Below are 57671 nucleotides of genomic sequence, written 5' to 3'. Positions count from 1 at the left end.
AATAGTTTTTGTATCGAATATGGATATTGTATCACTTAAAAATACAAAGCTTGGACTTAGGGTAATGCAGTCTCTTGGATATGATAAAAACAAGGTAAAGCTTGTTATAAATAGATATAAAACAGATTACGGAATAAGCAGGAAGGATGTAGAAGAGGTATTTAAAGATGGAATTTTTGCAGTAATTCCAGAAGAGGAAAAAACTGTGCTTGTTTCAATAAATAAAGGAGAACCCTTTTGTTCAGGTACTAAGTATAATAAGTTAAAGATAGGTAAAGCTATTGAAAAACTATGTAAGGATTTAGTTGATTAGGAAAAGGAGAGATAACATGTCTCTAATAAAAAGATTAGAAGAGATAAATGTTGATAAAAAAGCTCATAAGTTTAATGAAAAAGAAAAAGATCCTTATTTTGAATTAAAAATGAAAATTCAAAACAGAGTAATTGAAGAGCTGGATATAGATTTTAATGATATTTCAGAGCATAATGAAGATTTAAAGCAAAAGATTAACTTTATTATTGCTAAAAACATAGAACTAGAGTCTTTAAATATAACAAATAATCAAAAAAACAAAATTAAAGAAGAACTTTTAGACGAGATAATTGGTTTTGGACCAATAACAGGACTTTTAGCTGACAGCAAGGTTACTGAAATAATGGTTAATGGACCTGCTCACGTATATATTGAAAGAGATGGAAAACTTGTACTTACAGATGCTAAGTTTAAAAATGATAATCATGTGCTTCATGTAATTAAAAAGATAGTAGCACCTATCGGAAGAAGAATAGATGAAAGCTCACCAATGGTAGATGCCAGACTTCCTAATGGCTCCAGAGTTAATGCTATAATTCCTCCTTTAGCTATAGACGGGCCTTCAATAACCATAAGAAAGTTTGCTGAAGATCCTTTTAAAGTTGAGGATTTAGTAAGGTTTGGTACAATGAATTCAAAAATGGCAGAGCTTTTAAAGTATTGTGTTGAGGGAAGGCTGAACATAGTAGTTTCTGGCGGAACAGGAAGTGGAAAGACTACAACTTTAAATGTTCTTTCGTCATTTATACCTAATGATGAACGTATAGTAACTATAGAAGATGCAGCCGAGCTTCAGCTTTCACAAGAGCATGTGGTTAGGCTTGAAACAAGGCCTGCAAATATAGAAGGCAAAGGAGAAATAACTATAAGAGACTTGGTTAAAAACAGCTTAAGAATGCGTCCTGATAGAATAATAGTTGGAGAGGTTCGTTCTGGGGAAGCTTTGGACATGCTTCAGGCAATGAACACAGGACATGACGGTTCCTTAACTACGGGACACGCTAACTCTCCAAGAGATATGCTTTCAAGAATAGAAACCATGGTTTTAATGTCAGGAATGAATTTGCCTGTTAAGGCAATAAGAGATCAGGTGGCATCAGCTATAGATTTAATAGTTCAGCAGTCAAGACTTATGGACGGCAGCAGAAAGATAACTCATATAACAGAAGTTCAAGGTATGGAGGGTGATGTTATAATACTCCAGGACATATTCAGGTTTGAACAAAGAGGGCTAGATAATAAAGGGAAAGTAAGAGGAGAATTTGTTTCTACAGGAATTATGCCTAAGTTTGTGCAAAAGCTTAGAGAAAAGGGTATTAATATTTCACCAGATTTACTTAGTAATTAAGAAATAGTGAGGTGATGAGGATGATATATGCAGCAGTAGGTTTAATCTTTTTATTTATTTGGACATTTATAACTGCATTAGCTTTCAAGCTTTTTAATAAGGATAATCCGATAGATAAGCTGAAGTACTTTGAGGAAGATTATGCCTTAAGAGAAAAATATGAAAACAATAAGAAAAACAAGGTTAGCCCCCTAAAGCTTCTAGCTAATATAATTCCTCAAGCTAAGCTAAATAAAAGTCAAGCTAAAAAGCTTGAAGCAGATCTTATAAAAGCTGATATGCCGATTACTGTAGAAGAACTATTAGTTTTAAAAATATTATTTTCTTCTGCTTTTGCTTTTTTAATATTTGCAGTTTTTAAAGATTACATTGTTCCTCCAATAGTTTTTATTTTAATTTGGAATGTGCCTAAGCTTATAATAGCTAATAAAAAAAAGGAAAGAATAAAGCTTTTTGACAGTCAGCTAAATGAAGGTATAACTATAATCTCTAACTCCCTTAAGGCAGGCTATTCCTTTCTTCAGGCAGTAGCTGTAGTAACAGAAGAGACAAAAGCTCCATTTTCAAAGGAATTTAAAAAGCTTCTTAAGGAAATGAGTCTAGGTATATCAGAAGAAGATGCGTTGAAAAATTTGCTTGGAAGAATGGAATCGGAAGATTTAAGGCTTGTTATGAATGCCATATTGATACAGAAAGATATAGGGGGTAACTTATCTGAAATACTTGATAATATTTCAGAAACTATTAGAGAAAGACAAAAGATTAAAAATGAGCTAAAAACCTTAACTGCTCAGGGAAGGCTCTCAGGAGTTATTGTAGGGCTTATTCCAATTGTGCTAGGAGTAGCTATATATCTTTTTAATAAAGAATATATGATTCTTTTGTTTACTACTCCACTTGGAATAGGTATGGTTATAGCGGCTTTTATTAGCGAAATAGCAGGTTTTTTTATGATAAGAAAAATTGTCAACATTGATATGTAGGAGAGGCTGATATGATTTATATTGCTGTATTTATCTTTTTTATATTTATATTTATGTTAACTTACGGTGTTTTAACCTATTTAACTGGTAATAAAATAGCTGTAGAAAAGAGAATTAAGCAGCTTAAAGATATTCATACAGTAAATGAAGAAAATACTGAGAACAAAAGCTTTTCTGAAAGAATGCTTAGACCTTTTTATAATTCTTTTAGTCAATTTCTATTGAAAGCTACCCCAAGCAGTAAGCTGGAGGTATTTAGCAAAAGGCTGGACAGAGCAGGGTTATTAAAAAACAGAACTACAGAAAAGTGGCTCTATATAAAAAGTATGACAGTATTATGTGCCGGAGTTACAATGGGACTGCTGTCTTTTACAATAGACACTAATATTTTAAAAGCTTTTACACTTGCAATTCTTATGATACTATGCGTAAATGTGTTTTTTAATTTCTATATATCAAGAAGAATAGAAACAAGAAAGTACAAAATATTAAAGGATCTTCCTTATTCTCTTGATTTAATTACTGTAAGTGTTGAAGCGGGATTGTCCTTTGATGGAGCTATGGCCAGGGTGGTAGCAAATATTAGCGGTGAACTTTGTGATGAATTTGCAAAAGCTCTTAAAGAAATTAGAATGGGAATAGAACGTAAAACTGCTTTAAGAAATATGAGCGAGCGCTGTGATGTAAGAGAACTTTCTATGCTTGTTACATCATTAATTCAAGCAGATGAGCTAGGAGTAAGTTTAGGTAGAGTGCTTAGGATAGAGTCAGCAAATTTAAGAGAGCACAGAAAGCAGGCAGCAAGGGAAAAAGCTATGAAAGCTCCTGTTAAAATTCTGTTTCCTCTTATATTTTTTATCTTTCCGGCTATATTTGTAATTATATTAGGACCAGCTGTAATAAGAATGATTGAAGTATTCAGCAAGAGGTGAAGCAATGGTTAGGAGCTTAGTATATAATGGAGAAATTCTGGCAGAAGTATATATAGCAGATACTTTTTTAAAAAGATTTTCAGGATATATGTTTAGAAAAAAGCCTCATTATGAGGCTATATTATTTAATCCTTGCAATAGTATTCATACTTTTTTTATGAAATTTTCTATTGATGTATTATTTCTTGATGAACAGATGAGAGTTATTAAGAAGCTTGAAAGTTTACAAGCTGGAAAAATAATAATGCCTATAGAAAAGGCTCAAATGGTTATTGAAGGGAAATCAGGTTTGTTTAAAAAGGTTGAATTAGGTAATAAACTTTTAGTTAAAAATAATTTACAAGAAGAGTAAAAAAGGAAGAGAATTAATATTCTCAATTTTTACTTATTTTTTCTAAAAAGTAGATTATTTAAAATATATATGGTAAAATTCTATAGGATAAGAATACTGGAGGGAACTCAAATGGACAAAGTCTTTAATGGGATAGTAATTTTTGGGGAAATGGGTGCTGGAAAGGATACTCTTGCAGAGCAGTTTTGTGCTTTGAGAGAAAATGCAAAGATTTATAAAATGAGCGTATTATGCAGAGAAATGATGAAGGTATCTAAAGTAAATCCAATGTGGAGAGGCCGTGAAAGATATATAGGTCAAACAGTTGCAGATAAGCTTAGAGAGTTAGATGATAATATTATGTGCGACTACATACTTGCGCTTATATATGAAAGATGGCAGGATAAGTATGGTTGGGATAATAGCACGGTAGAAGAATATGATTATAAGATGACACTTCTTAAGCAGCTAGAAATAATAAGAAACGAAGAGCTTTCTATTATTGTAGGCGGGCGTACTTTAACAGACTTGCACTATTTTAAAACTAAAGGGTATTTAGTTGTAGGAATTAAGGTAAGCGAAGAGGTAAGAAGGGAAAGGCTTATTGCAAGAGATGGGGAAGTTACAGTTAAAAACAGCAGCTTTGAACATAATACAGAATCGGAAGTTCCGTATATAATTAATAATTTATGCGATGAACTTATTGTAAACAATGGTACTATAAATGATTTAAAAAGAATTTCAGAGGAAATTTTAACAAAGTATAATTTTTAAAAAAGAGGCTTCCATATTAATGGAGTCTCTTTTTTGCACTAAATGAGTAGTAATTAAATATTGTGTGTCAAATTTTATCATGTTGACAAGAATTTTATAAAACAATTACAATATAATTATGAATTTTTTTTACAATCTTTAGCTAAAGAGAGGTTTGAAGATGGGATTTTTTCAATCTATAATAGAAAAGGACATAACTAAAAGAATATTAGTTCTTCTTTCGTTAGTTATAATTTTTATATTCATGAAAGGCATGATAAATTTATTCCTTTTAACATTTTTATTTACCTATCTTATTTATAGTATGCAAAATCTGGTTATGAGAAAGCTAGGTAAAATTATTCCTTTGAATTATGTAATAGTAACGGTTGTTTTTTATCTGGTTTTTGCTACATTAATAACTTTTTTCATATATAAATATATACCTGTTGTAATTAATCAAATAATTAACATAATTGGTGAAATTTCTGATTTTGATTATATGTCTAATATACATATACAAAAATATTTAGTTCCAGTGTTTGAACAGATAGATGTTAAAGGTTATACAAAAGGTGGAGTAACCTTTTTGCTTCAGCTTGCAGCAAATATTGGAAAATGGAGTATAAATGTATTTATAGCACTTATGCTTAGTATGTTCTTTATGCTTGAAAAGCATAAAGTTGTAGAATTTATGCATAGATTTAAAGAAAGCAGAATAAGCGGCTTTTATAAGTATTTGCATTATTTTGGTGTGAATTTTTTAAATTCCTTTGGAAAAGTAATTCAAGCCCAAATACTTATTGCTTTAACTAATTCCGTTCTTTCTGTCATAGGCCTTGGAATTTTAGGGTTCAAACAGCTTTTAGGGCTTGGAGTTATGATATTTTTCTTCAGTTTAGTACCTGTAGCAGGTACTATTGCATCACTTGTGCCTCTTTCAATTATTGCTTTTAATCAGGGTGGAATAATGAAAATAGTTTATGTTTTTATTATGATAGCTGCTTTGCATGCTTTAGAAAGCTATGTGCTTAATCCTAAGTTCATGGCGTCAAAAACTGAGCTTCCTGTGTTTATTATATTTATTGTATTAATAGTTTCTGAGCATTTTATGAAGGTGTGGGGGCTATTGCTTGGGATACCAATGTTTATGTTTTTTTTAGATTTACTAAATGTTAAACAAAAAGAATAATTTATAATAAAAGCAGCAAGACATAATATACTTATATTATTATGTCTTGCTGCTTTTTAAAAAATGATTATTTTAAAGGGAGGTTAAATAAATGTTTTTAAAAGTTGAAAATTTAAAGAAAAGCTATAAAACGGGCGAAGTAACAACAACAGTTTTAAAGGGCGTAGGAATGGAACTTAATAAAGGGGAAATAGGAGTTATACTTGGTCCATCTGGCTCTGGCAAATCTACTCTTCTTAATATTATAGGAGGAGTTGACAGAAGCGATTCAGGTGATGTTTTTGTAGATAATATTGAAGTTACTAAATTAAATGATAACAAGCTTACAGATTACAGAAGAGAAAAAATAGGTTTTATATTTCAGTTTTATAATTTAATACCTAATCTTACTGTTGGAGAAAATATAGAGGTAGTTTCAAACATAAGTGACTCACCGTTAGATACTGAGGAAGTTCTAAAAGCTGTAGGAATGCTTGACAAAAAGCATAGATTTCCCAGGGAACTAAGCGGTGGAGAGCAGCAAAGGGTTTCTATTGCAAGAGCTATTGTTAAAAATCCAAAGCTTTTATTATGTGATGAACCAACAGGTGCGCTTGATTTTGCAGCCTCTAGAGAAATACTGAAGCTTCTTGAAAAAATTAACAAGGAATATGGTACAACTATACTTATGATAACACATAATAATGCAATCAGTGCAATGGCAAACAGAGTTTATAAGGTTAGAAGCGGTGAGATTGTAGAGTGCATAGTCAATAATATAATTATGCCTGCAGAAAGGATTGAATGGTAATGATTATAAATAAGAAAATTAAAAGAACTATGCTTGAGAATAAGTCTCAGTATATTGGTTCCTTAGTGCTTATTATTTTAAGCTGCTTTGTTTTTACTTTGTTTAACCTGCTTTCTATTAATATTACAAAAATCTGCTTATCTTTTCAGAATGATTATAAACAAGAAGACGCAAGTTTTATGATTAATCAAAAGTTAAATAATATTGAAGCTTTAGAAGAGAAATTTAATGCAAGCATTGAAGAAACAAAGTTTATTGATTACTATATATCAAAGGATAAGACACTTAGAATATTTAGTGAAAATACAAAAGTAAATATACCGGCTATAATTGAAGGTAAAACTTTAAAGGGCGGCGATATTCTTATTGATCCTTCCTTTGCAAAGGCTAATAAATTAAAGCTTGGAGATAATATAAAAATATATGATTGTAATTTTACTATATCAGGCTTTGCTTCTATGCCAAACTATATATATCCATTAAAAGCAGTATCAGATATAATGAACGATTCTAACAGTTTTGGTATTGCAGTGATAGGAAAATCTGACTTTAGTAGTATTAACAGAGGGAATAGTTTTTATGCTATAAGATTTAATGGAGACAGAAGTTCTATCGACGATAAAATATCCGAGCTTAAAAAATATTTAAGAAGTGAAAATATAATAATTCTTAACTGGCTAAACATAGCTGATAATCCAAGAGTAACATATGTAACTGCAAAACTTAAAGGAATTGATAAAGTGAGTTCTTCTATGCCTGCAGTTATTCTATTTCTTACTTGTATACTTACCAGTATAGTTATGTGGAGAATGCTTAAAAGAGAGTCTGTTATTATAGGAACTCTTTATGCTTTAGGTTACAAGAAAAAGAATATAATGAAACATTATCTTATGTATCCCTTTACTATATCTCTTTTAGGAGGAATAGTTGGGACTATACTTGGAATGATAACTTTAAAACCTATGATAAATTTTTATATATCTTACTTTAATATGCCCGTAGGTATTCTAAATTTTAGTGTAAAATATGTAATAGCAGGTATTCTGCTGCCTATAATATTTCTAGTAGTCTGCAGTTATTTTGTAGTAAATAAGTCGTTAAAGTATTCACCTGTTGAACTTATTAAAGGCGGAAGCGAAAATAATAAAGTTGGATTTATAGAAAGAAACATTAAGCTTGATAAGTTGAAATTCAAGACAAAATTTGTTATTAGAGAACAGCTTAGAAGTATTCCAAGAAGTTTATTTCTTCTACTTGGTATTATTATGGCCACCATGCTGCTGCTTATGGGCTTTGCATCAAAAAGCTCCATGGATACTTTAATTAAGGATTCTTTTAATGAAGCTTTTAAATATAATTATCAATATGTATTTAATTCGGTTCAGCAGGGTAAACCGCAAAAGGGTGAAGCTTTTTCTGAAATACCGGTTTTATTAAAAAATGATAATAAGATTAATTTTACGGTGTATGGAGTAAGTGCTGACTCTCAGTATATCTCTTTTAAGGATAAAGCGGGTAATATGTTAAAATCTGATAAAGTAATTATTACAAGACCCTTAGCTGATAAACTTAACCTTAAACCAAAAGACACAATTAATTTGATTAACAGGCTGGACTCAAAGGAGTTCAATATAACCATAGATAATATTGCTGAAAGTTATGTAGGTCAATATATTTATATTCCTATAGATAGATTGAACAACTTGCTAGGATACCAAAAAGACATCTATATGGGACTTTGGAGCACAGAGAAGCTTGATATAGAGGAAAATAAATTATTAACTGTTGTAACTTCTAATGAATTAAAAAGTGCCTTTGATACATTAACTAAGCCTCTTCAAGCTGTTATAGGCGGTGTTGCTTTTATGGCCTTTACTATTGGATTATTAGTCATATATGTGGTAACTTCACTTATTATAGAAGAAAATAAACAAAATATTTCTCTTATGAAGGTGTTTGGCTATAGGAAAAAGGAAGTTTATTCTTTAATTTTGAACAGCTCAACTTTTATGGTTGTACTAGGGTATGTTTTAGGAGTACCTATACTTATTTTTTCTTTGAGTGCTATGTTTAAATCTGTGACAAAAGATATGAGCATATCTTTTGAAGTAACAATAAATTACATTTATGTTCTGGTTGGTTTCGTTATAATATACCTAACCTATGAATTGTCAAAATTTTTAAGCAGAAAGAAAATAAACAAAATATCTATGGCTGAAGCCTTAAAATCAAGAGCAGAATAAAACAGTTAAGCCGGCTGCTTGTAAAATTAGCGGTTGGCTTAACTGTTTATATTTTTTCTTCACAAAATTCTTTTAGGATTTGCCTCTAAACTCAGTACCGCATTTTTTGCAAGTGATAATAAGTTTTCCTTTTTTTCTAGGTACTCTAAGTTTTTGAGAGCAATTTGGGCACTTAAATATTTTATATTTAGGAAAATCTATAATAGAGGATTTATATCTATAATATTTCTGCTTGAATATTAAAAGATAATTTTCAAATACTGAAAGTTCCTGATATCTTCTATATTTATTTTTTGATACAGCCCTCCAAGTTCCATAAATAATTAAGGCATATCCAAATATAGCAGTAAGCTTTCCAAATGTAAGTATAAGACCTGCAATATAGAGGTATTTGGAAAATTTATCAAAGCCGTAGGAATTTCTGAAATAGTAGGCAGCTTTATTGAATATATTTTTCATACTATTTAAAATCCTCCTTTAAAAGTCAAATCTAATCTTTTTAAAGTTGTGTATCTTATTAATTATAACTTAACATATATAATTTATGTTCACAACAGATATTGTATGAATTTTTTATAAACGGCTGTTACATATGAATAATAATTATTAAGAAAATCTTAATAATTGCATTATATATTTGTAAGGAATGCTATTTATAATTTTATACAAGAGGTTGTTTAAAAGGTAGGGAGAATTAAAATTATGAGAAAAATAAAGATAATAATTGAGCTAATAATTATTGTAATTTTATCTATAATAATAATTCAGAAGGTAAATTCAGATATTAAAATGGGGAAGCTGCAGCTAAGAGAAGATATACATAATTATATACAGAGTGAAAAAATATAAAGCCTCTATAAATACCATAAATTTCTTAGTTATTTTTGCCGCGAAATCGATTATAATTAAATTGTAAGAAAAATGTGTCGATTTTAAGGAGGATAACATGAAAAAAAAGCTGCTTTCAGTGTTAGTATCGGCTATAATTTTTGCAGGGGGATTTTTATCTGAAGCTGCCAGTGCAGCAGTAACTACATATAAGGTTGCAGCAGGAGATACTCTATGGAAAATCTCACGCAGCTTTAATGTATCAGTAGAGGATTTAAAGAAGTGGAATAATTTATCATCAGACATAATTAGTATTGGACAAACTTTAAAGGTAGCTCCAATTCATGTGGTTGTTTCAGGGGAAACATTGTGGATTATTTCAAGAAAATATGGGATAACTGTTGATAATTTGATGAAGCTAAATAATCTAACCAGTTCTGCTATTTATGTTGGACAAGTATTAAATATAGCAGAAATTACAGCTAAGACACCATCAGTTCAGACTGTAAATTATAAGGTGGTATCTGGAGATAATCTTTGGACACTTGCAAAAAAATATAGTACATCAGTAGAGGCTATTATTAAAACTAACATGTTAGTTACAGATTATGTTATGCCTGGACAGATTTTAACAATTCCAGTAAACTCCACATCAATAGTTAAGCCTGTTGGCATAACTATGATGAAGGCGAGAGTAAACAATAGTTTTGGTGATATTTATACATGGGAAAATGCAATGAGATTATGGACTGTAGGAACCACAGGGACACTTAAGGATTTAGCTACAGGAAAAACTTTCAACATAAGATATTACGGAGGTTCAAACCATAGCGATATTGTAACTTTAACTCAAGAAGATACAAATATAATGCAGTCGATATACGGAACTTGGTCTTGGACTAAAAAAAGACCAATGGTATTAAGTTTTACAAAAGGTGGGACAAGCTATCAGATGGCGGTTAGTTTAACGGGAATGCCACATAGTTCAACAGACAGCATAACAAATGGAATGGCAGGTCATTGTGATTTGTATTTCTATAATTCAGTAGGTCACAGCGATCCAGTAGTTGATCCGGTTCATCAAGCAAATATTTTAAAAGCCAATGGACAGTAATATTGAAAAACTTCCTCAAATTTCAGAGGAAGTTTTTTTAGTGCAATCAGTGTATTTAAATGTCCATATTTAGAAAAAATATTATTATGAACTTTGTGTTTTATTAAAACTGCTACAAGGGGGTTGAAATGAATGTTATTTATATGTAAAAAATTAATTTATATTTTTGTTGTTATAAATTTAATATTGATATCCTTAATACTTTTAGGAAAGATAAATTGTATTCAAAGATTAACAGTAGCAGCTATAAAAACATTTTTAATTCCACTGTTTATTTCTGTACTTTTTTTCTATTTAATAAGACCTCTTAATAATATTTTTATAAAAAAAGGTATAAAAAGAGGTAAAGCAAGTCTTCTTACTTTAGTAATTTGTATGTTTGTTTTAGGCGGCATCACAGCGTATTTTAGCAGGTACGCTTATGGACAATTCAGACAGCTTGTGCAGCAATTATCAGTTATTATTAATGATAAGAAGCAGATGGATGGGGTTGTAAGTTTTATTAATCAGTTTATAAATATTAATGAAGTTTACTCATTGCTGGCTAGTATGGCTAAAAACTATGTGCAGCATATAGGGCGAAGCTTTATGAGAGTTGGAGCATATTTTATGAATACATTTTCTATAATTTTCGTTATAATAATTATTGTGTTTTATATGCTTAAAGATGGTCATAAATTTAAAGAAAAATTACTTGTTTTAATACCGGAGAAGTATAAAAAAATTTCTGATGAAATAATTTCAGATAGTGACAGCATACTTAACCATTATGTTATAGGTCAGGCAAAGGTGGCATTATGCTTAAGTTTAATGATATTTGCAGGTTATAAAATCATAGGTTTACCTAATGCTATACTTCTGTCTGCAATAACTTTTATTCTTGCTTTTATTCCTTTTGTAGGTTTCTTTATCTCCATGATAATTCCTGTGGTAATAGCTATAAGCATGGGTACAGCTATGTTTTTAAAGCTTGTCGCTTTATTTATCATCGTGCAGACATTAAAAGGAAGGATTGTGGTTCCTACAATCATGGCTAAAACCATGAAAATACATCCTTTAACTGACATTTTTCTTGTAATAGGAGCAATAGCTGTAGCAGGGCCTTATGCAGCTTTTGCAGTAGTTCCTATATATGCTATTGTAAAAAATGCAGTTATAAGTATAAGAAAATCAGGATATTTTTAAAAATCTGATTCAAGCCTCATCCAAGTATTAAATCTTGAAGGGTTAGCTTCGTTGATTAGAAATACTCTGGCTCCTCGTGAAAATCCATTTTTTCCGTAAGTACCGTAGCCTATGTTTCTAGAATAACCAAGTTTGATGCCATTAAGTTCTCCAATATAGTCGTTTGTGTGGTCATGTCCTACGAATATTCCTTTAACATCTCCAGACTTTAAAACTTCGTTAAAAAGTCCGGAATTAACTTTTGGAGCCGATTCTTCTTCGTTTCTTTCTCCAACGGCATTACCACTGTCCCATGCCTTTTTCCACTCAGGAAGAGGAATGTGAAAAAACATCAAAGCAGGTATTGTCTTATTATATTGTTCTTTTAATTTATCTGCTGTGCTTTTATATCAGGCTATTTGATTTGGTTTAATCCAGTCGTATTCTTTCGTATCGCTTAGGTAGCCTCCTGAGTCAAGCATATAAATATTAAAAGCAGGAGCAGAACCTTTGGAAGCTTTTATAAGAAGATTATAGTTTCCTACTCTATCAGAATTGCTAAGCCCTTCCTGACTTATATTATAAGGATAGGACATATACACCTTCATCATTTCTTTCTTGCTCATTTTTCCGTGGTCAGTATCATGGTTTCCAAAAACCACAGCCCAAGGTATATGTCTTGTTTCCATTGGCTTAGCAATATTATCAATAGCTTTTCTAACATCTGACTCGGATTTGCAGCTGCCGTCTATATTGTCACCAGTAAGAACCACAAGGTCAGGCTTTTCATAATCTAAAATTCTTTCCATAAGAGCAATAGTTCTTTTATCGATATCGGCACCATCTTGAATATCTGCAAATTGAATTATTTTAAAGGTTCCATCATTTCTAAATTTAAGTTCAGGTTTCTCCGATGTGTCTTTATCCTTGCTGTAGGTAATAGAAAAAAACAAAATTGAGCATAATGCAGCAATAGTAATTATTATCTTTCTATAAAATAGTTTCATATCTAATACCTTCACTTATAACAAATATTTACATATTAGGATAACCATTTTTTTATATATAATTCAGGATATTAATTTAGTTAAAATGAAAAAATTAAATTGCACATAAGTAAAATAAAAAAGATAAATTTGCAGATAATAAGTTTATAAATATAAATCTATTACAAAAGAACTTTAATTTTAAAATATGTTCAAATTGATTATTTTGAACATTTGTGCATATTTATGATAGTTTTATAAAATTGTAAAAATAAATGAAAATTTAGTAGAAATATGCGTGAAAACGTATTGACATTGAATACAATATGCTTTATAATCATAAATAATCATAAATGTGAATAAATAATCAAAAATGAGAGTGGTTAATTTGTTTGCTGAGGTAAGGCAAGAAAAAATTGTAGAATTATTAAAACAAAAAAGCAGTATAAAGGTTAATGAGCTGGCAGAGATTTTTAATGTGTCAGAATCTACAATAAGAAGAGACCTTCAGGATATGGAGGTTAAAGGACTTCTCATGAGGACTCATGGAGGAGCTGTAGAAGCTAAAAAAACCAGCTTTGAACCTACATTTAAGGAAAAAGAAGATAAAAAACATGAAGAAAAAACTACAATAGCTAAAATAGCAGCATCAATGATTGAAGATGAAGATATTATAATTTTAGATTCAGGTACAACAACTCTGGAAATTGCAAAATCCATTGAGGCAAAAAATATTACCGTTGTAACAAATTCAATCGATATTGCTTCAGTACTTTCAAACAGGGATGATGTAGAACTTATTGTTACCGGAGGCATCTTAAGAAAAAATACTAGAGCTATGGTTGGACATACCGGTGAAGTTACATTAAAAAACTTCAGAGTAGATAAAGCTTTTATTGGAGCTAATGGTATCTCTCTGGAAGAAGGTATAACTACTCCGAATTTTACTGAGGCTCAAATAAAAAAGGCAATGATGAATGTAGCAAATAAGGTTTTTATTGTTGCTGACAGTTCAAAATTCAATCAGGTAAGTTTTTCAGTAATCTGCTCTATCAGAGCTGTGACTGCTATAATAACAAATAATGATTTGGATGAAGCAGTTATTAAGGATTTTCAAGATGCAGGAGTTGAAATCATAATAAAATAAATTTGTATAAAGGTGGTTAGGATATATGGTAATAACAGTAACATTAAATCCAGCAGTTGATAAGACCTTAACCATTGATAACTTTACCCTAGGAAGTGTAAATAGAGTATCTAGTATAAGACACGATATTGGAGGAAAAGGTATAAATGTATCAAAGGTTTTAAAAAACTTTGGAATAGATTCTATATGTACAGGATTTTTAGGCGGAGTATGGGAAAAATACTTTCAGGATGAACTTAAAGCAAGAGGTATAAGTTCTAAATTTATTAAAATTAAAGAGAGTACAAGAACCAATGTTAAAGTGGTTGACAATGTAAATAAAGTTTATACAGATATAAACGAAGCTGGTCCTTTTATTGACAGCATAGAACTTGATGAATTTATTAAAACTTTTGAAAGTATTTGCAGCAAGGGAGACATAGTAGTTTTATCCGGCGGAAGCAGTCCTTCAATACCTACAGATATATATGCAAGATTAATTAAAATAGCAAAGCTCAAAGGGGCAGCAACTATACTGGATGCAGAAGGTAAGCTTTTGGAAGCTGGACTTAAAGAAAAGCCAGATATTATTAAGCCTAATATACATGAATTAAGCAAACTTATGAATCTTCAAGATGAATCTGAAGATACTATAATTAACGTTTCAAAAAAACTTATTGAAGATGGAATAGAAAAGATACTTGTATCCTTAGGAGAAAAGGGAGCAATTTATGTAACAAAGGATAAAGTATATAAATGTGAAGGGTTAAAAGTACCTGTAAAAAGTACAGTAGGTGCGGGCGATTCTATGGTAGCCGCATTAGTATACTGTGTAATCAATGGTCTTAATGATGTAGATACATTAAAATTTGCAAATGCTAGCGGAGCAGCAGCAGTATCTTTGGAAGGCACAGAAGCATGCACTATAAGTCAAGTAGAGCAGTTAATAAATAAAGTTGATGTAAAATTATATTAACATGGAGGTAACTGTAAATGAGCACAAAGGATATGTTTTCTAAAGAAAGAGTTAATTTTAATTTGAAAGCTTCAACAAAAAACGAAGTACTGGATGAACTTATAGATATGATGGTAGCTGATGGTAAGGTTATAGATAAGGATAAGTTTAAACAGGCTGTACTAAAAAGAGAAGAAGAGTTTTCAACAGGAATAGGTATGGGTATAGCAATACCTCATGGTAAAAGCGATGCTGTAAAAGAGGCTTCTATAGTATTTGGAAGAAGCGATAAGGGAATAGATTATCAGTCAATGGATGATAAGCCAGCTCATCTCTTCTTTTTAATAGGTGTGCCACAAGAGTCCAGCGATTTACATTTAAGAGCATTAAGTGAAATATCAAGAAAGCTTATGCATTCTGATATCAGAGAGCAGTTATTTAATGCACAAAGCTTTGAAGAGTTTATTAAAGTTTTTGAATAATTAATCTGATATTTAATGGTAAACATCTTGCGGAAAACTAAACGGAATTTTTCTTATTATATTATACTGCAGGATGTTTACCTAAATATAAAAATTTTTATAAATAAAAGGAGGATTTATTATGAAATTTGTTGCAGTGACATCTTGTCCTACCGGAATTGCCCATACTTACATGGCTGCAGAAGCTCTTCAAATGGCAGCAAAAGAGCTTGGTCATGAGATCAAAGTAGAAACTCAAGGTTCTGTAGGAGCCGAAAACGTTATTTCAGAACAAGACCTTAAAGATGCTAAAGCAGTAATAATAGCTGCTGATACTAATGTAGACAAGTCAAGATTTGCAGGTATGCCTATTGTTGAGGTTTCAGTTAAAGATGCAATAAAGGACGCTAAAGGACTTATCAATAAAGCAATTCAGGCTAAACCTTCAGCAAGCCTTACAGAAGAAGTTAATAGAATAAAGGCTCAGGAGAAAGAATCTAGAAAAGGTTTTTACAAGCATCTTATGACAGGTGTATCTTTTATGATACCTTTTGTAGTAGCTGGTGGTATATTAATAGCTTTAGGTTTCGCTTTTGGTGGAATATATGTTTATGAAAATGTAGGAACAATTGGAGAAACAATTTTTTCAACAGGAAAAGCAGCTTTTGGACTTATGGTACCAGTACTTGCAGGTTATATAGCTTATTCAATAGGTGACAGGCCAGGTTTAGTTCCAGGTTTTGTAGGCGGTGCATTAGCAGATAAGCTTGGTTCAGGTTTTATAGGTGCATTAATAGCAGGTTTAATAGCAGGTTATGTAGTGGTTTTATTAAAGAAATACATCAAACTTCCTAAGACAATGGAAGGTTTAATGCCAGTATTAGTTTTACCAGTGCTTTCTACTTTAATAATCGGACTTATAATGATTTTAGTTTTAGGAGGCCCTGTAAAGGCAATAAATGATGCTATGGCTGCATGGCTTAACGGATTAAAAGGTACTAGTGCAGTTTTACTTGGAATAGTATTAGGTCTTATGATGGCACTTGATATGGGTGGTCCAGTTAATAAAGCAGCTTATGCTTTTGGAACAGCAACAATTGCAGCTGGTCAGCCATCAACAATAATGGCAGCAGTAATGGCAGCTGGTATGGTGCCTCCTCTTGGTTTAGCTTTAGCAACAGTTTTAGCTAAGAATAAATTTACACTTCAGGAAAGAGAAGCTGGAAAAGCAGCTTGGGCTTTAGGAATATCCTTTATAACTGAAGGTGCAATTCCATTTGCAGCAGCAGACCCATTCAGAGTAATTCCATCAATAATGATTGGATCTGCAGTAACAGGTGCACTTACAATGATATTTGGTGTAACTCTAGCAGTTCCTCATGGTGGAATTTGGGTACTACTAATACCAAATGTTGTAAAAGGCTTATTATCTTATATAATTGCTTTAGCAGCAGGTACAGTTGTTTCAGCAATATTAATTATGGCACTTAAGAAGCCAATTGAAAAATAACGCATAAAAAACCTCATCAATTTTGATGAGGTTTTTTGTTGCTGAAAAAATGATTATAATTATACAAAAAGTTTAATAATAGTATGATATAATTTAAATAATAATATTCATATATGAGGTAATAATTTAAATGGATAGGGTATTAAAACACTTAATTGTTATTTCTTTCGATGGATTGGCAAGTCAAGATTTTGAATATATAAAGGCTTTGCCAAGTTTTAAAGAATTTTTAATGAAAGCTTCTTATTGCAAAAAAGTATACAGTGTATATCCAACACTTACTTATCCAGCTCATGCAACTATAGTTACGGGAAAGTATCCTAAGAACCATGGAATAATTAATAATACTCTTTTTCAGCCTAATAGAAAGTCTCCAGACTGGTATTGGCAGAGAAAATATATAAAAGGTGAAACTTTGTACGATGCAGCAATAAAGAAAGGAATGAAGGTTGCTGCACTATTATGGCCTGTTACGGCAAAATCTAAAATTCAATATAATCTTCCAGAGATTTTTGCTAACAGGCCTTGGCAAAATCAGATAATGGTATCACTTTTAAATGGAAGTCCTCTTTATCAGATTGATTTAAATAACAAGTTTGGTCATATAAGACAAGGTTTAAAACAGCCTTATTTAGATGATTTTGTACATCAATCTCTTCTTCATACCATTAAAGAAAAGAAACCTGACATAACTTTGGTTCACTATGTGGATTTAGATACTATGAGGCACTATCATGGTTTTAATTCTAAAGAGGCAAGAGAGGCTTTAGAAAGACATGACAGAAGGCTAGGAGATATAATTAGAACTTTAAAAGAAAATGATATGTATGAGAATAGTACTATAATAGTACTTGGAGATCACAGCAGCTTAGATGAAAATAAAATTATAAACTTGAATGTACTTTTAAGAAAAAATGGTTATATAGATTTAGATAACTCTCTAAAAATAACAGCCTACAAAGCAATTATGAAAAACTGTGATGGTTCAGCCTACATATACGTAAAGGATAAAAACGATGCTAAATTAATAAGGAATATTTATAGCTTAATAGAAAAATTTAATTATGAGCATAAATGTATAGAAACAATATATACAAGCAAACAGGCAGAAGAATTAGGAGCAGACCCTGATTGTGCTTTTATGCTTGAAGCAAATAAGGGATATTATTTTGGAGATAGTGTAGAAGGAGAAATAATTAAACATATAAATCCTGAGGAAGTAGGTCATGTACTTCATGTGACAAAAGCTTCTCATGGCTACTCACCTTTTAAAAAGGACTATACAACTATATTTATGGCAAGCGGTAAGGGAATAAAAGAAGGTATAATTGTTGAAGAAATGAATTTAATTGATGAAGCTCCAACCATGGCTAAGCTAATGGGATTAGAATTAAAAGAGGCAGACGGCAGAATTATTGAACAATTTTTACAATAAATTAATGTTAATTTAAAATAAAAGACAGACAAATATTCGTCTGTCTTTTATTTGAGTCATTTTAAAACATAAACATTAACATACTTTACAGCCCATCTTAATGCCTCGGCTTTAGTATCGAAGAAAACATCTATAGTGTTTCCTTTAATTGCTGAACCAGTATCAGCAGCAATAGCAAAACCATAGCCTTGTACAAAAAGTTTTGTACCATAAGGAATAACAGAAGGGTCTACTGCAATAGTGCTGTAACCATCTGGATTTCTTACCGCTTTTCTGCCTGAAGCTGTGTAAGCTGAAGTAGCTCCCCCTGTTGGTGAATATGCAGTAGCTCTTGCTTTAAAAACTTTTGTATAAGGAATAGGATCTCCACCTCTATTTATAGGCAGTACTGGTAAGGTTCCTACTACAACAATCTTATCAACTGGGTTTTTTACAATATTTTCACTTACAACTTTTCTAGACACTTCTTTTCCGTTTTCATATGTAACATCAGTTATAATTTGTTTTTCTCCATTCTGACCTTCCTGGGTAGTCTTTCTTACTGTGTTTGCCAGATTATTATCGTTCTTAATGATAGTTTTAAAGCTTATTGACTGAGACTCTGTGAAAGTTTTTGTATCAACTCTTGTTACTTTAATTTTTAAACCTTCACTTAATTTTGTGTCAATGGAAGGACTTATTTTATCCTGCTCTCTTAGTACTATTCCTTCTGCTTTTAAAACAGAAGCTACATTTTCATCGGAAGTTAACACATTTAATTCTTTATCATCTACTGATAGTAGAACGTTAACAGCTCGAATTATATTTATAGTACTATTATTAGATATTTTCGAATTTAAATTTGGTTCAATTTTATCCTTAGGTCCTACCTGGATGTTTTGTTCTTTCAGGGCAGCTTGAACAGTAGTCTTGAAAGTTTTTATTTGCGTTGAATTTCCGTCTATGGTGATTGTAATTGTTTTTAAATTTATGTATATTACTGCAGCTAACAATGATGCTATTAGAATTGAAATGACAGAGGTTATAAATTTGTTTTTAGCAGCTTTAGTAAAAAAGCTTTTTAAACTTAATATAATATTCTCCTCCTCTCTTTATAACGGTTTATTAAATAGTTATGCTTCGTGAAGTAAATATATGAAAATAATATCTGTTTTTTTTGTTTTTGTCAAATTTCCAGGCAGCTTAGAAGTTTCCCATATTTATATTTTCTTGTATAAATAGTAATACTATATTATAATATAGTAACTGAAGTTGAAAGAGGGATTGTAAAGTATGGAAAATGTTAAATTTAGTGATTTAGGACTTAACGAAAGAGTGCTTAGAGCAATTGATGATATGGGTTTTGAAGAACCTTCACATATTCAAGCGGAGGTTATACCAGTTTTATTACAAGGATATGATGCTATAGGTCAGGCGCAGACAGGTACAGGAAAAACTCTTGCTTTTGGGGCGCCCATTTTAAGCAAATTTGAGAGAATTGATGGAAAAATACATACTATTATACTTGCTCCTACAAGAGAACTTGCAATACAAGTGAATGATGAACTTGTGCGTATAGCTAAATACACAAAAGTAAGAACTCTTCCTGTATATGGCGGTCAGCCTATTGAAAGACAAATAAAAGCTCTTAAAGGTGGAATAGACATTATTGTAGGTACTCCTGGAAGAGTTATGGATTTAATGAGAAGAAACATAATAGATTTAAGTGATATAAAGTTTCTTGTGCTTGATGAAGCAGATGAAATGCTTGACATGGGTTTCATTGACGATATAGAGGAAATTGTTAAAACTGCAAATAAAGACAGGCAGACTATGCTTTTCTCAGCTACAATGCCAGATGAAATAAAAAAGCTTTCTAAAAGATATATGAAAGAGGATAGAAAGCATATATCTATTGTTAAAAATACAATGACAGTTTCTACTGTCAGCCAGTATTATTATGAAGTTAAGCAAAACAGCAGATTTGAATCCTTCTGCAGAATACTTGATGTGGAGGAGCCCTCTTCAGCAATAATCTTTTGCAAGACTAAAAAGGGTGTAGATGAATTAGTTGAGGCTATGCAGTCAAGAGGTTACAGTGTAGAAGGAATGCATGGGGACATGAACCAGAATCAAAGATTAAACACCTTAAGAAAGTTTAAGGAAGGTAACCTTGAGTTTTTAGTTGCTACAGACGTTGCAGCAAGAGGAATAGATGTAGAGAACGTAACCCATGTTATAAATTATGATCTGCCTCAAGATATAGAGTCCTATGTTCATAGAATAGGAAGAACAGGAAGAGCTAATAGAGAAGGTGTTGCATATTCTCTAGTTACTCCAAGGGAGTACATGACTTTAAAGCAAATTGAAAAAGTTACTAAGAGTAAAATTAAAAGAAAAGATATACCAACTATTGATGATATATTCCTAGCAAAATACAAAAATATTTTTGGTAGAGTAAAGGAAACTTTAGAGCAGGAAGAGTATAAGAGATTTGTACCATTAGCAGCTGAACTTGATGATGAGTATAACCTTGTAGATGTAGCAGCAGCTCTTATGAATATACTTTATAACAAGGAAGTAAGCTTTGATTATACTGAAAATGATATAGCTGCAGAATCAAACTTTGTGAGATTATTTTTAACAGTAGGAAGAATGGATAGATTAAATCCAAAAACACTTCTTCAGTTTTTCAATGAGTATGCAAGGGCAAACAGAGAGGATATCGGAGATATAGATCTTCTTGAAAAGTTTACTTTTGTAGATGTATCAGAAAGGGTTGTAGATTCTATAATTAAAAACTGCAGCGGCAGGAAGCTTTGCGGAAGAAAAGTTAAAATTGAGGTTTCCAAACCTAGAAAATAATATTTAAGGCTCTGAAGCGCTAAGCTTTGGAGCTTTTTCAGATAGTGGAGGGTGTCATGATAACACTTACAGAACAAATAGCTCAAAGTATAGTAGACAGAATGATGAACGTAATTCCTTATAACGTAAATATCATGAATAGTGAAGGAATAATAATAGGAAGCGGGGATAAAAGCAGAATAGGTCATTTGCATGAAGGAGCTGCACAGGCTATTGCAGAAGATAAGCTTATAGCTGTTTATGAGTCAAAGGGAGGAGCCAAGCCTGGAGTAAATATGCCTATACATTTTGATAAAAAAATAATGGGAGTAATAGGCATAAGCGGAGAACCTAAAATTGTTGAGGCTTTTGCATCTATAGTAAAAGTAACTGCAGAGCTTTTAATAAATCAGGAATATGCTTTTAACGAGAGAAGAATTAAAGAACAAATGAAGGAAGAATTTCTATATCAATGGGCTTATTTAAGTGAAGATTATGATGAAAGCTTTGTTCATAGAGCTTCTAAATTAAATATCGATTTAAATATTAACCGTTTAGCTGTTGTTATAAAAACATCTAATGAGAAAGCAGTTTTGGATAAAGTAACAAGATACCTCCAAGAAAATGAATATGTAATTAGATTAAACCCGGAAAATATATTAATATTTATGAAAGCTGATAGCAAAATTAATAAAAGAGTTAACCTTATATATGAAGAACTAAAAAGGTCTGTTAAAATTGGAATAGGTATTGATAGTAAAGTAATGGTAAGGTCTGTAGAACAGGCATTGAATGCAATTTATTTAGCTGAAAAACTAAATCTGCCTAAAGATATTTGCAGTTATAGTGAAATTTCATTTATTGATATTTTATCTAAAAGTTTAAAAAGAGATAAATTTTCGCATATAATCAGCAGACTAGAGGAAGAGTCAAAGACATTAAATCTTATAGAGACTCTTACTACCTATATACTTTTAAACGGTGAAGTAAACCATGTTGCTGAAGCTCTTCATATACATAGAAATAGTTTGAACTATAGATTGAAGAAAATAGAAGATATTACAGGAAAAAATCCTAGGAATCTTTTGGGACTTTTCGAGCTTTTTACTGCCTGCATACTTTATAAATTAGATTAATTGTGCAAATGAACAAAAAATAATAATTAAATATTTAACAAATAAACAATGAAATAGGTTGTTAAAAGATTTATAATTACATTTGTAATCGTACTCAATTTGTTCATGTAAACAATTATGTAAAGGAGGATATAAATATGCAGGTTACAGCCTTAGGAGCAGTTGCAGGGTTAATAGTTGCAATCGTATTAATTATTAAAAAAGTTCATCCAGCTTATGGACTAATACTTGGTGGAATTATTGGGGGTATAGTTGGAGGAGCAGGACTTCCAGGTACAGTTACTTTAATGATGGATGGGGCAAAAGGAATAATTCCTGCGGTACTAAGAATATTAACTGCAGGTGTGCTTGCAGGAGTACTAATCGAATCTGGAGCAGCAGGTAAAATCGCTGAAACAATAGTAGATAAACTGGGAGAATCTAATTCTCTTATAGCACTAGCTATAGCAACTATGGTATTAACATCAGTAGGAGTATTTATTGATGTAGCGGTTATAACAGTTGCACCAATTGCAATGGCTATAGCAAAAAGAGCAAATTTAACAAGAACAGGAATACTTATTGCAATGATAGGCGGGGGTAAGGCAGGAAACTTAATGTCTCCAAACCCAAATGCTATTGCAGCATCAGATAGTTTTAAGCTGCCGTTAACGTCAGTTATGGCAGCAGGAATAATTCCAGGTCTTGTAGGGCTTGCAGTTACTTGTATAGTGGCTAAGAAATTAGTTAGAAAAGGTACAGAAGTAGAGCTTAGTGAAGTTGCAGTTTCATCTGAAGAAAAGCCGGGATTTTTTCCTGCTATAGTAGGACCGTTTGTAGCAATTATATTATTATCTTTAAGGCCGTTATTTAAGATAAGTATAGACCCGCTTGTAGCACTACCTGTAGGTGGGATAATGGGAGCTTTAGCCATGGGAAAGATAAAGAATATAAATAAATATGCAACTGTAGGTCTTGCTAAGATGAGTGGAGTTGCAATACTCTTGCTTGGTACTGGAACAATTGCTGGTATAATAGCAAACTCAGGTTTAAAAACTGTTATTATTAATGCACTAAATACTTTAGGACTTCCAGCCTTTGCATTAGCACCAATGGCAGGTATATTAATGTCAGGAGCAACAGCGTCTACAACTTCTGGTACAGCAGTAGGCAGTCAAGTATTTGGACCAACAATACTACAGCTTGGTGTTCAGCCTTTGTCAGCTGCAGCTATGATTCATTCGGGAGCAACAGTACTTGATCATCTTCCACACGGAAGCTTTTTCCATGCAACTGGCGGAAGTGTATTTATGGAAATGAAAGAAAGACTAAAGCTTATACCATATGAGTCTATAATAGGATTATCAATGACTATAGTTTCAACAATTATATATGGAATATTAAGATAATTATATAAGTAACAGCTGCCTGAAAGTTTTACAAGCAATTTTCAGGCAGTTTTTAAAAGGAGGAAATATCATGAAATTTGTTTTAGCACCAGATTCATTTAAAGAGAGTATGACAGCTAAAGAAGCAGCAGAAGCTATGGAGAGAGGAATAAAGAAAGTAATGCCTGATGCTGAGTGTATATTAGTTCCAATGGCAGATGGAGGAGAAGGAACAGTACAATCTTTAGTAGATGCTACTAATGGAGAGACAATAGAAGTTGAGGTTACAGGACCAAAGGAACAGAAAGTTAATGCTATGTTTGGAATATTAGGAGATGGTAAAACAGCAGTTATAGAAATGGCTAGTGCCAGCGGAATTCATCTTGTAAAAAAAGAAGAAAGAAATCCTCTTGTTACTACAACCTTTGGAACAGGGCAGCTTATAAAGGCAGCACTTGACAGAGGTGTTAAAAGAATTTTCATAGGTATAGGCGGAAGTGCAACAAATGATGGTGGTGCTGGAATGGTTCAAGCACTAGGGGCAAAGCTTTTAGATAAGGAAGGAGTTGAGCTTCCTTTTGGAGGTGGAGCTTTAGATAGGCTATATAAAATAGATTTGTCAGGCTTAGATGCAAGACTTAAAGATGTTACTATTGAAGTTGCCTGTGATGTAACTAATCCTTTGACAGGTAAGACAGGAGCTTCATATGTGTTTGGACCGCAAAAGGGTGCTGATTCTGAAATGATAGAAAAGCTTGATAAAAACCTTGCTCATTACGCAGAAGTAATAAGAAAAGAGTTAAATAAAGATATTGAAAATATTCCGGGAGCAGGTGCTGCAGGCGGTCTTGGAGCAGGACTTATGGCATTTTTAAATGCTGAACTTAAAAGAGGAGTAGAGCTTGTAATAAAATATACTGAGCTAGAAGAGAAAATGAAGGGTGCTGACTACGTTTTTACAGGAGAAGGAAGTGTAGACTCCCAAACAATATTTGGCAAGACTCCTTTTGGTGTAGCAGCTACTGCACAAAAACTCAGCATTCCTGTAATAGCTTTTGCAGGAAGAATTGGAGATGGTGCAGAAGTGCTTTATAAAAAGGGTATTAATTCTATAATAGGAATTATGTCAGGAGCCGCTTCTATAGAGGAAGCTTTAAAGCAAGGTGCTTATAATTTAGAGAGAGCAACAGAAAACATAGTAAGAATATTAAAGTTGTAAAAAATTAAGCTGCTTAGAAAATTTAAATTCTCAGCAGCTTAATTTTTATTTAAAAGGCAATAACTATTCCGCCATCATCTGCATAAGTAGAGCTTAACCCAGCCATCTCTACTACTACAATATCTTTGAAATTATACTTTTTCAACACTTCTTCTTTAAATTCCAAAGCTCTTTCCAAGCAGTTGCAGTGAGCAATTCCCAGAACTTTTTCTTGAAGGTTAGTTCCTTCTTCTCCTATAATATCTACGAGTCTTCTTAAAGCTTTTTTATATCCTCTCACCTTTTCAAAAAGCTTGATTGTTCCTTCATCGCCAGCCATGATAGGCTTAATTGAAAGCATTGAAGCTACCTTTGCCACTACAGGATTCAATCTTCCTGCTTTGGCTAAGTGTTCAAGATTTTCAAGGATAAAAAATGTTTTCATTTCCTTAATGAATTTTGTAACCTTTTTTACTATTTCTGCTTCGCTGATGTTAAGCTTAGCTAACTCATTGATTTTCATAACTATAACAGTTTCACCTGCGGAAGCACTAAGGCTGTCAAATACGTGAATAAATTTGTTTTCTACTTCCTCTAAAAACATATTCTTAGCCAGAACTGCACTATTATAGGAACCACTAAGATGGTTAGATAAGGTTACAACAAAAACGCTTTCTGGTCCTTCGTATCTTTTCATATAGTCATCTGGTGAAGGACAAGCGGTTTTAGGCGCTACTTCGCATTCACCCATTTCTTTTACATAATGTTTTACATCTAAGCTTTCATCATCTATAAAAGATTTATCTCCTAGCTGAAGTGTCAAAGGAGCAATATCTACATTCATTTCCTTCTTCATTTCATCTGTCAAATCACAGCTGCTGTCTGCAACAATCTTAATTGCCATTTGCTTATTCCTCCAAATCAATAAATATATAAAGAGAAATATTTATTAATTATTATTCCTCTAAATTTCTATATTATTATCTTATAATTGAACTATATCATATATTGGGAGTTTATTCTAGGTGAAAGCTAAATTAATTATAAATAATTAATAGGGATTGTAGCTAATTGACAGGTATGATAAAGATTTGTACAATTTAAAAGTGAACGGAGGTTTTCTAATGCAATATCAAAAGGATGAAGTTCGAAACAGGATAATTGAAGAAGCTTTAAAAGAATTTAACGAAAAGGGTTATGAAGGCGCTTCTATAAGAACTATAGCTAAAAGGGCAAATACGTCTGTAGGGAATATATATAAATATTTTGAATCAAAAGAAGATTTGCATGATAATATTGTTGGAGCTGTTTATAATAAATTTATAGATTATGTTAAGAAGTTTAATAATATGAAGCTTAACGAGCAGTCAAAATCTATATTATATAATCTATTAGATGAGATAATGGAAATATTTAATGAAAAGAATTTAGAGATTTCTATACTTTTTAATCAAAGTAAAGGATCTAAATATGAAGGGTGTAAAAGTATTTTTGTTGATTTTGCAACAAGAATGGTAACAGAACAAGTACAATATGAGTTGTCTTTAAAAGGTAAAAGGCTTAAGGATAATTTTATTATATATCTTCTTTCAAACAGCCTTCTTGAGAGTATTGCCATTATAGTTAAGGAACGAAGTAATGGTGCAGAAGTAAAAAGACTTATTCTTAATTTAATTGATATTTTCTATACTGATATAGTAGATAAATTAGATATTAAAGATTTACAATAAGAATGCGCTTCTATAAAAAAGAAGCAATATTTTTTGATTTAAAAGAGAACCGATGTTCATGATATCACTACTAGGAAGGGGTACATAAGTGAATAGTTTTGTTGAATTTAGAAATGTAAGAAAAAGCTATGACATGGGTGAAGTTGTTATTACAGCTGTTGATGATGTTTCATTTACTATAGATAAGGGAGAATTTGTTATTATTCTAGGTGCCAGCGGAGCAGGAAAATCAACAATACTTAATCTTTTAGGAGGCATGGATTTTGTAACAGAGGGAAGTATATTTGTAGATGGTAATGAAATAAGCAGATATGATAAAAGGCAGCTCACAAAATACAGGCGTGAAGACATAGGTTTTGTTTTTCAGTTTTATAATTTAGTTCAGAATTTGAATGCAGTAGAAAATGTAGAGCTTGCAGTTGAGTTATGCAAAGATTCCATGGATCCTGTAGAGGTATTAAAAAATGTTGGTCTTTTACATAGGCTTTATAATTTTCCCTCTCAGCTTTCTGGAGGGGAGCAGCAAAGAGTATCCATAGCAAGAGCTATTGCAAAAAATCCAAAATTGCTTCTTTGCGATGAACCTACAGGAGCATTGGATTATAAAACTGGTAAAGCAATACTTAAGCTGCTTAAAGATACTGCTAAAATATATAATATGACAGTTGTAGTTATTACTCATAACTCTGCAATTGCGCCAATAGCTGATAAAGTAATTACTGTTAAGAGCGGGAAAATTGCAAGTGTTAAAAAGAATGAAAATCCTGTAGATATAGAAAGTATAGAGTGGTAATTATGAAAAAGACATTTTTTAAGAATTTATTTAGAGATATTAAAAAAAGCCTTTCCAGGTTTCTATCTATAGTGGTAATTATAGCAGTAGGTGTATCATTTTATTCAGGTATAAGAGCTACCAGTCCCGATATGAAGATGTCAGGAGATATTTATTTTAATAAAAATAACTTTATGGATTTTAAGTTGATTTCTACTCTCGGTCTTACCAAAGCTGATTTAGCTGAAGCTGAGAAACAAAGCGGTGTAATTAAGGCTGAGGGTTCATATTCAATTGATGCAGTTATGGAAAAAGGCAAAAGTCAATTAGTATTAAACATTAATTCTCTGCCGGCTGAGGACGGTATAAATAGTATAAGAATGGTTCGGGGAAAAAGACCAGAAAATGATAATGAAGCTGTGGTTGAAGAGAAGTTTCTGAGAGAAAACAAACTAAATCTAGGAGACAATATAGTTATTAAGTCTGGAACAGAAAAAGATATAAATGATAATTTGAAAATTAATGAATTTAAAATTGTCGGAACAGCAGAATCTCCGTTATATGTATCAGCTCAAAGACAGCTTAGTTCTGTTGGTAATGGAAATGTAAAAGGATTTGTATATATACTTCCAGAAGTATTTAAAAGTGAAGTTTATACAGAAATTTATGTAAGAACTGGAAGTTTAGAGTCTGTAAATAGCCTTTTAGATAATAAAAGCTATGAAAAGCAAATAGAAAATATAAAAAAGTCGCTTAAAGACCTTGGAGTTACAAGAAACGAGATAAGATATGCAGAGGTTATAAAAGAGGCTAGCCATAAGATAGATGAGGCACAAGCTAAATTAGATGATTTTAAAAAAGAAGCTGCAGAAAAATTTGCAGATGGATATAAACAATTATATGATGCAAGAGAAAAAATAGTTCTTGGTAAAAAAGAACTTAAGAAAAATGAGGCTTTTTTTAATCAAAAGATGGAAGATGGCAAAAAACAGATAGAAGATGGAAAAAAGCAGATTGAAGCTGGAGAAAATGAAATAAATGCCAGAAAAAAGGAACTGGAGATGGGAAAATTTCAGTTGACTGAGAGTAAAAAAGAGCTTGATGAAGGCGAAGCAAAATTAAATGCAGGGAAATTACAGGCGGCAAATAGTATTTCCACAGCTATTGTATCTCAGGTAGAAAATGCAAAAAAACTGATGGAAAAAGAACCAGACAATTTAACCTTTATATATCAGTATAATGCTTTGAGTCAGCTTTATGAAAATGCCATTAAAGGAAAAGATTTTGATAGCATATATAGTGCCTTAAAGGCAGGAAATCAATTAGAGAGCTTAAAAGCTTATTTTGATATAGAAAATTTAAAAAATAATTTTGACAAATCAGCAGAGGATATAAGTAATGGAAGGAAGCTTATTTATGAAAATGAAAAAAAGCTTCAAGAGGGTGAGGCTGCTCTTAATAAAGATATAGAAGAACTAGAAGCAAGCAAGAAGAAAATTGCTGCTTATGAAGCAGAGTTAAACAAGGGAAGAAAGGAAGGATTAGCACAGCTAAATAGCGCAAGAAAAAAACTTGAGAATGGACAAAAGGAAATAGATACAAATACTGAAAAGTTAAAGTCAGAAGAGGAAAAAGCAAATACTAAGATTAAGGAAGCAGAAGCTGAAATCCAGAAAAACAGGGATAAGCTTAAGGATATTAAAAAGCCTGTCTGGTATGTTCTGGGAAGATCAGAAAATATAGGCTATGAGACTTATAGACAGGATAGTGACAGAATTGATAATATAGGAAAAGCCTTTCCGCTCATATTTTTTCTTGTAGCAACCTTAGTAAGCCTTACTACTATGACGAGGATGGTTCAGGAGAAGAGAATAGAAATAGGTACTTTCAAAGCTTTAGGATATTCTAGAACTTCTATAGTAGCTCACTATCTTATTTACTCGCTAAGTGCTAGTGTAATTGGAAGTATCATCGGTATTTCTTTTGGATTTAAATTGTTTCCGCCTCTTATAATGAATGCTTATGCTTCACTTTATACTATTCCAGATAAAGTAGTACCTTTTAATACAAGTCTTGCACTGCAGTCTTCTCTGCTTGCAATATTATTTACAGCAGTAGCGGCAGTAGCAGCCACTTTAGATGAGCTAAAAGAAGTACCGGCTTCTTTAATGAGACCAAAACCACCAAAGTCAGGTAAAGCTATATTTCTTGAAAGTATTAACTTTATTTGGAAGAGATTAAGCTTTACTAAGAAAGTTACAGTTAGAAATATTTTTAGATATAAGCAGAGATTTTTCATGACAGTAATAGGTATAGCTGCTTGTACTGGACTTATTGTATCGGGATTTGGAGTTAAAGAAGGAATAATTGGGGCAACAGAAACTCAATTTAATAAAATTTATTTGTATAATATGCAGGGAAATCTTGACAAGGATATAAATAAAGCTGATAAAAATGAAATAAAAGAAAAAGCATTAAAAGATACGAATTTAAAATCTATATTATTTACTCATTCAAAAAATGGTTCAGCTAAAAATGATAATTCAAAAGGTCAGGATGTATATGTAGTTGTTCCTGAAAGTAAAGAGGAATTTACTAAATATATAAACTTAACTATGAAGGGTAAGAAGTTAAAACTTGATGATGATGGAGTTATTTTAACTTCAAAGCTTTCCCAAATAATAAATAAAAAAGCAGGAGATATTATGCATCTTACAATTGATGACAAGGATGTGGAAGTTAAGGTTTCTAAAGTAACGGAACAGTATATTCAGCATTATATTTATATGAGTCCTGCTTATTATGAAAAGATAACAGGAAATAATATAACTTTCAATAGTTTCTATGGACTTCTTAAAGACATATCTGAGGAGGCTCAAAACAATACTTCAAATAAAATAAAAGATATAAGCCGTATTAATTCTGTAGGGTTTAAAAACAATATACAGGTTCACTATGATGAAAGCATGAAAAGTATTGACTCAGTGGTGCTGGTTTTAATAGTATCTGCAGGTGTTCTTGCTTTTGTTGTAATATACAATCTTACAAATATAAATATTACAGAAAGGAGAAGAGAGCTTGCAACTATTAAGCTTTTAGGCTTTTATGACCATGAGCTGGCAGCTTATATATATAGAGAAAATATGATACTAACTATTATAGGCAGTCTGGCAGGAATACCAGCAGGAATACTGCTTAACAAGTTTATTATAACTACTGCAGAAACAAATGTAATAAGGTTTTTAGAAAAAATTAGTCTAACTAGTTTCTTATATGCTATTTTACTTACAATATTTTTCTCTGTAGTAGTAAATATAGTTATGTATAAGAGATTTGATAAGATTGACATGATAGAATCTCTTAAAGTTTCAGAGTAAACTTGCAGGTTATAAATTTTTTTAAAGTTTCTTAATAAATTCAGCACTTAAATTTTGCAAGGCGCAAAAATTAAACTTTCATATATACTTGAAATAGAATAGGGATTGCTATATTATTATAATTAGTGTTATTTAATTAATTGTTTAAAAACAAGCATAAAGGGGGCTATAAAGTGTATAAATCTCATTTAAATCTTATAGAAACTGAAATAGCAATAAAAACTGTAAAAGACTATTTTGAAAGAAGCCTTTCTGAAAAATTGAATTTGACAAGAGTGTCAGCACCAATATTTGTAAAAAGCGGTAAAGGTATAAATGATAACTTAAATGGTGTAGAGAGAGCGGTAGTATTTGATGCTAAAGCTATAAAAGAAAGCAGCTTGGAAGTTGTGCAGTCTCTTGCAAAGTGGAAGCGTATGGCGCTTGGAAGATATGGTTTTGAAGCAGGAAAAGGACTATATACAGATATGAACGCCATAAGAAGAGATGAAGATTTAGATAATCTTCATTCAATGTATGTAGATCAGTGGGACTGGGAAAAGGTTATATTAAAGCAGCAGAGAAATGAAGATACATTAAAAGCTGTTGTAAGGGATATTTATCAAGTTTTTAAAGATACAGAAGAATATCTTTATTCGTACTATCCTGTATTTGGGAAAATACTTCCTGAAGAAATTCATTTTATAACAACTGAAGAGTTAGAAGATAGACATCCAGAGCTTACTCCAAAGGAAAGAGAAGATGTTATAGCTAAGGAAAAAGGTGCAGTTTTCATTATGAAGATAGGAGATGTCCTAAAATCAGGTGAAAAACATGATGGTCGTTCACCAGATTATGATGATTGGTCATTAAACGGAGATATTGTATTCTGGTATCCAGTGCTTGAAAGAGCTTTTGAAGTTTCTTCAATGGGTATTAGAGTAGATAAGGAAGCACTCCTTAGACAGTTAAAGGCTGCAGATTGTGAGGATAGAATTAATTTAGAGTATCATCAAGGAATTATAAATGAAACTCTTCCTTATACAATAGGAGGGGGAATAGGTCAATCCAGAATCTGCATGTTCTTTTTAAGAAAGGCTCACGTTGGAGAGGTTCAGGCTTCTGTTTGGACTGATGAAATAATTGAAGAATGTGAGAAAAACAATATATTTCTGCTTTAAAAAATAAGCCTCTTGTCTATATAGATAAGAGGTTTTTTCCATTGAAAAAAATATAGTTTGTCTATATAATTATTATTAATAAATTATTTAAATGATTTAATAAACAATATGGAGGATATTGTTATGGGGGAGAAGTTCAAACGAGCATTTTTAGGATATAAGATAGATGAAGTGAAGCAGTTTATAAATAATGAAAAAGCTGAATTTGATAAATTATATAAAGAAAGTAATAGTGAATTTGATGCTGTAGCTGCTGAAAATAAAATGCTTAAGGAAGAATTAGAAAATATAAAAAAGCAGATAAGTTCTTATAAAGACTCAAAAGACAGACTACAAAATATATTATACAAAAGTTATATTCAAGCAGCTGCTTCATTATATGATGAACAGAAAAAACTTGAGACAATGATAAAAGAAAAAACAGATATTTTAGAAAGTCAAAAAAGTAAAAATGCAGAGATAAAAGCATCTATCAATAAGCTTTTGTCTGAGATAAAAATTATAGTAGAAGATTAATTATTAGAGGGGGATTGTCATGTCTGAGGGGGCTTTGGAGATAGGAAAATGTATTTTTGGTTATGAAAAGAAAGAAGTAGAAAAATATGTTGATAAACTTAAAAATACTCAATATGAAAAGCTAAAGAAACTAAAAAATAAAATTCTTCATGTAAAAATGGAAAATGTGAAATTAAAAAAGGAAATAGAAGAGCTTAAATCTTATTTGGAAGAGCAAATGAAAAATGAAGAATTAATAAATTTTGCACTTTTAAAAGCTGAAGATACTATTACTGTTATAAATAAATTTATAATGAGTGAGGCTGAAAAAATTAAAGCTGTATATGAGCAAGAGGAAGTAATATTTAACAATAAGATAGAGGAGTTTAATCATACGATTAAAAATACTCAAGAACAGCTGGGTTCCCTACTAAATGATATTTTAGATTCAAGTGAAAATTTCAATGAAAAGGTTAAGAGATTTATAGATGCTAAAGATTCATATAAAGGTATATTAAATGAAATTAACAGGACTGAAGAAACTAAACCGTTAGAATTAAAGCAGAACATTGAAAAAAAAGAAATAATTAAGCCTAAAGAAAGAGAGAGTATGTTTTCATTATCCATTGATGATGCAGAAGATTTTGCAGAAAGTGAAATTACTAAAACAGAGGAAAACACAGAAAACAAAGAGGATTGCAGTATAGAACCAAAACTTATAGCGGAAGATTTTAATAATATAAGATATAAATATCTGGTAGGTAAAATTGCAGGAGAAGATTTATTTGATAAAAATAATAATGTTATAATTTCTAAAAATTCCATTATAACAGCAGATGTTGTTAACAAGGCGGAGAATGAGGGCAAATTAGCACAGCTTATAGTTAATATGATTTTACCAGATGTAAAAAATAGTTAATATTCAGGTTTATTTATATTTAAAATCCTAGATTTCTAGGATTTTTGTTATTTTAAATATACAAATATATGTAAAAGTCATATGTATATATTTTTGTATTCAATATACTAACAATATAAATAAAAAACATTTTTACTTAAAAAGTTATAAAAAGATAATGAAGTAGAATTATTTTATAGTGAATAATTTATTAAAATTAATTATAATATAAGATATACTATTAATTATAGATATTCAAATATAAAACAAGATTATTATAAATTTTAAAGTTGGGTATCTGTACTAAAATTAACAAGTGAGAATTAAAGTGAGGTAAAATATGAAATTATGTTCTATTTGCAATAAAAATATAGCTACAATATTTACTGCTAAAATGGACGGAGCTGGCAAAACAGAGACTGTAGGTCTTTGCCTGCCTTGTGCTAAAAAAATGGGCCTTCCTGTTATTGATCAGCTAATGGCACAGACAGGTATGAATGCTGAAGAGGTTGAAAATTTGTCTAATCAGATGAATGAAATGCTTAAGGATATGGATTTAGACTCTATTGACAGCAGTAATATGTTTATGAATCTTATGAATGGCTCCTTCCCAGAGCCTGCAAATTTAAATAAAGAAGATGAAAGAACAAATAGTTCTTCACAGGTAAACAGTAAGGATAAGACTAAGGATAAAAATGAAAAGAAAAAGACTAAGAGAAAGTTTTTAGATACCTATGGAATAAACTTAACAGATAAAGCGTTAGAAAAAAGGGTAGATAAGGTTATTGGAAGACATCGTGAAATTGATAGAGTTATACAAATATTAAACAGGAGAACAAAAAATAATCCTATTTTAATAGGTGAGCCTGGTGTAGGTAAAACAGCTATTGCAGAAGGTTTAGCTGTAAGAATTGCTGAAAAGGAAGTACCGGCAAAGCTTTTTGATGCTGAAGTTTATCTTCTGGATTTGACTGCTGTTGTTGCTGGAACTCAATTTAGAGGACAGTTTGAAGGCAGGATGAAATCTATAATAGAGGAAGCAAAGGAAAACGGAAATATAATTTTAGTTATAGACGAAGTTCACAATATATTAGGTGCTGGCGAGGCTCAGGGCGGAGCTATGAATGCAGCTAATATATTAAAGCCGGCTTTAGCTCGTGGTGAGATCCAGGTTATAGGTGCAACTACATTAGAAGAATATAGAAAGCATATTGAGAAGGATTCTGCCTTAGAAAGAAGGTTTCAGCCTGTAATTGTGGAAGAGCCTACAGTTGAAGAAACTATAGAAATTTTAAAAGGTATTAAACATTACTATGAAGATTATCATAAGGTTAATATAACTGATGAGGTTATAACTGCTGCAGCAAATTTATCTGAAAGATATATAACTGACAGATTCCTGCCTGATAAAGCAATTGATGTTATAGATGAAGCAAGCTCAAGAGCTAATCTTAAAAATAAGGGTTTAGTAGAGCTTGAGGCATTAAAGGAAGAACTTCAGATTCTTGAGGATAAGAGGATAGAAGCTTCAGAAAAGAATGATTATGAAAAAGCTGCACAATATAGAGTAGAAGAATTTAGAATTCAAGAAAAGATAACAAAACTTGAAAAAGAATGCAGCGAAGTTTATTTAACAGTAGAAGATATAGCTTATGTTATAGAGGCTTGGACTAAAATCCCTGTAAAAAGTATAACAGAAGAAGAGGCGGAGAAGCTTTTGAAGTTAGAAGAAAGACTTCATAAAAGGGTAATAGGACAGCATGAAGCTATAAAAGCTTTATCTAGAGCTATAAGAAGAAACAGATTGGGCTTTAGAAAAAAGAAAAAACCAGCTTCTTTCATATTTGTAGGACCTACTGGTGTTGGTAAAACAGAGCTTGCAAAGGCTTTATCAGTAGAACTCTTTGGAAGTGAGGAAGCTCTTATTAGAATAGATATGACTGAATATATGGAAAAGCATACAGTATCTAAGCTCATTGGAGCGCCTCCAGGATATGTAGGTTATGATGAGGGAGGACAGCTTACTGAAAAGGTTAGAAGAAGACCTTACTCTGTTATACTTATGGATGAAATAGAAAAGGCTCATCCAGATGTGTTTAATATGCTGCTTCAGATACTGGAAGATGGAAGGCTTACAGACAGTCAGGGAAGAACAGTCTATTTTGAAAATACTGTTATAATAATGACTTCTAATGCAGGGACTAACTTTAAGGGTAGTGGAATCGGATTTGCTCAAAGCAGTTATATTGCACTGGAAAATAAGGTTAAGGAAGCTTTAAAGGAATTCTTTAGACCAGAATTTTTAAACAGAGTAGATGAAACTGTAGTATTTAAGTCTTTAACTAAAGAAGAGTTACATCAGATTGTTGATTTAATGCTTAAAGAAGTTATAGATGAAGTTAAAGAAAAAAATATAACTGTAACTGTTTCAGAAGAAGTAAAGGACTTTATACTAAAAGAAGGTTATGATGAAAAGTATGGAGCAAGACCTCTTAGAAGAATTATACAAAAATATATTGAAGATGAAATTGCTGAAAGCTACCTTCAAAAGAAATTTAGTGAAGGTTCCTATATAAATATAATTTTATTGGATGGAAAGGTTGTACTTCGATAAAAAAAGTTATATACTATAGAATGTGGGTATTTTTCGTGTAGAATCGAGGGATGAAATTGAAGGAGAATAAAGAAAAATTAAAGTTGTATGGATTTAACAATCTCACAAAATCATTAAGCTTTAATATTTATGATATTTGCTACACTAAAACTGAAGAAGATCGCAAAAAGTATATTGAATACATCGATGAGCAGTATAACTCCGAAAGATTAACAAACATTCTTAAAAATGTTACAGAAACTATAGGAGCAAGTGTGCTTAACATAGCAAAACAGGATTATGACCCTCAGGGAGCAAGTGTTACGCTCCTGATTTCTGAAGAAGAAGTACCTTTATATGTACTTGATCCTTCTTGTAATAGGGGAATTTTAACTCCTACTCGTGAAAATATTGTAGGGCATCTTGATAAGAGCCATGTAACAGTGCATACTTATCCAGAGAGTCATCCTCAAAATGATATAAGTACCTTCAGGGTAGATATTGATGTATCAACTTGTGGAACGATTTCGCCGCTTAAGGCATTAAATTATCTTATAGATAGTTTTGATTCTGATATTATAACAATCGACTATAGAGTAAGAGGCTTTACAAGAGATGTTCAGGGCCGCAAACATTTTATTGACCATGATATAAACTCAATACAAAATTTTATAGCTAAAGAAACGATTGAAAGGTATAATCTTATAGATATGAATATCTATCAATCAAATATTTTTCATACAAAGATGAGGTTAAGGGATATAGACCTTCCTAACTATCTCTTTGAAATAAGAGAAGAAGATTTAAGTAAAAAAGAAAGAGAAGATATAATAAAAAAGCTTGATAGAGAAATGACTGAAATATTTTTCGGAATAAATGTACCAAATGTTTAAATATTTGCCTCATGCCTTTTATAAGGTATGAGGCTGCTTTATATAGAGTATATATATAATAAGAAGAAGTGTTAGAAGTTGATAACATTTGATGTTAAGCAAGAATTAATTTTGATGTATATACAAGTTAGGTGGTGAATTAATGGATATATTTTACTTTGTAATAGATTTAATAATTCCTTTGATAATGATTATATCTGGAGCTATATTAAAAATGGGATATCTTAAAAAAATTAATTCTTTTATAGGATATAGAACCAATAGATCAAAACTTTCACAACAAGCATGGGATTTTGCCAATAAACAATTAGGAAATTATAATTTGAAAATAGGAGTAATATTGGCATGTACAATAGTAATATTTACAATATTACTGCCTGAAAAATCAAAAGAGTGGGTTGTTATTTACCTATTTATAGAAGTAATAGCTGTATTAGTAAGTATACCTTTAATTGAACATAAATTAAAAGTTTACTATGACTCGAAATAGAATTAAAACAAAATTCTCAGAGGTAAGCAGGGTAGAGTGAAAGGTTGCTGAATAATTATTTTATTCAGCAACCTTTCCATTCTAAAAGTAAATAGGTATGCTTATATTTATTATCTGCGTCAATTTTGCCTTCATGAAGCTTTGTTACTTTCCACTGACTTTTATCAAAGTTTGGGAAGTAGGTGTCTCCTTCAAAATCATGGTGAATTATTGTAAGATAAAGGCGTTTAACATAAGGAAATAAAAGAGAAAAAATTTCGCCGCCACCTATTACAAAATATTCCTCAAAGCTGTTAATGTAAGGAGTTAATTCATCTATGCTGTGAATAACTTCTATATTTGAATCATTTACTTTATAGTCTTTATTTCCAGTTAAAATTATATGCTTTCTTCCAGGCAAAACTTTAGGTAAAGATTCAAAGGTTTTTCTTCCCATAATCATTGTTTTTGTACCTGAAGAGGTTATTTCTTTAAAAATTTTCAAATCTGCAGGCAAATGCCAGGGAACATTTCCATTCTTACCTATAACATAATTTTCACTCATTGCAACAATAAAACTTAACAAATAAAAAACCTGCTTTCTCAGAGAGTTTATACAATATAAAAATTAAAAAGCCCAGTTTCCATTTCTAAAGATAGGTTCTAATTTCCCATCAGCTGTTTCCCCGTCTATATTTAAATCTGGTGAGCCAACCATAAAGTCTACGTGAGTCAGGCTCATATTAGCACCATTTTTCACAAGCTCTTCTTCGCTCATAGAAGCCCCTCCTTCAAGATTAGTAGGATAAGCTTTACCTAAAGCAAAATGACAGGAAGCATTTTCATCAAACAATGTATTATAGAAGATTATATTTGTATTTGAAATTGGTGAATTATGAGGTACTAATGCAACTTCTCCTAAGTAGTGTGAACCTTCGTCGGTTTCTATAAGCTTTTTAAGAGTTTCATAGCCTTTTTCTGCTGAGAAGTCTACTATTTTACCATTTTCAAACTTTAAAGTGAAGTTTTCAATTAGATTACCGCTGTAATTAAGAGGCTTGGTGCTCTTTACAACTCCATTAACTCCATCTTTCTTAGGCATTGTGAAAACTTCCTCAGTAGGCATATTTGCTACAAAGTATGTACCGCTTTCACTAGTTGAGCCTCCGCCTGCCCAAATATGCTTTTCAGCAAGCTCTACAGTTAAGTCTGTAACAGAAGATTTAAAATGAAGTTTTTTAAATCTTTTTCCATTTAAATAATCAAGCTTTTTATTTAAATTATTAGTATGCTCTTTCCAGGCTGCAACAGGATCTTCTCTATCAACTCTTGTTGCCTTGAAGATATTTTCCCAAAGTTTTTCTACGCTTTCTTCAGCGCTTAATTCTGGAAATACTTTTGCAGCCCATTCTTTTGTGGGAACTGATATAACGCACCAGCAGGCCTTATCAGCCATAACATAGTTTCTATAGCCTTCAAGTGCCTTTGAAGCAGTTTTATTTGCAGTTGCAATTCTTTCAGGGTCTACTCCTTTTAAAAGGTCAGGGTTTGAAGCGGATATGCTTAAAAATCCAGCACCATTTTTAGCCATTTCCTCAAAGCCTTTAGCTTTCCACACAGGGTATTCTGTAAAGGCTTCATCTGGTGCATTTAAATATTTTATTCTTGTTACTTCTTCGTCAGCCCATTCAACATGAACATTTTTAGCTCCAGCTTCATAAGCTTTTTTGGCAGCAGCTCTAACAAACTCAGCAGCAGGAAGGGGGGCATTTATAACTAAGGTCTGCCCCTTTTGTATATTGATTCCTATTTTTACTGCAAGTTTCGCGTATTTTTCTAAATTAGTTTTAAAATCATTCATTGTTAATCTACTCCTATTCTTAAAGAGATTTATTTATATTTTACCACTTTTGGTTAATTTATAAAAGTAAAGTTATTATTTTGTTTAGAAAGCGATACTTTTGTGGTAAAATATTATTAGTCTGTAAGACGAAATATTTTGCGTAAATTTAAGGAGTGAATAACATGAGTGAAGAATCAATGAAGGATTTTATGGATGCTTTAGAAGGTTCCATGAAAAGAATACATAGCGGCGATATAGTAAAAGGAAAGGTAATTTCAGCAACTAATGATGCGGTATTTGTTAATATAGGATATATGGCTGATGGTATTATATCAAAGGAAGAATTCAGCCATGATGAAGAAGTGGATTTAAAGGAAGCTGTAAAACCTGGAGACGAAATTTATGTATACATATTAGAAGTTAATGATGGAGAAGGAAATGTAGCACTGTCAAAGGTTAAAGCTGAAGAGCATAAGGTTTGGGATGAGTTTGAAGAGTCCTTAAAGGAAGGAACAACAATAAATGTGAAGATTAATGAAGTTGTTAAAGGCGGAGTAACTGCTAATGTTAAAGGTGTAAGAGCCTTCATACCAGCTTCGCAGCTAGCTTTAAAATATGTTGAAGATTTAAAGAGTTTTGTTGGAAAAACTTTGGATGTAAAGGTTATAGAACTTGATAAAGATAAAAAGAAAGTTGTGCTTTCCAGAAAAGAAGTAGAAAAGGCTGAAGCAGAAGCAGCAAAGGATAAAGTGTGGGCTTCACTTAAAAAGGGAGAAAGAAGAAGTGGAGTTGTTACAAGACTTGCTAAGTTTGGAGCTTTCGTCGATTTAGGCGGAGTAGATGGACTTATTCATAATCAGGACCTTTCTTGGAAGAGAATTTTAGATCCTTCTGAAGTAGTTAAAGTAGGGGATAAGGTAGAGGTATATGTAATTGATTTTGACAAGTTAAAGGGAAGAATCTCTTTAGGACTTAAAGAAGTTTCAGACAATCCTTGGAACAGCGTTGCAGCTAAGTTTAAGGAAAACGATATTGTTGAAGGAACTGTAGTAAGACTTACAGATTTTGGTGCCTTTGTTCAAATTGCAGAAGGGATTGAAGGACTTGTTCATATTTCTGAAATTGCTGAAGAAAGAGTTACTAAGCCATCAGCAGTATTAAATCTTGGACAAAAAGTAAAGGTTAAAGTGTTATCCATAGATGATAAGAGTCAAAAGCTCAGCTTAAGTATTAAAGAAGCAGCTCATAGTGAGGAAAGAGAAGAAATTAAGGGCTTCCTTGGAGATAAGTCTGAAGGTTTAACTTTGGGGGATTTATTAAAGGATAAATTTAAGGATTTTAAGTTTGAGGAGTAATTAAACTTAAAACTTAGTGTAAATATAAAAGGCAGCAGGGATTTGTGCTGCCTTTTAAGCATTTTTAAATAGAAATATTATCTATCTCCTTAGTGCCCCAAATACCTTTAGAATATTCTCTGATAGTATTGTCACTGGAGAAAATACCAGAATGAGCAATATTAGTTATGGACATTTCCTGCCATTTTGATTTCTGTCTATATAGAGCATCTATCTTTTCTTGAGCTTTAACATAAGCATCAAAATCTTTAAGCACAAAGTATTCATCATTGAACATAAGCAGTGATTCGTGTATGTTTTTAAACTCAGAATGAGAAGGAGCTAAAGAGCCATCTACAAGCTGATTCAGCAGTTTATTTACTCTTATATCATTGTTGTATATATCCCAGGAAGAATAACCGCCGTATTTATGGTAGCTTAGAACTTCGCTTGCTTTAAGACCAAAGAGAATGATGTTATCTTCTCCTACAGCATCCTTTATTTCAATATTTGCTCCGTCTAATGTGGCTATGGTTATAGCTCCATTCATCATAAATTTCATGTTTCCTGTTCCTGAAGCTTCCTTTGAGGCTGTGGAAATTTGTTCGCTTACATCAGCACAAGGAATGATTTTTTCAGCTAAGGATACACTGTAATTTTCAAGAAACAGTACTTTTAGCTTTCCATTTATTTGAGGGTCACTATTTACTTTGCTGGCAACGCTGTTTATAAGCTTAATAATCTGTTTTGCTAAATGATAGCTTGGTGAAGCCTTAGCTCCAAAGAGAAAGGTTCTTGGAACTATATCCAGGTTAGGATTTTCCTTAAGCTGATTATATAAATGCATTATGTGAAGTACATTGAGCATTTGCCTTTTATAAGCATGAAGCCTTTTTACCTGTACATCAAATATAGAATTAGGATCTAGGCTTATGCCGTATTTGCTTTTAACCATGTTTGAAAATTGGATTTTATTTTGTCTTTTAATATCATAAACTTTGTCTTGGAAACCTTTGTTATTTTTATAGCTCTCCAATCTATTTAATTCTATAGGAGCTTTAATCCAATTAATGCCTATAGTTTCATTAATAAGTGAAGCTAGCTTTGGATTAGCTTTTAAAAGCCATCTTCTATGAGTTATACCGTTAGTTTTATTGTTAAATTTTTCCGGGTAAAAATCATAAAAGTTAGACAACTCCTGATGTTTTAATATTTCGGTGTGAAGCTTTGCTACTCCGTTTACAGAATGGCTGCCTACTATGGAAAGGTGAGCCATTTTAACTAAGCCGTCTTGAATTATAGACATACTGTTTATTTTACCGCCTTGATTTACGTATTTTCTAGATAATTCTTCACAAAATCTTCTATTTATTTCTTCAATAATCATATAAATTCTTGGCAGAAGTTCTCTAAACATATCTACAGGCCATTTTTCAAGTGCTTCTGCAAGTATGGTATGGTTAGTATAGGCCATACTATTAGTTGTTATATGCCAAGCTTCCTCCCAAGATAGAAGCTCTTCATCTAAGAGAATTCTCATAAGTTCAGCTACAGCTACAGAAGGATGGGTATCATTTATATGGATTGCATTATGCTTATGAAAGTCTTTTATTGAAAAGCCAGCTTTTTTATAGCTTCTTATTATGCTTTGAAGGCCTGCACTTACAAAGAAATACTGTTGTTTAAGTCTTAATAGTTTTCCTTCTCTGTTGCTGTCGTCAGGATATAGAACCTGGGAGATAGATTCTACAGAAGCTCTATAAGCTTGTGCTTTTACATAGTCTCCACGGCTGAAGGTTGAAAAGTCAAAGCCTTCATCTATAGGTTCAGCACTCCAAAGTCTTAAAGTATTTACGGTATTTTTATCATAGCCAACGATAGGAGTGTCGTAGGGAACTGCTTTTACAGCTTCATAATCGTGATGTATAAATGTAAGCCTTCCATTTTCGTAAGTAGAAGTTATTCTACCGCCAAACTTAACCTCCACAGCTTTATTTTCTTTTCTTATTTCCCATACATTTCCTTCTCTAAGCCAATTATCAGGTATTTCAACCTGATAGCCATCAACTATTTTTTGTTCAAAAAGGCCGTATTTGTATCTTATACCGCAGCCATGGCCAGGTATTCCAAGAGAAGCCATGGAATCTAAAAAACAGGCTGCAAGCCTTCCAAGACCTCCATTTCCAAGTCCTGCATCATTTTCTACCTCTTCAAGTTCATTTAAGTCTATTCCTAAATCTTTAAGCCCTTCAAAACATACATCTCTTATGCCAAGATTTAAAAGATTGCTGACAAGAAGCCTGCCTATCAAGAATTCCATAGAAAAATAGTAAACTTGTTTTTCTCCTCTTTCTTTATAATATTTGGTTGTATTTACCCAGTTTGAAGTTACATAGTCTCTTACAAGACCTCCAAGTGCAAAATATTTATGAAGCTTTGATGCATCTTTAATTTCTTCAGCAAAGGTGTTTAATAGTTTTCTTTTATAGTCTGATTTGAATTTTTCTTTATTTAACTTCAATTTACTACCTCCTTAAATGCAGTAGACAGCAAAGAATGCTGTCTACCATAGGATATCCGATAACAAAATGATTTTTACAAAAGAGAAGAATATAAGTTTTTATACTCTTGTGCAGATTTTCTCCAGCTATTATCCTCCATCATGGCATTTTTCACAAGGTTATTCCAAACCTCTTTATTTTTATAGAAGTTTAAAGCTCTTTTTATAGTATATAACATATCATCAGCGTTATAATTTGCAAAGGAAAAACCGTTACCATTATTAGTATATTCATTATATGAAAAAACTGTGTCTTTAAGGCCTCCTGTTTCTCTGACTAAAGGCAGACTTCCATATCTAAGAGCTAGAAGCTGACCTATGCCGCAAGGTTCAAATAAAGAAGGCATTAGGAAAATATCTGAAGAAGCATAAATTCTCTTAGCTAAAGTATTATTAAAAGTTATATTGGCAGACAATTTTTGAGGAGCTAATCCGGCATAGTATTTAATCATATCCTCATACTTTTTCTCGCCGGTACCTAAAACTACTAACTGAAGATTTAATTTCAGAAGCTCTTCCATAACATGAGCTACCAAATCAAGCCCCTTTTGTCCAGTAAGTCTTGTAACCATACCTATCATTGGTATATTTTCATCTACATTAAGTCCTAAGCTTTTTTGAAGCTCTAGCTTATTTTTAGTTTTTCCATATATATCAGTATAATCATAGTTAAAGTATAATTCTGCATCAGTTTTAGGATTAAAAATTTCTGTGTCTATACCATTTACTATTCCGATTAAATCGTTACTCCTTATTTGAAGAAGTCCGTGAAGTCCTTCACCATAAAAGGAAGTTTTAATTTCTTCTGCATAGGCTTTGCTTACAGTACTTATCTTGTGTGAAAAGTTTAAGCCGCCCTTCATAAAAGAAACTCCATCATAGTATTTTAGTTTATCATCTCTAAAGTAATCATTACTTAAATTTAATAAATCTCCTAAAATTTCTTTTGGGAAAATACCTTGGTATTTAAGATTGTGTATGGTAAAAATTGTTTTTATGTTATGAAATCTTGGACTATATTTAAAATGTTCATTCATAATAGGTGAAATCATTCCAGTATGCCAATCATTTAAATGAATGATATCGGGAGTGAAATCTATCATGTAATTTACTGCTTCTAAAACTGCCCTGCAGAAGTAAGAAAATCTTTCACCATCATCATAAAATCCGTAAGCTTCATCTCTGTTAAAATAGTACTCGTTGTCTATAAAGTAAAAGGGAATTCCGTCCTGCTCAAAGTACTGCAAGCCTCCGTATTGATTTCTCCAGCCAACAGGTACATTAAAGGTTGCAAGAGGAAGCATTTTTTTCTTATAGCTTTCATCTATAATAGAATACTTAGGTAGAATGACTCTTACGTCTAAGCCCAGTTTTCTAAGTGCCTTTGGAAGTGCATAGGCAACATCTCCAAGCCCCCCTGTTTTAATAAAAGGATGTGCCTCTGAAGCTACAAATAATATTTTCATAATTTATACCTCCATTCTACTTTATTATTCAAAAATGGCCTTTTTCTCAACAACCAGCGGAATATCTAAATCACCTTTAAGTTCTTTTCCTTCTTCTATTACAATGTTTTTATCTATTATAATATTTGTTAATTTTGCGCCGGCTTTAATGTGGCAGTTTTGCATAATAATGCAGTTTTTAATTTCTACCCCTTCGTCAATTTTAACTCTTCTGAAAATAATGCTGTTATCCACACTGCCTTTTATAATGCATCCATTGGCTATGAGGGAGTGCGACACCTTACAGTTCTCGGAGTACTTTGTAGGTGATTCATCTTGTGATTTAGTAAATATAGGCCCATTTGCAAAAAATAATTCTTTGTTTATATTTAAGTCTAGCAAGTCCATGTTTGATTTGTAGTAAGCATTTATAGAATTTATGCAGCTTAAATATCCTTTGAACTCGTAAGCATTAACATTAAATTCGCTAACGTTTTTATATATTACTTCCTCAATGCTGCTATAGTATCCAGTTTTAATACATTCTAAAATTAAATCCACAAATCTTTCTTTTTTCATAAGGAACATTTCCATAGAAAGATTGCCAGCACTGTTAATACCAATGTTTTTACCTACACTTAGAACTCTATTATTCTTATCTAAGTTTAAAACATCGCAGTTAATAAAGCTTTTTTTGCTGTCCTCAATATTTTTATAAATTACAGTTATATCTGCTCCAGAAGCTTCATGATATGAAGCTGCGGCTTTATAATCTATATTGCATACCATGTATGATGGAGAAAACAGCACATATTTTTCTTTGCTTTTATAGAAATACTCTAAGTTATTTTTCAGAGCATTAATTTCACTCATATAATAATTGGGATCGCCTAAATTGAATACGAATAATCCATTTATTTTTCTATCTAAGTCCCATGGTTTTCCTGAACCAATATGATCCATAAGAGATCTTGTTTTTCCATCTGTGAATATACCTATATTGGTTATTCCAGAGTTGACCATATTAGAGAGAACAAAATCTATAATTCTATACCTGCCCCCAAAAGGTATCGAAGCCAGTGGTCTGGTTTTTGTAAGTCTTCTTATTCTATCTTCATTTTCATTTAACATTAAAATTCCCATATAATCTTTTAGCATGATAATACCTCCGCAGTATAATTTAAACGCCTAAACGTCCATCAATAACTCTTCCTTCACTAATAACAGTTATACTTTCTGTATCACCAATTTCAGTAGAATCCTCAACAATAACATCGCTGCCAATGATTGCTTTTACAATAACCGCATTTTTTTTAATTTTGGTATTTGGCATTATTACGGAGTCGATTACTTTAGCACCCTTAGCTACATGTACTCCAGGAAAGAATACAGAGTTTTGTACTTCTCCAAATATTTCACAGCCTTCTGTTATTACACAGTTTTTAACTAAGGAGCTATCAGATATATATTGTGGAGGCATTATAGGGTTTACAGAATATATTTTCCAGCTGTTGTCATGTATATTAAGTTCATTGTTTTCGTCTAATAAGTCCATATTTGCCTGCCAAAGACTTTCAACAGTACCTACATCCTTCCAATAGCCTTTAAAAGGATAAGCAAACATTCTTTTGCCCGAATTAAGCATAGAAGGGATAACATTTTTGCCAAAATCATTGCTAGAATTTTCATCCATCTCATCCTTGATTAAAAATTGTCTTAATATATCCCAAGTAAAAATGTAAACCCCCATAGATGCAAGATTATTTTTTGGATTTTTTGGTTTTTCTTCAAATTCATAAATTTCATAATTATTTCTTGTATTCATAATCCCAAATCTGCTTGCTTCTTTAAGTGGAACCTGAATAACTGCTATTGTAGCATCTGCATTATTTTGTTTATGAAATTCAAGCATTTTTGAGTAATCCATCTTATATATGTGATCTCCTGAAAGTATTAATACGTAGTCAGGATTATAACGATCTATAAAATTTATGTTTTGATAAATGGCATTGGCAGTCCCTTTATACCAAACTCCTCCATTATCTTTCATATAAGGCGGAAGTATGCTTACTCCTCCATTATTTCTGTCTAAATCCCAGGGAGTACCTATGCCTATATGTGTGTTTAACTCAAAAGGCTGATATTGTGTTAAAACTCCAACGGTATCAATACCGGAATTTGAGCAGTTGCTAAGTGTAAAGTCAATTATTCTATATTTGCCGCCAAAGGGTACAGCAGGTTTAGCTATTCCTTTTGTTAGTATCCCTAATCTGCTGCCTTGTCCACCTGCTAGTATCATTGCTATCATTTCTTTTTTCTGCATCATTATAACCTCCTTCAAGTATGTTTTTCATTTTGTAATTATAATCCGGCTTAATAAAAATTGTTGATAATGGCGGAATTTTAATTTTTATATGAAATGGCTGATTATGCCAATTTTCAATCTCTGGATTTATAGTGCCTTCATTTAATACATTAGAGCCTCCAAAAAGTTCACTGTCACTGTTTAATACTTCTTTATAGTGTATAAACTTTGGAACCCCAATTTTATAATTATGATAGACAACAGGTGTAAAATTACAAATTATTATAATAAAATCATCTTTTTTCTTTGAAAGCCTCATAAAAGAAATTATGCTTTGTTCATAGTTTTGATGATCTATCCATTGAAATCCCTCATAGCTGTGGTCTACTTCCCATAAGGAGCTTTCTTTCTGATAAAATAAATTCAGTTCTCTAACATAGTTTTGCAGTGATTTATGCATTGGATAATCTAAAAGCAGCCAATCTAGAGATTGAGAATAATTCCATTCTATAAATTGTCCAAATTCACCACCCATGAACAGAAGCTTTTTACCAGGGTGAGCCATCATATATCCATAAAAAAGTCTTAAGCTTGCAAATTTTTTCCAGTAATCTCCAGGCATCTTATCTAATAAAGATTTTTTACCGTGTACAACCTCATCATGAGAAAGTGGAAGTATAAAGTTTTCCGAAAAAGCATACATGAGAGAAAAGGTTATTAAATTATGATGATATTTTCTATATATAGGATCCATCTCCATGTACCTAAGCATATCGTTCATCCAGCCCATATTCCACTTATAGTTAAATCCAACTCCTCCTAAATAGGGTGGATGAGTGATAAGAGGAAAGCTGCTGGAGTCTTCAGCTATCATAAGAACATTAGGGAAGTATTTATATACAGTGTTGTTTAACTTTTTTAGAAAATCTATGGCTTCCAGGTTTTCGATTCCACCGAATTTATTTCTAAGAGATATATTTTCCCTTTTTCCATAATTTAAGTAAAGCATATGAGCAACAGCATCAACTCTCAGGCCGTCTATGTGATATACATCAAACCAAAATAAAGCACTGTTTATGAGAAAATGTCTAACTTCTTTTTTTCCTAAATCAAAATTAGAGGTTCCCCAATCGTAATTTTCACCTAGGTCAGGATTTTCATATTCATAGAGTCTTGTTCCATCAAAATTGTATAATCCATGAGCATCTTTGCAAAAATGACCTGGAACCCAGTCTAAGATTACTCCTATACCATTTTCATGAAACTTATCAACAAAATACATAAAATCTTCCAAAGTTCCATATCTGCTTGTAAGTGAGAAATATCCTGTACTTTGATAGCCCCAGGAAGCATCAAGAGGATGCTCTGTAAGAGGAAGAAGTTCTATATGAGTGTATCCCATATACTTTACATACTCTAAAAGTTCTTGGGCTATCTCTTTATAATTCATAAATTCTCCATTCTTCATTTTCCAAGAAGCCAGATGAACCTCGTAAATATTCATAGGTTTATTGTAAGGAGGGGAAGAAGCTCTTTGTTCAAGCCAATGCTTGTCCTTCCATTTGTAGCCGTTTAAATTTACTATTTTAGAAGCCGTATTAGGTCTAAGCTCAGAATAAAAACCATAGGGATCAGCCTTTAGAAACTTTCTGCCATCAGAAGTTGTGATTTCATATTTATATATATCGCCGCACTTTAGACCTTCTATGAATAAAGTCCAAATACCTAGTTTTTTGTTATTTTTCATTATATGCTTAGTACCTATCCAATTATTAAAATCTCCAACAACTTTTACTTCCTTGGCCTCTGGAGCCCAAAGTGTAAATCTTACTCCTGAAACACCTTTTACAGAAGTTAAATGACTTCCGAAAATATGATAAGTTTTAAGTTGAGGTGCTTTTTTAAAATTAACTTTTATTCTCCGTTTGATTTTATAACTATTCATAAGTACCTTCCTTCATTTGAATAAAAAAAGCAGAACTCGAATTGTCCTGCGAGATTTAACTTTCAAACAACAAAATCTCCTGTTATGGATTTAACAATAAAATAATAAATTGTTAATCTATAGAAATATAGTACAGCTTTTGTTAATTAGCGTCAACAAAATATATTCCTAAAATATTTACAATTTTAAATATTTAAAATAATATTTTGTCGAAAGTTTAACAATATATATATTAAGCGAATAATAATATATAATAAGTAATACAAAGATGTAAAGGATGGTTGATTAATGAAACTATTATTGACGAATGATGACGGAATAAATGCAAAAGGAATATATGTTTTAGCAAAGAGATTAGAAAAAAGCCATGAGGTAATAATAGCAGCTCCTGATTCTCAAAGAAGCGCCAGTGGACATGCAATAACATTAACAAGACCTTTGGTTATAAAGAAGGTTAAGCTTGAGGGGCTAAATTGTAAAGCATACAGTATAGATGGAACTCCTGCTGATTGTGTGAGAATTGCATTGGATAAGTTAATAGATGAAAAAGTGGATATGGTTATATCAGGCATAAATAGAGGAACTAATTTAGGCACAGATGTACTTTATTCAGGTACAGTTTCAGCTGCTGTGGAGGCAGCTATATACAAAACTCCAGCTATAGCGGTATCTTCAGAATTTGACGAAGATAATGATAACTATGAAGTTGCAGCGGAAACCGTAATTAAGCTGCTTTTAAAAAATAGGGAAAATTTTATTAAAGATGACATGGTAATCAATATAAATGTACCTTTGCTTTCTTATAAAGAAATTAAAGGGATTAAGGTTGCCAGAATAGGAAGCAGAACCTATAATCATGCCTTTATAGAAAGCAGGGATGAGGAAGGAAATATACGTTATCAGATTGTAGGAACTGTGGAAGATTCTTTACAAGAAGATACTGACGTGCATTATTTTAAAGAAGGCTATATTACATTGACACCTCTTCATTATGATTTGACAAATTTTAAGATATTAAAGGAAGTGGAGGATTGGATTGGGTAAAAATTATTATAGACACAAAAATCAAAGAATAAAATGCTTAGGTGTTAGGTAATGATATACTTGATATAATAATTTTTATTATTTTTTATAATATAAAACTTTACATTTCATATCATCATTGGTAAAATATAATTAATATTAATTAATATTAAATATTAACAGGAGGGATAAATTATGAAAAAATATGTTTGTATAGTTTGCGGATACATATATGATCCAGAAATAGGAGATCCAGACAATGGTGTAAATCCAGGAACAGCCTGGGAAGATGTTCCTGAAGATTGGGTTTGTCCACTTTGCGGAGTAGGTAAAGATCAATTTGAAGAAGCTTAATAAGAATTTTTAAAGCAACTAAAAATAGGACACGGAAAACCCGTGTCCTATTTTCTTCTATACTTGTTTATATAATACTTTTTATTTCTTATAATATATTCTAGAATTTTAATAAGATAATCTATTTCGTCTAAACCATTGTATAAACCTAGACTCAGCCGTACCATACCTGGTCTTTGAGGTTTAGGAGATCGTATATAATTTTTAACTTCTTCATCAGATATGTTTAAAAGTTTTTGAACATAAGGCTGAGCACAAAAACAGCCGGTTCTGACAGCTATTCCTGCCTCATAGGATAATATTTCCGCTACCTCACTGTGATGAAGGTCTTTAATATTAAAAGGAATAATTCCTACTCTGCTTTTGTAATCTTCTGTGTTTCCATACAGCTCAATATCTTTAATATTTTTCAATCTGGATAAGGTGTATTGGGTTAATCTGTTCTCATACTGCTCTAAGTTTTTCATACCAATTTCATTTAAAGTTTTTACAGCAGCTACTAAAGCTACAACACCCATAACATTTGGAGTACCTGCTTCTTCTTTGCTTGGCGGTTCGTTCCAGCTTATATACTCGTGTGTTACTAAATCAACAGTTCCACCGCCTGTATAGTCCGGTTCACCTTCTTTAAAGGCTTCTTTTGGTCCAATAAGCACACCTATACCAAAGGGAGCATACATTTTATGACCAGAAAAAACTAAAAAATCTATATGCTCACTAGAAGTTTTAGGCTTCATATCAACAGCAACGTGTGGAACTAATTGTGCTCCGTCTACTAAAATTTTTGCGTTATATTTATGTGATAATTTTGCAACTTCATGTATAGGATTAATAATCCCTGTTACATTAGAGGCTCCAGATACAGTAACTAATTTAACACAACCGTTATATTTAATGAGCTTTTGTTCTAAGTCTTTAAGAGATATCTTTCCTGTTTTATCCAGTTCGATATAATCCAGATTATACTTTCCTCTCCATGGCAGATCGTTTGAATGATGCTCCATGTTGGTAGACAAAACGGTGCATTTATTGTCTTTATCGCAGAGCCTATATGCCAGCTTATTTATTCCTTCAGTAGCATTTTTTACATAAATAACAGTGTCGGATTCTAAATCTGCATTTACAAATTTTAAAATTATTTCTCTTGAATTTTCATATATATTAGAAGAAATATAGGATTTATAACCTTTTCCTCTATTTATTGAAGAATACCAAGGAGAAAATTTAATAATTTCTTCAAGCACTGATACAAAAGGAGGGGTTGTAGCTGCATTATCAAAATTAACATAAGGCACATAAGTACCATTTGCTACAGGAACTTGAGTGTCTATACCTACAATCAAATGTTTGTAAGGTGATTCATACATATCATAGTGCATTTTATTTCACCTGCTTTTATTTACTTTGTATTATTATATGAATTATAAATAATGTTGTGATTTTAAGAGATATACTGATATATAAGAGTTGAGAACTTATGGTAATTATTAATATATTTAAATAATTTTTACATATATTAAAAGAAAAAATATTTATGTATATAAACATAAATGGTATAATTATATTTATAATTGTATGCTGGGGTGTGTTAAATATGGATTTAATTAATAATAGATATAGAGTTTTAAAAAATATAAAACAAAATCGTCTTTTTTCCGCATACCTTGTGTCCGATGTGAAAAAAGGACATAAACCAGTACAATTGAATATTATCAATTCAGAATATATTGCTGAATCAAATATAAATCTTTTTTCAAAAGAGTTTATAACAATATCAACTATTGAAGATAAGCATATTCTCAAATTATATGATTTTGGAGTAATAGAGTTAATAGATAATAAAAAAATAGATAATAATGCTTTTTTCTATGTTAATGAATACATGGAAGTTAACTCAAATTTCATGCAGTTAGTTAAGAATATGAATGAGAACGAGATATTGGATTTGTTTGTAGAAGTATGTAAAACAGTGAATTACCTCCATTTAAGAGGCTTTGTCTATGGTGATATAAATATTAATAATTTTTATGTACAAGATGCAAGTTTTAAGTTTAAAGATTTGGCTACAGTAGAACTTGAAAAGCAGGACTTTCGTGCAGTTAAGGAGGGACATTTAGTATTTAAAGCACCTGAAATATTAGCAGGTGAGAAACCTTCCGTAGCATCTGATATTTATTCCTTAGGAATATTCTTGTATTTTATATGCAGAAAAAAAATATATGAAACTTTAAATATATCAAAACATGTTTCAAAATTTAGAAATTTAAAAGATTCTTATTCAGGATTTTCAGAAACTTATAGAGTTTTTCTAAATAAAATAGCTCCTGTTATACGAAAAATGACAGAAAATAACATAAATAAAAGATATAACAGTATATTCCATATAATAGAAGATATAAATAGAATTTTCAGTAAAAGCTATAAGGCTCATAGGCAGGAACAAATAGAAAAGCTTAATTTTAAAACTAAACTTATAGGAAGAGAATTTGAGATTAATAGCGTTATTAATGTATATAATTCTATGGTGAAATCAGGAGTTCAAGAAAAATTGATAACTGTCCATGGAGAATATGGTATAGGTAAGACAAAATTTTTGAAGGAGCTTGAAAGATTATTTCGTTTTAAAAATGTTAATGTATATTCAAGTTATGTTGCAGAAGAAGCTAATAATAAAAAAAGCTGCTATTTTTATGAAATAATAAGAAGGATAATTGGAGAGAGTGATAAAGAAACTCTAAAGAGATATAAATCAGATTTAAGCAGAATTATTCCTGAGCTTGGGAGTAATGAAAATATTGTTTCTATTGAAGCTTTTCTAGAGAGTAAGGAAAAAATACGTATATTAAACAATATAGTTGGTTTTATTAATGACTTTTTAAAGGGAAAACTAGCGGTATTTATTATAGATAATCTTCATAGGGTAAGTGATTTTTGCATAGAGCTATTAGAGCATATGTATTTAAGAAGTAAAAATATAATGTTTATATTTTCCTATTGCGATGGAGAATTTAAATATAACAAAAAATTAGTTGAATTTATTTCAAAAGTTCTGCACAAGCCTAATTCATTAGAAATTTATCTTCGCGGGCTTATTAAAGAAGATGCTGTTTTAATGATACAGGATATTTTAAGAACTCCAACGAAGCCAATAAGTTTTGGGGAAAGAGTATTTTCAAAAACCTATGGAAATCCATTATTTATAGAAGAAACTATGAAGAATCTGTTAGCAGAAAAGATTATTTATGTAGATGAAATTACTGGAAATTGGAATACTCAATATGATTATGATTACAGTAAACTACCCATTCCTTTAAATATGGAACAAGCTGTTCTTACACAAATTAACGGAATTGATAACACAAGTAATGATATTTTGAAAGTTTTATCTATATTTAATACAGGAGTTTCTGTAGAGATTATCGAAAATATTCTTAAAATAGATAAAGCGGCTTTAAATGAAAGTGTAGGTGATTTAGAATTAAAGGGCATAATTTGTAAAAAAATTGAAGATAGAGGTTTTGTGTATGATTTTTCAAATAGAATTTTAAAGCGGCTTATTAAGGAAAAACTAGATAAAGGTTACAAAAGGGCTGTTCATGAAATTGCAGCTTATGTTTTAGAAAGACAGTATGAAGAAGGAATAGACAATAAAGAAGAGCTTATATATCATCTGGAAAAATCGGGTCAAAAAGAAAAGGCTATTAAATATTGTCTTAAAAATGCAGATAATATGGAGGTTTTTAATAATAGGGAAGAGGCAATAAAAAATTTGAAGAAGGCTGTATCGTTAATTGAAGATGAAAAAGCTGATTCTAGAAAAATAGAATTTCTTTTTAGAATCGGACGTATTTATGAGGATTCGGGGAATATATCAAGTGCCATAGAATATTACAGCACTGCAGAGAAGTTAGCTTTAAGTGTTTTTAATTATAAATATGAAATAGCTGTTTTAAACAGGATGGCTAATATATATTTTAAAAAGAATGATTTAGAAAAGAGTTTAAACTTTATAAGAAAAATTGAAAAATTTTTAGATAAGCCAGAAATTCTAGAAAAATATATTGAAGAATATTTGGAATGTAAAGAAATACAAGCTAGAATATATTATTTTAAAGGTGATTATGATAAGGCAAGAGATTTATGTAAAAAAGGTATAAATTTATGTGGTGAGGAATACTGCAAATTAAAAGGATTGTTTTATAAAAATTTAGGAAATATCTATTTAGAAACATCTGATACTAAACAAGCTCTGGAATGTTATAAGGAAAGTAAGGCCTGTTTTGAGAAAATTAGTTTTTCTGAAGGTATTGCCATAGCTATTAATAATATAGCAGTAGTTTATGGGGATTTTTATCAGGATACTGAAACAGCTATAAGCTATCTTTTAAAAATGAAAGCAATTAGTGAAAAAAACCATATAATTGGTTATGAAGCAATGGCAGCAATGAATTTAGCATCTTTCTATTATTATGATTTAAATTATGAACTGGCTCTTCAATATGTGCTAGAGGCGGTAGAAATATCTAAAGATATAGAATATGAAAATAATGTGTTTCATTGCTATAATTTGTTATCTAATATTTATTTAAGATTAAGAAACTATAAAGAAGCATATAAATATTATTTATTAGCTGAAAAAGAGCTGGAAGAATACCCTGATCATGGAAAGTGTATAGGGGTATTTTATCAGATGGGAGCGGAATTGTTTTATACATTTGGGTGTACTCATAAAGCTGAAGATTTTATAAACAATGCACTTCAAATTTATAAAAATGATGAATCTGTCCCAAAATGGAATAGTGAAATTTTGCATCAATATATAAATATGTATAGTAAAAATTATGAAGATAGCATTCTAGAAAATATAGCCTCTATACAGGCTATAATGAACAATATTAAATCACCACTAAAGAAACTGGAGATTATTTGTGATACTTCAATGATCTTATATGAAAAAGGTTTTATAGAATCAGCTTTAATGTTTTTTAATAAATCATACAATATAAAACTAAGTTTTACGCCTATTATAATAGAAGTAAAGTTGATGTTTTTAAAGGGAGTATTGAGTAAAAGAAATAATAAATTTAAGTTTTTAACTTCAGCTTTTAATTTATCAAAGAACGAGAAGGATAAGGGATTATACTTTAAGGTTTGTAATGCATTGGGAGAATATTATTTTGAAAGGAAGGATTATTTTTATGCAGTTAATTATTATTTTGAGGCTGCAGAGGTTATAAAAAAACTTGTTACTCAACTTCCAGAAGAATACAGAATTAATTTTATAAATTCTCCACATATATTAAAGCCTTTTATTATGCTTACTAGCATGAAAAGAATTAATGATTATGGTAGAGCAGGGAATAATGCTGAGAAAACGTGCTTAGTAAATAATATGGATGAATTAAATGCACTGCTTCAATATGAGAACTTTAAAGACATACTTATAAATAAGCATTTTATTAAATCCGCAAAAAAAATATATAATTCCTATCTTCCTAAAGGGATAAGGACTGTTAATGATATAATTAAAAACCTTTATGCAGATCCAGTTAAAAATTTAGAGTTAATTTCAAAGTATCTTGCAATTGTTACTTTAGCCACAAAGAGTCTTATTATTACAGATAGTTATGATCAAAATTACTATACGATAGCTTCAAGCGACGGAAATAATCAAGTGCCTCAAAGTAAATATATATTTGAAAAGGTACGAGCTACAAGAAAGCCTTTGCTTATAACGGAGGAGTTAATTAAAAACAATTCAGAGTTTAATTATATTAACCAAGGAGCAAAAGCAGTTATTTGTATTCCAATAATAATGAATTCAGATGAGGCTGAAATATTAGTGAAGGAGGATAAAAGAAAAAGCAGGTTTAACAGTAATCCTATTAAAGGATATTTATATCTTGAATCAGAAAGAACATTAAATAACTTTAATAAAGAAGGATTGAATAAGTGCATAGAACTTAGCAGATTAGCAGGTGTTATTATTGAAAAGTACCAGCTTCAGATAAGTTCCTCTATCGATAAATTGACAGGAGCTCTTACAAGAAAGTCTTTAGAAGATGCTTTGGGTGAACATATAGATAGAGCAAACGAGTTTAATAGTTTATTTTCTATTATAATGTTGGATATGGATTTGTTTAAGCAGATTAATGACAGGTTTGGACATCAAGCAGGAGATGAAGCTCTTAGAAGGGTATGTTCTGTAATAAGAAACAATATTAGAAAAAATGATATATGCGGTAGATACGGAGGAGAGGAATTTATAATTATACTTCCTGAAACGGATTCAAAGGGAGCCTTTGTAACTGCTGAAAAGCTTAGAAAGAAAATAGAGGAAGCAAAGGTTCTTGGAGATAAGATACCTGTAACTGTAAGTATGGGAGTTGCATCATATCCAGAGCATGCTCAGTGGAAACAGGAACTTATAGAAAAAGCGGATCAAGCTCTTTATGTTTCTAAGGAATTAGGGAGAAATAAGTGTCAGCTGTGGAGCAGTGAGTTTTCTGCTAAAGCAAAAGGAACAGACAAGTTAACGGGTATTGTATCTGGTAATATGGTGCAAGATTCTAGAAATGTACTTGTTATGCTTGATATAATGGAGCTTATAAAAAAAGATATTAAGCTTCAAGATAAAATATTTAATTTTCTGGGAAGAGTTATTGAAATTACAGAATCTGAATATGGAATGTTCTTTTTAGTTCAGGATGGAGCTATAAAAGAGGGATATGCAAGAAAAATATTTGAGGAAGATTGGGTTGATATTAGAAACTATAATAGGGAAATAATTAAATCCGTTATTGATAAAAAACAAGGTGTTTATATGATAGATTGGGATGAAATACCGAGTTATGATTCTGTTACAGGAGCGCCAGATTGGAATTCTGTTGTAGTAATTCCGTTAATAAAAAGCGGAGAAGTAAAGTCTATTCTCTATCTTACTGTATCTATAAAAAAGAAGGAATTTAAGTTTGAAGATTATAATTTCATAAATACTTTATGTGGGCTAGGGGCTGCTATATTGTAGTTTTAATGACTTCAGAAGGCATGTTGTTTATGCCATCTGAAGTCATTAATATTTAGTTTAATTTGTTGTGATGGCTTTAGTAATTAATTTGTTACTGCTATATACGAAGTATAAAATTACCATTATTTAAATTGTTGACAAAAATATATAATCCTGATATTATTATCTACGCAGCAGTTACTTAGACAAGCAGCCACAAAAATTGCTTAAAATTAACAACAAAAATGTTGTTGACAAAGTAATTTAAAGCTGATAAACTATAAAAGCTGTCAGATGACAGCAAAAATAATTGGTCTTTGAAAATTAAACAGAGAATAATTAAGATAAACCAGCAATTCTTTTGAATTAAAAAATGAGCATAAAGATTCAAACTTTTAAATTGAGAGTTTGATCCTGGCTCAGGACGAACGCTGGCGGCGTGCCTAACACATGCAAGTCGAGCGGGGGACTTTTAGTCCCT

Annotated in this window: 47 protein-coding genes and 1 rRNA gene (1 of these 48 running past the window's edge); 35 read left to right on the top strand and 13 right to left on the bottom strand. The window is 31.3% G+C overall.

The window, feature by feature from the left end:
* The 9 genes from M2651_RS04255 to M2651_RS04215 form a co-directional block, all read left to right on the top strand.
* Nucleotides 1-313 carry the final stretch of a CpaE/TadZ family protein gene (locus M2651_RS04255; RefSeq protein WP_252131101.1) on the top strand. Its footprint begins 839 nt before the window's first position, so the window shows 313 of its 1152 coding nt (coding positions 840-1152); the start codon falls outside the window, past its left edge; its stop codon occupies nt 311-313.
* A gap of 16 nt (nt 314-329) precedes the next feature.
* Complete coding sequence (locus M2651_RS04250) at nt 330-1661, top strand: TadA family conjugal transfer-associated ATPase (protein WP_252131100.1); 1332 nt, start codon at nt 330-332, stop codon at nt 1659-1661.
* Nucleotides 1662-1681: 20 nt separating this feature from the next.
* The gene (locus M2651_RS04245) at nt 1682-2644 is read left to right on the top strand and encodes a type II secretion system F family protein (RefSeq protein WP_252131099.1); all 963 of its coding nucleotides are present in this window, start codon (nt 1682-1684) and stop codon (nt 2642-2644) included.
* Between the two features lie 11 nt (nt 2645-2655).
* Complete coding sequence (locus tag M2651_RS04240) at nt 2656-3576, top strand: type II secretion system F family protein (RefSeq protein WP_252131098.1); 921 nt, start codon at nt 2656-2658, stop codon at nt 3574-3576.
* A 4-nt stretch (nt 3577-3580) separates the two neighbouring features.
* Complete coding sequence (locus M2651_RS04235; protein ID WP_252131097.1) at nt 3581-3928, top strand: DUF192 domain-containing protein; 348 nt, start codon at nt 3581-3583, stop codon at nt 3926-3928.
* A gap of 111 nt (nt 3929-4039) precedes the next feature.
* The gene (locus tag M2651_RS04230) at nt 4040-4681 is read left to right on the top strand and encodes a nucleoside/nucleotide kinase family protein (RefSeq protein ID WP_252131096.1); all 642 of its coding nucleotides are present in this window, start codon (nt 4040-4042) and stop codon (nt 4679-4681) included.
* Between the two features lie 160 nt (nt 4682-4841).
* Entirely contained in the window at nt 4842-5852 is a 1011-nt protein-coding gene (locus M2651_RS04225) for an AI-2E family transporter (protein WP_252131095.1), read from the top strand.
* Between the two features lie 91 nt (nt 5853-5943).
* Complete coding sequence (locus tag M2651_RS04220) at nt 5944-6642, top strand: ABC transporter ATP-binding protein (RefSeq protein WP_252131094.1); 699 nt, start codon at nt 5944-5946, stop codon at nt 6640-6642.
* A complete protein-coding gene (locus M2651_RS04215) occupies nt 6642-8885 on the top strand; it encodes an ABC transporter permease (protein ID WP_252131093.1) in 2244 nt (747 codons plus the stop codon). Before M2651_RS04220 ends, M2651_RS04215 begins: the two co-directional genes overlap by 1 nt.
* 72 nt (nt 8886-8957) lie before the next feature.
* On the opposite strand, the gene M2651_RS04210 is transcribed toward M2651_RS04215, so the two are convergent.
* Nucleotides 8958-9344: a hypothetical protein gene (locus tag M2651_RS04210; RefSeq protein ID WP_252131092.1), complete on the bottom strand. Its 387-nt coding sequence runs from the start codon at nt 9342-9344 to the stop codon at nt 8958-8960.
* Between the two features lie 243 nt (nt 9345-9587).
* Between M2651_RS04210 and M2651_RS04205 the strand changes: the two genes are divergently transcribed.
* From M2651_RS04205 to M2651_RS04195, 3 genes are all read left to right on the top strand, one after another.
* Nucleotides 9588-9734: a hypothetical protein gene (locus tag M2651_RS04205; protein WP_252131091.1), complete on the top strand. Its 147-nt coding sequence runs from the start codon at nt 9588-9590 to the stop codon at nt 9732-9734.
* 97 nt (nt 9735-9831) lie between these two features.
* Nucleotides 9832-10827, top strand: a complete 996-nt coding sequence (locus tag M2651_RS04200; RefSeq protein ID WP_252131090.1) for a LysM peptidoglycan-binding domain-containing protein — start codon at nt 9832-9834, stop codon at nt 10825-10827.
* Nucleotides 10828-10959: 132 nt separating this feature from the next.
* Complete coding sequence (locus M2651_RS04195) at nt 10960-12012, top strand: AI-2E family transporter (RefSeq protein WP_252131089.1); 1053 nt, start codon at nt 10960-10962, stop codon at nt 12010-12012.
* Here M2651_RS04195 and M2651_RS04190 read toward each other — a convergent pair.
* Both M2651_RS04190 and M2651_RS04185 read right to left on the bottom strand, forming a co-directional pair.
* Entirely contained in the window at nt 12009-12347 is a 339-nt protein-coding gene (locus M2651_RS04190) for a metallophosphoesterase family protein (protein ID WP_252131088.1), read from the bottom strand. The genes M2651_RS04195 and M2651_RS04190 overlap by 4 nt on opposite strands.
* 54 nt (nt 12348-12401) lie before the next feature.
* Nucleotides 12402-12998: a metallophosphoesterase gene (locus M2651_RS04185; protein WP_252131087.1), complete on the bottom strand. Its 597-nt coding sequence runs from the start codon at nt 12996-12998 to the stop codon at nt 12402-12404.
* Between the two features lie 367 nt (nt 12999-13365).
* Between M2651_RS04185 and M2651_RS04180 the strand changes: the two genes are divergently transcribed.
* From M2651_RS04180 to M2651_RS04160, 5 genes are all read left to right on the top strand, one after another.
* Entirely contained in the window at nt 13366-14124 is a 759-nt protein-coding gene (locus M2651_RS04180; protein ID WP_252131086.1) for a DeoR/GlpR family DNA-binding transcription regulator, read from the top strand.
* 25 nt (nt 14125-14149) lie between these two features.
* Nucleotides 14150-15079 (top strand): 1-phosphofructokinase, encoded by a 930-nt coding sequence (gene pfkB / locus M2651_RS04175; protein WP_252131085.1) that lies wholly within the window; start codon nt 14150-14152, stop codon nt 15077-15079.
* 17 nt (nt 15080-15096) lie between these two features.
* Nucleotides 15097-15540, top strand: a complete 444-nt coding sequence (locus M2651_RS04170; protein WP_252131084.1) for a PTS sugar transporter subunit IIA — start codon at nt 15097-15099, stop codon at nt 15538-15540.
* Nucleotides 15541-15661: 121 nt separating this feature from the next.
* Entirely contained in the window at nt 15662-17029 is a 1368-nt protein-coding gene (locus tag M2651_RS04165) for a PTS fructose transporter subunit IIC (RefSeq protein WP_252131083.1), read from the top strand.
* A gap of 130 nt (nt 17030-17159) precedes the next feature.
* The gene (locus M2651_RS04160) at nt 17160-18464 is read left to right on the top strand and encodes an alkaline phosphatase family protein (RefSeq protein ID WP_252131082.1); all 1305 of its coding nucleotides are present in this window, start codon (nt 17160-17162) and stop codon (nt 18462-18464) included.
* 56 nt (nt 18465-18520) lie between these two features.
* Here M2651_RS04160 and M2651_RS04155 read toward each other — a convergent pair whose 3' ends face one another.
* Entirely contained in the window at nt 18521-19456 is a 936-nt protein-coding gene (locus M2651_RS04155; protein ID WP_252131081.1) for a resuscitation-promoting factor, read from the bottom strand.
* Between the two features lie 280 nt (nt 19457-19736).
* On the opposite strand from M2651_RS04155, the gene M2651_RS04150 reads away from it, so the two are divergent.
* From M2651_RS04150 to M2651_RS04135, 4 genes are all read left to right on the top strand, one after another.
* Nucleotides 19737-21308 (top strand): DEAD/DEAH box helicase, encoded by a 1572-nt coding sequence (locus M2651_RS04150; RefSeq protein WP_252131080.1) that lies wholly within the window; start codon nt 19737-19739, stop codon nt 21306-21308.
* Between the two features lie 56 nt (nt 21309-21364).
* Nucleotides 21365-22423 (top strand): CdaR family transcriptional regulator, encoded by a 1059-nt coding sequence (locus M2651_RS04145; protein WP_252131079.1) that lies wholly within the window; start codon nt 21365-21367, stop codon nt 22421-22423.
* A 131-nt stretch (nt 22424-22554) separates the two neighbouring features.
* On the top strand, nt 22555-23811 hold the full coding sequence (locus tag M2651_RS04140) for a GntP family permease (protein WP_252131204.1): 1257 nt from the start codon (nt 22555-22557) through the stop codon (nt 23809-23811).
* A gap of 70 nt (nt 23812-23881) precedes the next feature.
* Entirely contained in the window at nt 23882-25009 is a 1128-nt protein-coding gene (locus tag M2651_RS04135) for a glycerate kinase (RefSeq protein ID WP_252131078.1), read from the top strand.
* A 49-nt stretch (nt 25010-25058) separates the two neighbouring features.
* Here M2651_RS04135 and M2651_RS04130 read toward each other — a convergent pair whose 3' ends face one another.
* Complete coding sequence (locus M2651_RS04130; protein WP_252131077.1) at nt 25059-25892, bottom strand: DegV family protein; 834 nt, start codon at nt 25890-25892, stop codon at nt 25059-25061.
* Nucleotides 25893-26112: 220 nt separating this feature from the next.
* Here M2651_RS04130 and M2651_RS04125 point away from each other — a divergent pair, with 220 nt between their 5' ends.
* From M2651_RS04125 to M2651_RS04085, 9 genes are all read left to right on the top strand, one after another.
* Nucleotides 26113-26718, top strand: a complete 606-nt coding sequence (locus M2651_RS04125; RefSeq protein WP_252131076.1) for a TetR/AcrR family transcriptional regulator — start codon at nt 26113-26115, stop codon at nt 26716-26718.
* 88 nt (nt 26719-26806) lie between these two features.
* Nucleotides 26807-27511, top strand: a complete 705-nt coding sequence (locus M2651_RS04120) for an ABC transporter ATP-binding protein (protein WP_350338289.1) — start codon at nt 26807-26809, stop codon at nt 27509-27511.
* Nucleotides 27512-27513: 2 nt separating this feature from the next.
* On the top strand, nt 27514-30867 hold the full coding sequence (locus M2651_RS04115) for an ABC transporter permease (RefSeq protein WP_252131075.1): 3354 nt from the start codon (nt 27514-27516) through the stop codon (nt 30865-30867).
* A 173-nt stretch (nt 30868-31040) separates the two neighbouring features.
* Nucleotides 31041-32027: an aspartate--ammonia ligase gene (gene asnA, locus M2651_RS04110; protein WP_252131074.1), complete on the top strand. Its 987-nt coding sequence runs from the start codon at nt 31041-31043 to the stop codon at nt 32025-32027.
* Nucleotides 32028-32150: 123 nt separating this feature from the next.
* A complete protein-coding gene (locus M2651_RS04105; RefSeq protein WP_252131073.1) occupies nt 32151-32543 on the top strand; it encodes a DivIVA domain-containing protein in 393 nt (130 codons plus the stop codon).
* 19 nt (nt 32544-32562) lie between these two features.
* Nucleotides 32563-33441, top strand: a complete 879-nt coding sequence (locus M2651_RS04100) for a hypothetical protein (RefSeq protein WP_252131072.1) — start codon at nt 32563-32565, stop codon at nt 33439-33441.
* A 319-nt stretch (nt 33442-33760) separates the two neighbouring features.
* Nucleotides 33761-36034, top strand: coding sequence for an ATP-dependent Clp protease ATP-binding subunit (locus M2651_RS04095; RefSeq protein WP_252131071.1), 2274 nt, complete (start codon nt 33761-33763; stop codon nt 36032-36034).
* A 56-nt stretch (nt 36035-36090) separates the two neighbouring features.
* Nucleotides 36091-36906: an adenosylmethionine decarboxylase gene (gene speD / locus M2651_RS04090; protein WP_491524969.1), complete on the top strand. Its 816-nt coding sequence runs from the start codon at nt 36091-36093 to the stop codon at nt 36904-36906.
* Nucleotides 36907-37048: 142 nt separating this feature from the next.
* A complete protein-coding gene (locus M2651_RS04085; RefSeq protein ID WP_252131069.1) occupies nt 37049-37396 on the top strand; it encodes an SdpI family protein in 348 nt (115 codons plus the stop codon).
* Between the two features lie 64 nt (nt 37397-37460).
* Here the strand turns inward: M2651_RS04085 and M2651_RS04080 are convergent, their stop codons facing one another.
* Together M2651_RS04080 and M2651_RS04075 are read right to left on the bottom strand one after the other, a co-directional pair.
* On the bottom strand, nt 37461-37961 hold the full coding sequence (locus M2651_RS04080; RefSeq protein ID WP_252131068.1) for a dihydrofolate reductase: 501 nt from the start codon (nt 37959-37961) through the stop codon (nt 37461-37463).
* A gap of 42 nt (nt 37962-38003) precedes the next feature.
* The gene (locus M2651_RS04075) at nt 38004-39236 is read right to left on the bottom strand and encodes an aminopeptidase (protein ID WP_252131067.1); all 1233 of its coding nucleotides are present in this window, start codon (nt 39234-39236) and stop codon (nt 38004-38006) included.
* Nucleotides 39237-39400: 164 nt separating this feature from the next.
* Here M2651_RS04075 and rpsA point away from each other — a divergent pair, with 164 nt between their 5' ends.
* Nucleotides 39401-40573, top strand: a complete 1173-nt coding sequence (rpsA, locus tag M2651_RS04070; RefSeq protein WP_252131066.1) for a 30S ribosomal protein S1 — start codon at nt 39401-39403, stop codon at nt 40571-40573.
* Nucleotides 40574-40637: 64 nt separating this feature from the next.
* On the opposite strand, the gene M2651_RS04065 is transcribed toward rpsA, so the two are convergent.
* The 5 genes from M2651_RS04065 to glgB all read right to left on the bottom strand — a co-directional run bounded on the left by M2651_RS04065 (nt 40638) and on the right by glgB (nt 48807).
* Entirely contained in the window at nt 40638-43073 is a 2436-nt protein-coding gene (locus tag M2651_RS04065; RefSeq protein ID WP_252131065.1) for a glycogen/starch/alpha-glucan phosphorylase, read from the bottom strand.
* 74 nt (nt 43074-43147) lie between these two features.
* A complete protein-coding gene (glgA, locus tag M2651_RS04060; protein WP_252131064.1) occupies nt 43148-44578 on the bottom strand; it encodes a glycogen synthase GlgA in 1431 nt (476 codons plus the stop codon).
* A 24-nt stretch (nt 44579-44602) separates the two neighbouring features.
* A complete protein-coding gene (gene glgD, locus M2651_RS04055) occupies nt 44603-45715 on the bottom strand; it encodes a glucose-1-phosphate adenylyltransferase subunit GlgD (RefSeq protein ID WP_252131063.1) in 1113 nt (370 codons plus the stop codon).
* 22 nt (nt 45716-45737) lie between these two features.
* Entirely contained in the window at nt 45738-46880 is a 1143-nt protein-coding gene (locus M2651_RS04050) for a glucose-1-phosphate adenylyltransferase (protein ID WP_252131202.1), read from the bottom strand.
* Entirely contained in the window at nt 46798-48807 is a 2010-nt protein-coding gene (gene glgB, locus M2651_RS04045; protein ID WP_252131062.1) for a 1,4-alpha-glucan branching protein GlgB, read from the bottom strand. Before glgB ends, M2651_RS04050 begins: the two co-directional genes overlap by 83 nt.
* A 288-nt stretch (nt 48808-49095) precedes the next feature.
* On the opposite strand from glgB, the gene surE reads away from it, so the two are divergent.
* On the top strand, nt 49096-49851 hold the full coding sequence (surE, locus tag M2651_RS04040; RefSeq protein ID WP_252131061.1) for a 5'/3'-nucleotidase SurE: 756 nt from the start codon (nt 49096-49098) through the stop codon (nt 49849-49851).
* A 174-nt stretch (nt 49852-50025) separates the two neighbouring features.
* Nucleotides 50026-50184 (top strand): rubredoxin, encoded by a 159-nt coding sequence (gene rd / locus M2651_RS04035; protein WP_252131060.1) that lies wholly within the window; start codon nt 50026-50028, stop codon nt 50182-50184.
* A gap of 47 nt (nt 50185-50231) precedes the next feature.
* Here rd and M2651_RS04030 read toward each other — a convergent pair whose 3' ends face one another.
* Nucleotides 50232-51563 carry an aminotransferase class V-fold PLP-dependent enzyme gene (locus tag M2651_RS04030; RefSeq protein ID WP_252131059.1) on the bottom strand — a complete coding sequence of 444 codons (1332 nt, stop codon included), beginning with the start codon at nt 51561-51563 and terminating at the stop codon, nt 50232-50234.
* A 215-nt stretch (nt 51564-51778) separates the two neighbouring features.
* On the opposite strand from M2651_RS04030, the gene M2651_RS04025 reads away from it, so the two are divergent.
* Nucleotides 51779-57211, top strand: coding sequence for a diguanylate cyclase (locus tag M2651_RS04025; RefSeq protein ID WP_252131058.1), 5433 nt, complete (start codon nt 51779-51781; stop codon nt 57209-57211).
* 375 nt (nt 57212-57586) lie between these two features.
* Nucleotides 57587-57671, top strand: a 16S ribosomal RNA gene (locus tag M2651_RS04020); the annotation flags it as partial.

Origin of the sequence: Clostridium caldaquaticum (genome assembly GCF_023806125.1) — a bacterium.
Lineage (GTDB): Bacteria > Bacillota > Clostridia > Clostridiales > Clostridiaceae > Clostridium_AT > Clostridium_AT caldaquaticum.
This window is presented reverse-complemented; position numbering and strand designations above follow the sequence as displayed.

Coding starts and splice junctions, on each gene's coding strand:
- M2651_RS04230 (WP_252131096.1), top strand. CDS start 4,040: ATGGACAAAGTCTTTAATGGGATAGTAATTTTTGGGGAAATGGGTGCT.
- M2651_RS04170 (WP_252131084.1), top strand. CDS start 15,097: ATGAGCACAAAGGATATGTTTTCTAAAGAAAGAGTTAATTTTAATTTG.
- glgB (WP_252131062.1), bottom strand. CDS start 48,807: ATGAATAGTTATAAAATCAAACGGAGAATAAAAGTTAATTTTAAAAAA.
- M2651_RS04250 (WP_252131100.1), top strand. CDS start 330: ATGTCTCTAATAAAAAGATTAGAAGAGATAAATGTTGATAAAAAAGCT.
- M2651_RS04150 (WP_252131080.1), top strand. CDS start 19,737: ATGGAAAATGTTAAATTTAGTGATTTAGGACTTAACGAAAGAGTGCTT.
- M2651_RS04225 (WP_252131095.1), top strand. CDS start 4,842: ATGGGATTTTTTCAATCTATAATAGAAAAGGACATAACTAAAAGAATA.
- M2651_RS04125 (WP_252131076.1), top strand. CDS start 26,113: ATGCAATATCAAAAGGATGAAGTTCGAAACAGGATAATTGAAGAAGCT.
- M2651_RS04130 (WP_252131077.1), bottom strand. CDS start 25,892: ATGGCAATTAAGATTGTTGCAGACAGCAGCTGTGATTTGACAGATGAA.
- M2651_RS04075 (WP_252131067.1), bottom strand. CDS start 39,236: ATGAATGATTTTAAAACTAATTTAGAAAAATACGCGAAACTTGCAGTA.
- M2651_RS04200 (WP_252131090.1), top strand. CDS start 9,832: ATGAAAAAAAAGCTGCTTTCAGTGTTAGTATCGGCTATAATTTTTGCA.
- M2651_RS04210 (WP_252131092.1), bottom strand. CDS start 9,344: ATGAAAAATATATTCAATAAAGCTGCCTACTATTTCAGAAATTCCTAC.
- M2651_RS04085 (WP_252131069.1), top strand. CDS start 37,049: ATGGATATATTTTACTTTGTAATAGATTTAATAATTCCTTTGATAATG.
- M2651_RS04095 (WP_252131071.1), top strand. CDS start 33,761: ATGAAATTATGTTCTATTTGCAATAAAAATATAGCTACAATATTTACT.
- glgD (WP_252131063.1), bottom strand. CDS start 45,715: ATGCTAAAAGATTATATGGGAATTTTAATGTTAAATGAAAATGAAGAT.
- M2651_RS04030 (WP_252131059.1), bottom strand. CDS start 51,563: ATGCACTATGATATGTATGAATCACCTTACAAACATTTGATTGTAGGT.
- M2651_RS04195 (WP_252131089.1), top strand. CDS start 10,960: ATGTTATTTATATGTAAAAAATTAATTTATATTTTTGTTGTTATAAAT.
- M2651_RS04215 (WP_252131093.1), top strand. CDS start 6,642: ATGATTATAAATAAGAAAATTAAAAGAACTATGCTTGAGAATAAGTCT.
- M2651_RS04165 (WP_252131083.1), top strand. CDS start 15,662: ATGAAATTTGTTGCAGTGACATCTTGTCCTACCGGAATTGCCCATACT.
- surE (WP_252131061.1), top strand. CDS start 49,096: ATGAAACTATTATTGACGAATGATGACGGAATAAATGCAAAAGGAATA.
- M2651_RS04245 (WP_252131099.1), top strand. CDS start 1,682: ATGATATATGCAGCAGTAGGTTTAATCTTTTTATTTATTTGGACATTT.
- M2651_RS04115 (WP_252131075.1), top strand. CDS start 27,514: ATGAAAAAGACATTTTTTAAGAATTTATTTAGAGATATTAAAAAAAGC.
- M2651_RS04100 (WP_252131072.1), top strand. CDS start 32,563: ATGTCTGAGGGGGCTTTGGAGATAGGAAAATGTATTTTTGGTTATGAA.
- M2651_RS04205 (WP_252131091.1), top strand. CDS start 9,588: ATGAGAAAAATAAAGATAATAATTGAGCTAATAATTATTGTAATTTTA.
- rpsA (WP_252131066.1), top strand. CDS start 39,401: ATGAGTGAAGAATCAATGAAGGATTTTATGGATGCTTTAGAAGGTTCC.
- M2651_RS04235 (WP_252131097.1), top strand. CDS start 3,581: ATGGTTAGGAGCTTAGTATATAATGGAGAAATTCTGGCAGAAGTATAT.
- glgA (WP_252131064.1), bottom strand. CDS start 44,578: ATGAAAATATTATTTGTAGCTTCAGAGGCACATCCTTTTATTAAAACA.
- rd (WP_252131060.1), top strand. CDS start 50,026: ATGAAAAAATATGTTTGTATAGTTTGCGGATACATATATGATCCAGAA.
- M2651_RS04160 (WP_252131082.1), top strand. CDS start 17,160: ATGGATAGGGTATTAAAACACTTAATTGTTATTTCTTTCGATGGATTG.
- M2651_RS04050 (WP_252131202.1), bottom strand. CDS start 46,880: ATGCAGAAAAAAGAAATGATAGCAATGATACTAGCAGGTGGACAAGGC.
- M2651_RS04240 (WP_252131098.1), top strand. CDS start 2,656: ATGATTTATATTGCTGTATTTATCTTTTTTATATTTATATTTATGTTA.
- M2651_RS04025 (WP_252131058.1), top strand. CDS start 51,779: ATGGATTTAATTAATAATAGATATAGAGTTTTAAAAAATATAAAACAA.
- M2651_RS04185 (WP_252131087.1), bottom strand. CDS start 12,998: ATGAAACTATTTTATAGAAAGATAATAATTACTATTGCTGCATTATGC.
- M2651_RS04220 (WP_252131094.1), top strand. CDS start 5,944: ATGTTTTTAAAAGTTGAAAATTTAAAGAAAAGCTATAAAACGGGCGAA.
- M2651_RS04145 (WP_252131079.1), top strand. CDS start 21,365: ATGATAACACTTACAGAACAAATAGCTCAAAGTATAGTAGACAGAATG.
- pfkB (WP_252131085.1), top strand. CDS start 14,150: ATGGTAATAACAGTAACATTAAATCCAGCAGTTGATAAGACCTTAACC.
- M2651_RS04105 (WP_252131073.1), top strand. CDS start 32,151: ATGGGGGAGAAGTTCAAACGAGCATTTTTAGGATATAAGATAGATGAA.
- M2651_RS04135 (WP_252131078.1), top strand. CDS start 23,882: ATGAAATTTGTTTTAGCACCAGATTCATTTAAAGAGAGTATGACAGCT.